This is a genomic window from Gemmatimonadota bacterium (assembly GCA_021295815.1).
In the GTDB taxonomy this organism is placed as follows: domain Bacteria; phylum Gemmatimonadota; class Gemmatimonadetes; order Longimicrobiales; family Gaopeijiaceae; genus JAGWBQ01.
In genome coordinates, this window is the sequence record JAGWBQ010000009.1 from 1 (window position 1) to 57,671 (window position 57,671).

Genomic DNA, 57,671 nt, shown 5'->3' on the forward strand with positions numbered 1-57,671 from the left:
GCAAGCGCGATGGGAATTTACACCAAGCTTCCCGGTCCTGCCATGCTAGCGATCCGCGAAAATCCGCTCAGAGTCTAACCTTCGCCGGGAAGATGCAGCGCGTGCACGACGACCGTCTCGATCCCGAGATCGCTGGCTTACACACCCAGCGCATAGTCGGCCCCGAACTCATGGACCGAGAAGTTTGCTGCTTCCCCAAGGCGTTCGAGGTGGCAGAGGAACTCGCCGTCGGAGGAGAAGGCCATGGCGCGTGTCGTACCGGTGCCTGGCCGCCGGTACGGCCGGACCCAGAGACGCCCATCGCGGCCGACCAGCACGCTTGAGATCACCGGCATCACCTCTGCCACCGGTCGCTCGGGGCTGATCATCGGGCCGTCGAATTCGTCGCTCCAGACGCTGGTGCCCGTGGTGCGCCGCCTTACGTACTCTTCGCGCCAGGCGCGCACATCGCCGGAGGTCACTTCTTGGTCTGGGACGTGCCAGCGAACGATGGAGCGGAGGTTGAATGCGTCGTCCAGCAGTCGTACCTCGGGGGTCGCGGTGTGCGCGAGAGCGATTGTCCGCTCCCTGGCGTCAACCTCCGCCAGAGGATCGAACAGGACGCCGATGTAGTAGTTGTATGCCTCGGTGTCCGGAGCCGGTCCCATCCTCCGCGTCGGAGACTGCGAGAGCACCCCAACCCGGTTGCCGTCCCGGTCATGAACCTCAACGATCAGAGTATCGGCGTCCCTGAAATTCCGGCGGCGTGATGCCCGGTTGACCGAGTTCACCGACACGCCGTTGTCGAGCACTCCGCCGCCGCGTGACGGATTCGGATAGACCGGGTCGAGCGTCACATTGCGGACCCACTCGCCCTCGGCGGTGAAGATGACGTAGCGGTAAGGACTGTAGTCTCCGACCCAGATCGTGTCTCCCGGCAACACCCAGAGCACGAAGGGATCCTGGAATTCTCCGGGCCCCTCGCCGTGGCGGCCCATCGAACGGAGGTGCCGCCCGTCCGGAGCGTAGATCCGCACCTCGGCGCTCGTCCGATCAGCAACCGCCACCGAGCCGTCAGAAAGCCTGCCAACGCCCCGAACGTTCGAGAACCATTGCTCGTCGTCGCTCTCGTCGTCCCCGACCCTGAAGATCGGCACCTCGCTCAGTGTGCACATCGCGGTGAGCGTGGCCGGGTCGCTCGTCACGATCCGCACGCCCGCGCTGTCGATCGCGATCATGGGGACCGGCGGTTCGCCCGCGTCGCAAGCAACCAGAGCCGGGGCCGTGAAGAATAGTATTCCAAGAGCGCGAAGAAGAGGCAGGTTACCGCGGATCGTGGGTGACATTGGTCCGGTATGGTTCGTGAACGTGAGTGCGTATAACTTCCATCGGAATCAACGATCAGGCGATTCCGTCGGTTTCAGGGCTGCGGGCGGGTTCAATTGCGGAGCTGCCGACTTCGTGCGAATCCGCGTCCGACACTGGAGGTGCCATGAAGCTGGTCCTCGTCGTCGTTTCGAGTCTGGTCGCGCTTGCGTGCGAGCGAGCCCCGTCGTCTTCACCCTCTATCGCGACCCAAGTCCGCGACAGCGCGGGAATCGTGATCGTGGAGAACGGGGAACCGGCCGCCGACTCCCGGCTTGCGTGGCTGATCGGTCCGGAGCCCGTGGTCTCGATCGGCGAAGTGGATGGAGCCGAGCCCTACCTGCTCTCCCGGGTCCAGGACGCGACCATGCTGCACGACGGGCGGATCGTGGTCGTGAACGGCGGGACCGAGGAACTGCGAGTATTCAACTCGGACGGGATCCACCAGGCGACCTGGGGCGGTCAAGGAGACGGCCCGGGAGAGTTTAGAGATCTGCAGAGCGTGGAACCTTGGCGGGGCGACTCGATCATCGCCTGGTACAGCGGGCGACTCGGGCTCCAGATCTTCGACGGGCAGGGGAACTACGGGCGTGCGATGGAGCTCGAGCATGATCGGACGGTACCGGTATCGCTGCGTTTCTTTCCCCAACAAGCCACCCGCGATGGATCGTTAGTCGCCGTTCACTCGCCGCAGGCCGCGGATACCGTGGTCGTACAGCTCATGGATGCGCAGGGAAGGGTCCGGAGCTCGCTGGGAAAGCATGTGGGCTACGAACCCTATCTCTATGCCGAGGGAACCGAACAGCAGGCCTTGTTCCTGACGATTTTCGGGCGCGAACCGGTCTGGACCCGCTGGGGCGACCTGGTGGTCATCGGCCACACCGGGCGGTACGAGTTGCGCGCGTTCGATGCGGACGGCTCGTTGGCTCGGATCATCCGCCGATACCACATACCGCTTTCCCCGACCTCCGTCGACGTCGAAACAGAGATCGAAAGGCAGCTCGGCTTCTTGATCGGCGTGCCCGGTTATCCCGAGAGCATGATCGAAGATTCGCGCCGGATGTGGGCATCGGTTCCGGTCGCGGAGAGCTTCCCGGCGTTCGAAAAGGTCATGTCCGACGCGACGGACCATCTCTGGGTCGGGGAGTACGAGTTCGGAGAAGGAGGAGAAATTCCCAGCCTCTGGACGGTGTTCGATCCGGAAGGCCGCGCGCTAGGGTTGGTCAAGACACCGGAGGGCCTGTGGATTCATGAGATCGGGTCGGACTACGTCATGGGCACGGCCCGGGACGAACTCGGGATCGAGTACGTTCAGGTGTGGCGGCTGGAACGGACTCGGTAAGAGTCGGGTCCATGCGCGACCGCAGGCAGGTCGGCGGTTCGATGGAGGCGCCCAGATCTGCCCCGGCGCCATTCGACCGTCCGCCCCCAGACCGAAGGCGTCGTCCCGGCCGTCCTCAGTCCCGCGAATTGACCAACCGAGCCAACTGGCCTTTCAGTCTTCCGACCCGGTTCGGGTGAAGGAGACGCCGGGTGCCGGCGCGATCCAGGAGCGCGGTGGCTTCGCGAAGCAGACGAACGCTCTCTTCGGGAGAGGCGGACTCTCGCACCTTCCGCATGGCTGTGCGGATGCGAGCCCTGGCGGCGCGATTCCTGTTGCGGGCCTCGGCGCTGAGTTTCATGCGCTTGGTCGCGCTCTTGATATTCGGCATTGACGCTGTTCTTGATTCCGAGCCGTTATCGGTCCGAGGGTAATCCTCGGTGATTCGGGGCGACGCCAAGATAACGGAGACCGGGACTGGGTTCAAGGTCGGGGAGGGTCCGGGACGCAGGCCTGCCGACCCTCCGACGTATAGCGGCGGGCGGCCCGGCCATTCCGTCGGGTGGCGGTGAAGAGCGAAATCGCGGCCTGGATTGGGAGCTTGACCACTATCCCCCTGGACCCGCCTCCCACACCACGCGACCCCCCACCACCGTCATCACGGCGGCGCCTTCCAGTCTCCATCCGTCGAAGGGCGTGTTTCGGCTTCGCGACACGAAGCGCGACGCGTCGACCGTCCATTTGCACCTGGAATCGATCACCGTGACGTCCGCAGGGGATCCCGGGGCCAGCGTCCCGCCGGGGAGGCCGAAGGCTCGGGCCGGAGCGGCGCTCATGCGCTCGACCATGGTCGGGAGGTCGATCACTCCCTCCGCCACCACTCGGGTCAGAATCAGTCCGACTGCGGTCTCCAGCCCCACCACCCCGTCCGGCGCGCTCGCGAAGGGGGCTTCCTTTTCGTCGTAGTGATGGGGCGCGTGGTCGGTGGCGATGGTGTCGAGCGTTCCGTCCGCAAGCCCTTTCCGCACGGCTTCGCGGTCGGGCTCCGATCGCAGCGGAGGGTTCATCTTGGCCTCGGTCCGGTAGTCCTGGACGGCTTCTTCGGTGAGGATCAGATGGTGAGGAGAGGCTTCGGCGGTGACCCGGACGCCCCGTACCTTCGCACGCCGGATCGCCTCCACGCCCGCGCGAGTGGACACGTGTTGGAGATGGATGCGGCCCCCGGTCAGCTCCGCCAGCAGCAGGTCGCGCAAGATGTGGACGTCCTCGGCGGCGTTGGGTTTCCCGGTGATCCCCATCTTGGCCGAGAGCACGCCTTCGTTCATGTGCCCTCCGCCCGACAACCCCAGGTCTTCGGGGTGGTCGGCCACCGGCACTCCGAAGGCCGAAGCATAGGAGAGGGCGAGCCGCATCAGCCCCGAGTTCATCACGGGTGAACCGTCGTCGGTGATCGCGACTGCGCCGGCCTCGATCATCTCTCCCACCGGTGCCAGCATCTTTCCCTCGCGGCGCACCGAAATGCAGCCCACTGGATAGACCCGCGAGGCACCGGCCTTCCGCCCCTCGCTGACCACGAAGCCGACTGCGGCGGGATCGTCGACTGCGGGTTCGGTGTTCGGCATGGCGCATACGGCGGTGAATCCGCCGGCCGCAGCGGACCGCGCCCCTGAGGCGATCGTCTCCTTGTGTTCCGCTCCCGGCTCGCGCAGGTGCACGTGGATGTCGATGAGTCCGGGCGTCACCAGAAGACCGGTGCAGTCCACGACGCGAGCGTCCTCCCCAGCGGTCAGCGAACGCCCGACCTGGGCGACCAGCCCTTCTGCCAGAAGTACGTCGAGGTGGTCGTCCGTGTCGTTCGCCGGGTCGATCACCCTTCCGCCCCGGAGCAGCGTCTTCCCGGTCGTCACGCTCATTTGGCGCCGCCTCCCTTGGCCGCTTCCGCGAGATCCGGTCTGCCGCCGGAGAGCAGGTACAGCACGGCCATGCGCACCGCGACCCCGTTGGTGACCTGATCAAGGATCACCGAGTGCGGACCGTCCGCCACGTCGGAATCGATCTCGACGCCCCGGTTCATGGGTCCGGGGTGGAGGATGAGCCTCGACGGCACCCTGGCGAGCCGCGCGGCGCTGATCCCCCAGATCCTGTTGTACTCCCGGAGCGACGGGACGTACCCGTGCTTCATCCGCTCGAGCTGGAGGCGAAGCACGTTGAGCGCATCCGCCCATTCGAGCGCCTCCTCGACCCGAGTGAAGACGCCCACCCCCATCTCGGAAATGCCTATCGGGAGAAGAGTCGGCGGGCCGCACACCGCAACCTCGGCGCCCAGAGCGAGCAGTCCGTGGATGTTCGAGCGGGCCACACGGGAGTGGAGCACGTCTCCCACGATGCAGACCCGAAGACCCGCGATTCCGCCAAGGTGGTCGCGGATCGTGAGAAGGTCGAGCAGGGCTTGGGTAGGGTGCTCGTGACGACCGTCACCGGCGTTGATGACCTTCGAAGGGATCCGTTCCGCCAGAAAGCGCGCCGCGCCGGAAACCGGATGCCTCATCACGACCATGTCGATCTGCATCGCCTCGAGATTGCGAGCGGTGTCGACCAGGTTCTCGCCCTTGGTCACGGACGAAGCGCTCGCCGCCATGTGCACCGTGTCCGCCGAGAGCCTCTTTTCCGCGAACTCGAACGAGATGCGCGTCCGGGTGGACGGCTCGAAGAAGAGGTTGACTATCGTCTGGCCTCGGAGCACGGGCACCTTCTTGATCCTCCGCCTGGAGACCTCCTTGAACGGTTCGGCCGTGTCGAGAATGGAGGTTATCTGCGCCGCGGAAAGTCCCTCGAGGCCGGTCAGATCCTTTCCAAGTCGCGGCGTCGCCGCGGAATCGGCATCGCGAGCCGGGCCGGTCTCGGGTGCGGCGGTCATCGACTCACCTCCACCGAAAGCCGCCCGTCGATGGCAGGCACGAGCACGTCCACCCGTCCGCCGGCGGGCACCTGGAGCGTGGCGCCTACGATGTCGGGTTGGATGGGCAGCTCGCGTCCTCCCCGATCCACGAGCACGCAGAGGAGGATACGGCCGGGCCGGCCCCAGTCGGAGAGCTCGTTGAGGGCCGCCCTGACGGTACGTCCGGTGAAGAGCACGTCGTCGACGAGCACCACGGTCGTGTCGTCGATTCCCCCCGGAGGAAGCTCGGATCCGCCCACCACCGGCTTCGGCCCCACCGAGCGCAGGTCGTCGCGGTAGAGGGTGATGTCGATCGATCCCATTCCGAGCTTCAGCGACGGGCGCGCGTTCGCCAGTTCGTCCGCCAGCATCTGCGACAGGTCGGTGCCGCGACGGTAGACGCCCATGACGGCCAGCCGGTCGGTGCCGGCGGTCAGGGCCGCGAGGTCGGTCGCCATCCGTGCGAGAGCCGCTCGGATATCGGCGTCGGTGAGGGTTACGGTCAAGGTTCCAGGGAAGAGGCTGAGTCGCAGACCAAATTACCCTTACCCGGGCCAGGTAGGAAGGTCGGCCGGAGATGTTGACGGTCGGCCCGAAATGCGGACGTTCAGTCGGAGGCGAGGATGGTCGGCCTTCCTTGATCGGAATTTGGTGGAGAGTGAATGCCGGGATATATTGCGGGAACCCAATACTTCGAGGTTCATGCCCATGCGCCTGTTCGTCACTCTCCCGGTCGCCCTCCTCTCCATCTTCGCCGTTCTCCCGGGCGACATCTCCGCCCAGACGGTATCCGAGAGTCCGTCGGTCATCCTGACCCGAATACCCTTCTCCCTGACCGTCGACGGCGGCACGTCAGGCGACTCCGTGATCGAGTCGGTCGGCTACACTGTCGAGACCACGAGCGGACGCACGCTTGCCGCAGGCTCGGTCGAGGAGTACTCGTCGGTGGTCCTGGGCGAGATGATCGTGGAAGACGGCGGCGACCTGCCGCTTCGGGTGACGGTCGGCGAGACGACGACGACCGTCGACGCGACCGTCGTGCCGGGCTGGTTCTCGATTCTGCCCCCGCTGCTGGCCATTCTGCTCGCGCTGATCTTCCGGGAGGTGCTGAGCGCCCTCTTCGCGGGGGTGTGGCTGGGCGCTCTGGCAGTCGCGGGCTTCGACCCGCTTGCGGCGACCGGTGCGCTCATCGCCGACTTCGTGGTCCCCGCCGTGGGCGACACCGACGGAGGCCACACCCAGATAGTCGTGTTCTCGCTCATGCTGGGCGGGATGGTGGGCATCGTCTCGAAGAACGGAGGCACTTCGGGCATAGTCTCCGCGGTCACGCCTTTCGCCCGCACGGCGCGGCGCGGCAAGATTGCCACCTGGCTCGCCGGCATGGCCATCTTCTTCGACGACTACGCCAACACGCTCATCGTCGGCAACACCCTGCGCCCCGTCACCGACCGACTGCGCATCTCCCGCGAGAAGCTCGCCTACCTCGTCGACTCCACCGCAGCTCCGGTGGCGGCGCTGGTGCCGATCTCGACCTGGGTAGGCTACGAGATTTCGCTTATCGCCGACGGGTTCTCCATCGCGAGCGGGCAGACGCCGGCAGCGGCGGCGGCGTTGAGTTCGGTCACGCCCTTCGGAGTCTTCGTCGAGACGATTCCGCACCTTTTCTATCCGATACTCGCCCTCATTTTCGTGATCCTGACCTCGGCTCTGAACCGAGACTTCGGCTCCATGTGGAAGGCGGAGAGGCGCGCCGAGACCGGGAACGGGCTCTACCGCGAGGGTGCGACTCTGGCCGCCGATACCTCTGACGATCTCACGCAGGCGAAGGAAGGGGTCCGCGAGCGCTGGTGGAACGCCGCGATTCCGGTGCTCACGGTGATCGTCGTCGTGCTTGTCGGACTCGTCCAGACCGGACGCGAGACGGCCATGGCGAACGCTGCGGCTGCCGGGGAGGTCGCCGATCTCAGCCTCAGAAACATCTTCGGCAATGCGGATCCGTTCTCGACCCTGCTCTGGGGGTCGCTCGCCGGAGTGCTCGTCGCCATGCTGCTTTCGATCTCCACCCGCACGCTGTCGCTGCGGGAGACGCTGGGCGCCTGGGCCACCGGGATCCGGGCGATGATGCTGGCGATGGTGATTCTGACGCTGGCCTGGTCCCTGGGCTCCGTCACCGAAGAGATCGGGACCGCGAGCTACCTCTCGGCCCTCCTAACCGACCGCGTTTCGGTTTCCTTCATGCCTGCCATCGTCTTTCTGCTTTCGGCGGGCATGGCCTTCGCGACCGGCACTTCCTGGGGGGTAATGGCCATCATGCTGCCCGTGGTGATTCCGCTGACGGTCGCTCTCGGGGGCGACGCGGTTCTACCGGGCGGAGCGAGCTACGGCGTATTGCTCGGCGCCACGGGGTCGGTGCTCGCCGGAGCGATCTTCGGCGACCACTGCTCACCGATCTCGGACACCACCGTTCTCTCCTCTACCGCGTCGGCGTGCGACCATGTGGATCACGTGCGAACCCAGTTGCCCTATGCGGTCCTGGTCGGGGGAGTGGCGATAGTCGTGGGAAGCCTGGGCACGTCCTTCGGCCTCCCCAACTGGCTGGCGCTCGTCGGCAGCGCCGGACTCCTGGTCGGATTCCTTTTCTGGAGGGGACGGACGGTGGGGACGTAGGCCGGATGACGATCACCTGAAGCGCTCCCTGCCCACCACCTGGAGCAAGGTCGGGCCGCGCCCGCCGTAGCCCTCGCCTACCGCCCAGTCGTAGGAGAAGAGCACCAGACCCCTGAACCCGTTCGCGCGCACGATGTCTATCTGGTCGAGCGTGCTCTCCGCAGTGTTCAGGTATGCGCCGAGCCCCATCCACGCCCCGTCGGGACCGGCGACCTGGAGCGTTTCGTCCACGAAGCTGCGAAAGCGATTCGCCGTGGAGGTGTAGGCCATGGGAACGACCAGGTCGAGGATGCCCTCGTCTACCCAGGCGCCCCAGTCCTGGTAGCGGTGCTCCATGGCGTCGGCTCGGCCCGAGCGCACCGCCGCCGAAACGACCATGGTCGGGTCCCGGGCCTTGATGTTGTGGTAAATCCAGCGCACCATCTCGGTGATGTTGGCCCGTTGGAACTCCCCCCACTCTTCGGGCAGGCGGTCGGCGAGGGCGAGAAGGTCGCCGCGGGCCTGCAGGGCGAGATCTTGGGGTGCCTCCAGCCGGGGCGCCAACCAGCGCCCGAACTCGCGAAGCGCGACCTGGGAATAGTCGAAGTCGCTTTGCGGCAGCCGGACGTAGTCGAAGTGCACGCCGTCGAGATCGTAGCGCTCCCGGAGCTCCAGGACGATCATCAGCAGGCGCGCCTTGGCCTCGGGATTGGACGGACTCAGGTAGACGCCCTCGATCTGGTCCGAGCGCTCCTGCGCGTACGTCATCAGACGCTCCACGAACTGCGGCTCGTAGGGACCGACGTGCGCCAAAGCGCGCGGAACGGCCAGCCACTCCGGGTTGGAGTGGAGCACGTGCAGACGGCTTGCGGGCATGCCCCGCAGCCCCCAGACCAGGTAGAGGTTGACCCAGGCGTGCACGTCGATCCCCCGCTCTCGGGCGAGCTCGACGGTAAGCGCAAGGGGGTCGAACGTCTCCGCCTCGGGAATGGCCTCCGCCCGCGGTTCCATGGTGGATCGGTAATACGCGTCCCCCCGGCCCCGCACCTGAACGAGTATGGTGTTGAAGCCCGACTCGTCGGCCCGTTCGACCATCGAGCGCACGGCGGCCGGACTCGTGAGGGTCGAGCGCACCACCCATAGAGCGCGCACCTCTCCGTCGGCGGCTGCACGTTCACCCGCGCCGACCGGGCGGGTTTCGACCGCGACCGTCTCGAGCGGAGGCGTCGGCGGACCGAGGGGCGCTGGCGCCGGGTCGGGAACCGCAGGAATCGCGAGTTCGGGTCGCGGTGCCGAGAAGAGGGCGCACGCGGCCATGGCGCCCGTCGCGAGCGCGACGAGCGGCCTGCGGCGAAACTCGCGCACGCGGCGAAATGGTGCGCCAACCCGTTTCATGCCTGCCTCCTTGTGGCGAAGAAGGACCGGAGAAGTCGGGCGGAGCGTTCCGCAAGCACCCCGCCGACAACCTCGCACCGATGATTGAGTCGTGAGTCCTGAAGGAGATTGCCGAGCGATCCGGCCATCCCCGCCTTGGGGTCGAAGGCGCCGAAGACCACCTGCGGCACCCGGGCGAGGACGATCGCGCCAGCGCACATCGCGCACGGCTCCAAGGTCGAGTAGAGCGTGGTACCGTCCAGACGCCAATCGCCGCGAAGCTTCGCCGCGCGTCGGAGGGCGACCATTTCGGCGTGACCGCTCGGATCCGAGTCGGTCCGGGTCCGGTTGGTCGACTCGGCGAGCACGCGACCGTCCTCGACGATGATCGCCGCCACCGGGACCTCGCCTGCCTCGGCCGCTCCGGCCGCGAGCTCGAGCGCACGGGCCATGAAGGCCTCGTCGGTCTTGCGGGACGCCGACAGCGCCGGGTCGGAGGACCGACCGGAGTCGACGCCCCCCTTGCCGGTTACAGTGCGACTCACACCCGATCCTCGGTCCGCACGAGCGCCTCGACCTCGACCACTGCGGCTCGGACCCGATCCAGCGCCCGGTCCCGCCCGAGAAGCATGAGAAGCTGGAAAATGTCCGCGCTGGCCAGCCTTCCGACCAAAGCCACCCGGAGCGGGTGAAACCACTTCCCCGCCCCGACTCCCTCGGCGGCGGCGAGCCTGCGGGTGGCCGCCTCGATGCCGGCCGGCTCCCAATCGGTCGCGTCGAAGAGCCGGACCATGCTCTCCAGACGAGGCTTCACCTCGTTCGGCCGCTTCCGCCAGTGCTTCTTGACGGCCTTCTCCTCGTAGACGATGTCGTCGCCCACCAGCGCCTCCAGTTGACGGGCGAGGTCCGAGACGTCGCGGGCGCGCCCCTTGTGCAGTCTGATCGCGTCCGCAAGGAAGGAGCTGTCGAGTCTAGGGCCGGATCCGCTCGGCTTCCGGGAAAGCACGGCGCGCACCGGACCGATCAGGTCGTTCGTGGGAGTCGCGGCGAGGTGCCTGCCGTTCAGCCAACGCAGCTTTTCCTCGTCGAAGACGGCTCCTTTCGCACCTACCCGCTCCAGCGTGAAGGCTCCGAGCAGCTCGTCTCTGGACATCACCTCTCGCTCGTCTCCCGGATTCCAGCCCAGCAAGGCGAGGAAGTTGAAGAGCGCGTCGGGAAGGATACCGTCCTCCGCGTACGCTCCGACCGAACGGGCGCCATGCCGCTTCGAGAGCCGCGAACCGTCGGGACCCAGAATGAGCGGCACGTGACCGAACCGGGGTACCCGCAATCCCAAAGCTCGGTAAAGGAGAATCTGCTTCGGCGTGTTCGAAAGATGGTCGTCCCCTCGGATCACGTGAGTGATGCCAGCTTCCGCGTCGTCGCAGGTGACCGCCAGGTTGTAGGTGGGAGTGGTGTCCCCCCTGAGGATCACAAGGTCGTCCACGTCGCGATGGTCGAAACGCACGCCGCCGCGGATCAGATCGTCCACGACCGTCTCCCCTTCCGGAACCAGAAACCTGATCGCGAAGGGCTCGCGATGCGTGAGGCGTCTCTCGAGCTCTTCGGAACTCATCTCCGCCGCCCGCCCCCTCGCGATCAGGCTGGGATGGCAGCGGCGCCGGGCGGCCTCCGATCTGAGCTCCTCGGGATCCGAGAAATCCCTATAGGCGAACCCCGCATCGAGGAGCTTTAGCGCGGCCGCCCGGTGGGCGTCGATCCTTGCGCTCTGGAATACGGGGCCCTCGTCCCAGTCCATGCCGAGCCAGCGGAGGCCATCCAGAATGGCTCGGGTATGGGAATCCCGGGAGCGGGAGCGATCGGTGTCCTCGATGCGCAGAACGAACTCGCCCCCCGAGCTCCGGGCGTAGAGCCAGTTGAAGATGGCCGTGCGAGCCCCACCCACGTGGAGGTGGCCTGTGGGAGAGGGGGCGAAACGGACTCGCATATGTTCGGGTCCGGTCAAGGTACGGATTCGGGTCGAGACGTGGCGGCAGAAGAAGATACCTGTGTGGCGGAAGATAGCCAAGCACCTCTGCGGGCGCGGCCGGGAAGAGATCGGGAACCTCGGTGGTGAAACGAGGCGGTGGGAGCTCGAACCGCCGCTACCGCAGCCGCCGGTGGTAGCTTAACCCGCATGGAACCGCTCGATTTCATCCGTGCACGGATTCGTGAAGATGTCGCCGCCGGTCTGAACGACGGCAAGGTGGTGACGCGCTTCCCTCCGGAACCGAACGGATACCTCCACCTGGGGCATGTGAAGGCGATCTGCCTCGACTTCGAGGTGGCGCGCGAATACGGGGGGCCGTGCAGGCTCCGCTTCGACGACACCAACCCGGGCACGGAGCGAGAGGAGTACGCCCGGGCCATCGCCGAGGACATCCGCTGGCTCGGCTTCCGCTGGGAGGGAGAGCCGCGGTACGCGTCCGACTACTTCGAGCAGATGTACGCGTGGGCCGAGGGACTCGTCGAGGCCGGCGACGCCTACGTCGATTCGCAGTCGCTCGACGAGATTCGCGAACAACGGGGCACGGTGACCGAGCCGGGCACGGAGAGTCCGTGGCGCGACCGCCCGGTCGCGGAGAACCTCGATTTCCTTCGTCGAATGCGGGCGGGCGAATTTCCCGACGGCGCGCACGTGCTGCGGGCGCGCATCGACATGTCGCACCCGAACATGCTCATGCGCGACCCGGTGCTCTACCGGATTCGTCACAAGCGCCACTTTAGGCGAGGAGACGCCTGGTGCATCTACCCGATGTACGACTTCGCCCACTGCCTGGGCGACGCCATCGAAGGCGTGACCCACTCCTTCTGCACGCTCGAGTTCGATAACAACCGCGAGATCTACGACTGGATCATCGATCGGGTGCCCCCGCCGGGACCGCGTCCGCGACAGTACGAATTCGCCCGTTTCGAACTCGAAGGCACGGTGCTATCCAAGCGACGCATCCGCCCGCTGATCGAGTCGGGAGCCGTGGACGGCTGGGACGATCCCCGGCTCGACACCATCCGAGGACTTCGTCGTCGCGGAGTTCCCGCCGAAGCTCTGAAGAGCCTGATGCGCATGGTCGGCGTGACCAAGGTCAACACCCGCGTGGACCGCGGCAAGTTCAACTATGCGGTGCGGAGCGCGCTCGATCCCGTGGCTCCGCGGGTCATGGCGGTGCTCCGTCCCCTCCGGCTGAGCGTCCGCGGCCTCGTTCCCGCCTCGATCCCGGCCCCACGCCACCCAGATCGCGCCGAAATGGGTACTCGTGAAGTGCCGATGGGCGCCGAGCTCTTCATCGAGTGCACCGACTTCGACGAGAAACCGCACCCCGATTTCCGCAGGCTGACCCCCGGCGGTGTTGTGAGGCTGCGCCACGGTCCGGTCGTCCGCTGCGACGACTTTGTGCGCGGAGAGGACGGCAAGGTCGCGAAGATCTTCGCTTCGGTCGCTGAAGAGGGAGCTCGTCCGAGAGCCACCATCCACTGGGTGAGCGTCGTCGACTCGCTCGATGCGGAGGTCCGGCTTTACGGCGAGCTCTTTACGGACGCGGAGGAGGGCGTCGTCAACCCCGACTCGCTCGAAGTGGTACGCGCCAAGGTCGAACCGACGGTGGCCGAGGATCAGGACGACACCCGCTACCAGTTCGAGCGACAGGGCTACTTCCGGCGCGACCCCTGTGCCGCGGAAGAGGTTGAGGCGAAAGGTATCAAACCGTTGGTGTTCAACAGGATAGTTACTTTGGCCGATGAGCCGCGTCGACCTCTAGACGAGGTCAAAGTCAGGGCGGCGGACGAGATCGAGCATGACCGGGTTCTCGAATGGAATAACGAGGCCGCTTCACTGATCGGCCGGATCGACGGATGGAGACGCACCCCCAACCCCCCAGCCTCTAACGACCCCACGCCCGCCGCCGGCAGCCCGCGGGCTCTTCTCGTCCGCTTCGACACCGCCCTCGCTGCGCTCAGGGCCTCTCTCAGCGAAGGAATCCCGAGCGCTGACGGCGAAGGGAGCGACGGCATCTCGACCGCTTCGGACCCATCCGACGCTGCACCCAACCTCACCGAGGCGGTCGCAAAACTGACGGCCGCCGTCCACGAAGTCGGTCGGCTAGCCGGCGAGCTGCCTCTGAACCTTCCGCTGCGGTCCCACCCCGAGTACGCGGTGTCGCGGTCGGAAAAGGCGGTCCGGGCAACTGCCGGGGCCATCAACGTCTTCTGGTCCCGGATGTCGCGCGGGGGTGAAAAGGCGAACCGAACGGAGGACACGCTGCGGAGTCTTGAAAGGGCGTCGGCGGGGCTGACGGGACTGGGAGATCGGCTCGGTAAGCTCCGTGAAGAATTGACCGACATGCTCGACGACGACGCCGACCTCTCGGCCGAGGACGCGGAACTGGCCAGGCTGGCGCTGGAGCTGCGGAAGCGTGCCGAAAGGAGTCAGGCGCCTCCAAGGACCGAACACCTCGATCTCGTGACGCGGACGGCCGAAGGCGTCTCCTTTCTGGTTCGGGGAGCGGGAAGACCCGGCGACGCGTTGAGTCGCATCGTCACCTGGGCTGCCACCGAACTGAGGGGAGTCCTCGCCGGCGGGGGCTACGCCAACCCGCCTTTCCCCCCGAGGGAGCTCAACCTGCTCTCCAACCTCGTCGACGACGGCAAATTGACCGCCGCCGCCGCCAAACAGGTGCTTTCACGTCTGGCCGAGCACGGCGGTACCGTCGAGCAGGCGGTCGCCGAGCTCGACCTGGATCGGCGCGAAAGCCCCGAACGGGTTCGCAAAGCCGTCGGACGGGCTCTCGCCGACCACCCCGACAAGGTAGCCGAGTACCGGGCCGGCCGGAAGGCCCTTCTGGGCATGTTCATGGGCGAGGTTATCGGATCGATGGGCCGGGGCGTCGACCCCAAGGCCGTCCGGGAGGAGCTGATCCTTCGGCTGAAATGAAGAACGTCGCGCCCCTCCCGGCATTCCGCTGAGATCCGCGAGGCACCGGGCGAGCGAGCGCCGCGCCGGACCAAGGGCCGCCGCCTGCGGCGACGGCCTGCGTCGGACCCTACCTGCCTCGGCTGCCTCTCTTCTTGGGCACGGCCTTCCGTTGGGTCGAGCCGGACGCGGCCGGCGGCGTGGCAGCAGCCTCGGTTCGTCCGCTCTTCGGCCTGGCGGTGCGTCCTGTCGAGCCCGAACCGGTCCGCGATCCGCCGGCGGGCTGGACTATCGCGCCGCCGCTTCGTCCGACCGTGCCGCCGCTCGAGCTCCCGCCCTGGGTGTAACCGCGACCCTTGACGGCACGTCCGCCGCCATCCGCCCTCGGCTCAACCACCACTCGGGTGGGATAGTAGTAGCCCGGGTTGTAGTAACCGCCGCCGTAGTAGTACGGGCTCCTCGGGTATAGGCCCCAGGCGCCGCGCGAGTAGTATCCGTAATTCCAGTAGGGGTCGCCGAAATAGCTGCGGAATCCGTACGGACCGTAGAGCCCGGGATAGTATCCCGCTACGCGGTTGTCCGGCACGACCTCGTCAATGCCCTCCGGATCGCCCGTGCCGATCACGAATCGGTTCGGGTAGGAGACGGCGACCATGACGTCGATGATTCCGGGCGAGACCCCGGCGTCCGCAAGAGCCACGAGATCGCCGCCGTCGAAGTCGAGTCCCTCGCCACGGGACGCGATCCAAGCCTCGACCGCCTTCCCATGCACCTCTCGGGTGGCTTCGGCGACGTCGTCGAGATCGATCGGACGCGAGGCGGAGATGCGTGAGGCGCGCACAGCCATCCCGATCCCCTCGGTGACGTCTTCGAGACCTGCCTCCGCGACGCGATCGGCGGAAGCCACGCGGTAGTGCTGCACCCAGGCGATCCGCTCGCCGTCGACATCGACGGAGTGGACGTCGGACCACTCGTTGGCGCTGGTTATGGCCATGATGCCGGACGACTCCTGGCGGGCGTCGGCGGCGCAGGTGAACGTGGAGCGGGTGAAGACCCTGCGGCCGTCGTCGGAGAAGCGCGAGGCTTCCTCGCCCGTGCAGCCCTCGATCTCGGCCGAACGCATGACGCCGTCGGCAACCAGCAGGTCGCTGGTAGACTTCTCGCCCTCCGCCCATGTGAAGATCTCGACGCCGGTCCCGTAGGGCACCACGCAGAGCATGCCGTCCGTCTCGGTCTCGCCCACCGGCTCCCAGCAACCCAGGAAGGAGGTCCAGCGAGCGTCGGCGAGCTCTTGTGCCGCGAGCGACTGTCCGGTCAGTGCCAGGGCTGCCAGCGCCCCGATCGCGAAGGCTTTCGTTCCGGTTCTCATCTGATCTTTCTCCCTTGCTTTAGAAGTTTACCGTCAGGCCGACGGCGACGCCGAACCCGGACATGTCCATGCCGTCCGTGAATCCGGCGAAATCCGACGTGGAGATGGGCCCCCGTGCCAGTCGGTACCTCGCTTCCATGTTGAGAGCTAGCCGCTGGGAGAGGCCGTAAACGGCGCCGGCCATCGCGTGCCCCGCGAATCCGCCACCGTCAGTATAGAGACGATCGTAAAAAATGTCCAAGGTCTCGTAATCCACCCAGTCGCCGTGCTGGTCCCATTCGTACCACGAATAGCCCGCTCCCCCGCCGAAGTAGAGGTTGGCGGTCCGGGGTACCCAGACGAAACGGCTGACCCGTCGGCCGCGATCGAACAGGTAGAACTTGGCGCCGAGATGCAGCGCGGCGGTTCTGAACCTCGTGTCCTGCTCGACGGGGTTGCCCCGGTTGTCCTCCCATTCCCGGAACTCGGATCTCGAGATCATGCCCGAGAAATCCATTCCGAGGACCATGTCCACGCGTTCGTTCGCTCTGATGCCCAGGTCCAGGCTCACGTGGGCTCCGGTAAAGTCGCTCCGGTTGAGCGTAAGGTGCCTGGTCGTGTGGTCGAAGATGTCGCCCTGCGCTCTAGGAAGGTAAACCCCTGCCCTGAAACTGAACGAGCCGACGGGGGGCTTGAACAGGAAACCGTCGCCCCCGGTCTGAGCGTGAACGGGTTCGTCCGGCGTTGCGGCGAACCCGAGCAGAACGGCGCCGGTGAAAGCGAGCGCGCGGATTCCGATGCTGCGGCGATGGAGAGCGCCTCCGTCTCCGAGGCGCCTCTCGGCCGTGGTTCCTGACATGGTTCCGATCCGTGGTTGAAGGTGCGTGACTCCCGGGTCCGGCCTCGGGTCACCTGTAATGACGTTGCAAACGGCGTGCCAGGCACATCGGATCGGAAAACGCGCATACGCATCGCGGATCGCAGGGACGAAACTAGAACACCCGGAGGAGAGCGCGTCCAAGCCGGGGCGCCCGCGTCCAATATTTCGGACAGGTCTCAAGCTTCGGCGGCGGAAGCAGGCAGGGCCGTCCCGGCCGCACTCGGTGGCCGCTCGCCGCCGACCATCCGCTCGCGCAATCTCTCGAAGAGACCGTAGAGGGCGGGTGTGGCCGTGAGTACGAAGAGGGTCGAGGAGAGCAGGCCGCCTATCAGAACAAGCGCCAGCGCGTCCCAGATGTTCGAGGTGCCCGCGCCTCCGAAAACCACGAGCGGGATCAGACCCAGCACCGTCGTGGTCGTGGTCATCAGGATAGGACGGACACGCTCGGAGGTCCCGGCGATGATCGCCTCATGCAAGCCGAGATGGGGTTCGCGCGCACGGACCCGGTTGATATGGTCCACGAGGAGTATCGCGTTGTTCACCACGATGCCGAACATCATGATGACCCCGACGTAAGCCTCCCTCGTGAAACCCTCTCCGGTGAGAAAGAAGATCAGAAAGACCCCGATAAGCGCCATGGGCACGGTCAGCATCACGCAGAGCGGCTGCAGGAAGGACTCGAAGAGCGCCGCCGTCACCATGAAGACGAGCACGAAGGCGATGGCGATCACCAGGTTGACCTGTCTTTGTTCGTCGGCCGATATGCGAAAGCCGCGCCGGTCGTCCGAGACCTCGTATCCCACCGGGAGCTCCGTAGACTCGATTACGCTCTCGTGCACTCGGTTGCCGAGCTTGGGAGGTCCGCGAAATTCGTAGGCGACGCGGCGCTCGTACTGCTGATTCACCCTCCTGATGGTCGCCAGGACGTCCCGCTGCTCGATGTGGACCACATCCCCGGCCCTGACTCTGCGGCCGTCGGCGGTCTCAAGCAGGGCTTCGCGCAGCCCGACGACGTCGATCATGCTCGCGCCTTCGAGCTTGATGGAGTACTGGATTTCGTCGCCTCCAAGCTTGATTCGACTGGCGCTCGACTCACCTCCCCGGATCGCGGTCCGCAGTTGGCTCACGATCTCGTTTACCGTAAAACCCAGTTGTCCGACACGGTCGCGGTCGATCCACACCGCGTACTCCGACGCCTTGTCCCGGGTGAACCAACCGCCCGAGGAGTTCGTGTCCACGTCCCGAATTCGCGAAATTCGTCTCAGCCTGTCTCCCAGCGCCTCGGCGATGTCGCGGACGCGCTCGTAGTTGTAACCGGTGACCGTCATACCGTACTGCGGCGCCCCCCCCCCTCCGCCGTAGAAGGAGGGCCCGTAACCGTAAACTCTGACCTCGGCGCCGGTGAAGGTGTAGGAGAGACCGGTGAGCTGCTCCTTGATCACGACGGGCACGTGGGTATTCTCGAGCTCCTCCGGGAAGGTCACGCGGATCGATCCGTCGGTCTGCCCGACCCGCGAAGTGAACTGCTTCACTTCCGGCATCTCGGCGAGCCGATCTTCGAAGTACTTCACAAGCATGTCGGTGCGTTCGAGATTGGCTCCGCGCGGCAGCTCCACGCGGATATCGATGTAGGTCTGGTTTCCGTATCCACCGAAATTAAAGATTCGGCCGCGGGTGACGTTTTGGTCGAAAAGGTAGTAGGAGCCGGCGAACACCAGCACCGTGAATCCGATGGCCGCCCAGGGACGGCGGACCGCGAACCCCACCAGGTCCCTGTAGAAGCGCAGGTAGAACGGCACCCTTGCGTTAGCCCGCGCGAGCGCCCGGTCCGAACGCCTCAGCATGCGTGTGGTCAGCGACGGGATGAAGGTGAAGGCGACGAAGATCGAGGCGGCGAGTGTGAGCCCCACGACTATGGCAAGCGGCACGTACAGTATTCTGAGCTCGCCCTGCATGTAGACGAACGGAATGAAGACGATCAGCGTGGTGAGCGTCGAGGCGAAGATGGCGAGCGCCACCTCCTTGGCGCCGTTGACGCCCGCCTCCCTGTGGCTTTCGCCCCGCTGCCAACGGCGAAAGATGTTCTCCATGACCACTATGGAGTTGTCGACGATGAGGCCGAAGCCCATCGCAAGCCCCATGAGCGTGAGAACGTTCAGAGTGAGGCCGCCGAAGTAGATGAGGTTGAGCGCGACGAGTACGCTGAAGGCTATGGTGGCGAAGATCAGAGCGGGCGAACGCAGCGAGCGCAGGAAAAGGAAGAGTCCGAAGAAGATCGCCACCGCGCCCAGGAGAGCCCGATCCCGCAGCTCGCTCATCTGGTCGTTGATCGAGCGGCTCTCGTCCTCCCCGAGTTCCAGCCGAGTCCCGTAGGGATTCAGGACGGCGAGCTCCGCGAGGCGGGCCTTGACCTCCTCGGCGACGCGCACGGCGTTCACCCCAGGTTCCCTTAACACCTGGAAGGTCGACGCAGGCTGCCTGTTGATGCGGTTGTGGGAAGTGCGTTCCTCGTATCCGTCGTAGACCCGGGCGACGTCCGCGACCCGCACGATCGTCCCTCCGGGCGATGCGACCACGGCGTTGGCGATCTCGTCGGCGGTTTCGGGGCGGTTTACGATGGTGATCGTGCGCTGATCCCCGCTCTCGCGCACCGCGCCGGCCTCCCGGACCAGATCCAGCTCGAGAATAGCTCTCCTGACCGCGACCTGGTTGAGACCGAGGGCCGCCACGGCGTCGGGATCGAGGCTTATCTCGAGATTGCGACGACGTCCGCCGTATGCGTAGACCTCGGCCACCCCCTCGATCCTCCTGAGCTCCGGGGCGATCACCTCGTCGATGTGTTCGCGCAGGGCCTCGAGCGTGTACGGTCCCCAGAAGGTGTAGGTCAGGAAGGTCGTCTGCTGGGACTCGAATTCCTGTGGCACGTATACCTGAACGGTCGGCCGGCTCGTTCCGTCCGGCAGCGTCTCCTCCAGCGAGGCCAGACGCTCCGAGAGATCGATGCGGGCGAAATCCATGTCGGTGTCGCGGTCGAACTCCACGGCGATTCTCGAAAAGCCCTCCTGCGAGGTCGACTCGATGCGCTCGACTCCGCGCACGCGATCGATCGCCGCCTCCAGCGGGGCGGTCAGGAACGCTTCCACGGTCTCGGGCGACGCGCCGGACCAGCTTGCGGTGACCGTGAGCCTGGGGAAGGAGGTGTCGGGAAGCAGCTCGAGCGGAATGTTGCGCCAGGCGAAGGCCCCGAGCAGCGCTATCGCCGTGTAGATCATCGTCACGGCGACGGGTCGTTTCAGGCTGGCTCGGATCATCCCGTTTCTTGAAGTTCGCCGACCGCGTTCCCGCGAACGGCACGCGAGATCGCCCTGCCGGCGAGCTGGGTGGTCTGGTAGACTACCGGCACCACGATCAGGGTAAGAGCGGTGGCGAGCACGAGGCCGCCGATTACCGCGATCGCCATGGGCGCCCGCAGATCCGAACCCCGGCCTATCCCGAGCGCCATGGGCACGAGGCCGAGCACGGTCGTCACAGTGGTCATGACGATGGGGCGAAGGCGAACCCGTCCCGCCTCAAGAATGGCCGCCCGCAGCCCCATCCCGGCGCTGCGGGCCTGGTTGATGAAGTCGACCTTCACGATGGCGTCGTTAACCACGATGCCCACCAGGATCACCACCCCGATCAGACTCATGGTGTTGAGCCCGTTCCCCGTGGCGGCGAGGAGCGCCACGGCGCCCACGAGGGCCAGCGGCACGGCGGTCAGAATGGTGAGGGGTTGCAGGAAGGACTCGAACTGCGCCGCCAGGATCATGTAGACGAGAAGCAGAGCGAGCAGGAACGCGAAGGTGAGGTCCCGGAAGGAGCGGCGCATCTCTTCGTTCTCGCCCCCGACCTCCCAGCGCAGCCGGGAGCTCTGCGGAATGTGCGCCAGCAACCCGTTCACCTCGGCTATAGCCTGGTCGAGACCGCCGCTTACGACATCGGCGTACACCGGGATCACCCGACCCTGGTCCTGACGGCGTATCTCCGCAGGTCCCAACGCGTCGCGGATGTGCACTAGCTCGCGTACCGGCACGCCCTGCACGAGGATGTCGTCAAGCGTCTCGCGCGAGTAGCGGAGTTCGTCGGGAAAGCGCACCACCACCCGTATTTTGCGGTCGAAGTCGACGAACTCGGTGGCGACGTTTCCCTGCATGGCGTTTCCCACCGCTTCGCTCACCGCTTGCGGACTGATGCCGTAGGAGGCGCAGGCGTCGTGATCGATCTCGATCTGGATCTGAGGCTGACCTCGCTCGCTGCCGATACGCACGTTTCCGAGCGAAGCGGCGCCGTCGAGCCTCTCCACCACCTCCTCGGCGAGAACGTAGGCGGCATCGAGATCCTCGGCGAAGATGCGGATGGCGACGTCGGCCTCGGATCCCCCCAGGACGGCGCCCAACGAGGTCACCTGCCCGGTTTCGACCGAGAGGTCTCCCGACGGAAGGCCCCCCGCCAAGGAGCGCATGCGCTGTGCGACCGGTCCGGTCGGCTGGCCGTCACGGAGCCTCACTTGGAGGTCGGCGGTGTGAAGCCCTGTGGCGTCGGCATTCTCCGCGTAGGCGCGGACATCCCGTCCGACGGTCGAGAACACGGCGTCCACCGACGGGTCGCTCCTGGCAAAATCTTCGATCGTGGAGGCCGTCTCCAGAGTGGCGTCGAGAGCGGTGCCCTCCTCCATCTCCAGACGGAGCGAGAATGCGCCCTGGTCGACCGAGGGCAGAAGGTCGCGAGGCAGCGAGAGGGCAAGGGCGGCCGAGCCGGCCAGAGCCAGGACGCAGCCGAGGAAGACGGCGGCGGCCCGGTCGAGCGACCATTCGAGGACGGCATGATAGCGGGAAGCGACTTTCTCGAAACCTCGGTCGAATGCGGCTGAGATCGGGTCGAGGATCCTCGCCGCCACACCCGCCCAGAAACGGAGCAGCGCGACCACGAAGCGTACGAGGGCGATGACGGCCCGAGGAAGGAGCAGCAAGACGAAGAGCGACGCCCGACCGAGCTTCGTCCACCAGCGGCCGGGCGCGCGCTCGGGGACCTCCGCCTTCATCTTCTTCCTTTCGGCGAGTGCGAAACGTGAGGCGATGGAGGGCAACAGGCTCAGCGCCACGACGAGAGAGGTCAGGAGCGAGAAGGCCACGACGAGAGATAGATCCTCGAAGAGCTCGCCGGCCACTCCCTCCACGTAGACGATCGGCCCGAAGACGGAGATGGTGGTAAGCGTCGAGGCGGTGATCGCCCCCTGGACCTCGCGGGCGCCGTCCGCCGCCGCCGCCATCATGCCTTTCCCCAACTCCTCCCGGTGCCGGAAGATGTTCTCGAGGACCACGATGGAGTTGTCGACCAGCATGCCGACCCCGAGGGCGAGTCCGCCCAGGCTCATGATGTTGAGCGAGGTGTCGAAGGCCTCCATGAGGGCGAAGGTGCCCACGACCGAGACCGGAATGGCGAGGGCGATCGCCACCGGATAGCGCGGATCGCGCAGAAAGAAGAAGAGGACGACGAAGGCGAGCACTCCACCCAGGACCAGCGCGTTGACCACGTTGTCGATGGAGTCCGAGATGAAGCCCGCCTGGCTGTTCGCCACGTCGAGCCGGACCCCGGTGTACTCCTCGCCGAGGATCGCGAGGGACTCTTCGACGAGCTCCGCCACGATCACGGTGTTCGCGCCGGCCTCCTTGAAGACCAGCAATCCGACCGACTCCACGCCGTCGTAGCGGGCCACCGACTCCCGATCCGCGAATCCGTCGACCACCTCCGCCACGTCGGACAGCCTGACCTCGCGGAAGGGCGGATTGGGCTCTCCCTCAACCGCCGGGGGCGTCTCGCGGGCCACGATCACGTCGCGGATCTCCTCGACAGTCTGGAACTCGCCGAGCATGCGCACCGGGTAGCGGTACCGGCCCTGCATTATGCTCCCGCCCGGCGAGCTCACGTTGGCCGACGCGAGGGCCTGGGCTATCTGCGCCGGTGAAATTCCGTAGGCCTCGGAAAGAGCGCGGTCGACGTTCACCTGGATCTCGCGATCAAGGCCTCCGGTCACGGCGACCTGAGCCACGCCCTCGAGTTGCTCCAGCCTGCGCCGGAAGACGGTTTCGGCGAGCTCCTTGGTCTCCCACAGATCCGCGCCACCGGAGACCGATACGGTCATGACGGGCTCCGATTCGGGATCGACCCGCAGGATCGTCGGCCGGGTGGCGCTCTCGGGCAGTCCGCCGCGCACGTTGTCCATCCGCTCGCGGAGGTTGAGCATGGCGAAGTCCATGTCCGTTCCCCAGCGCAGGTCGAGCGTCACCAGGCTCACACCCTCGCGGGAAACCGACTCGCTGTCCGCCACGCCGGGAATGGCGGCGGCGGCGGCCTCCACCGGCTCGGTCACCAGACGCTCGATCTCCGCGGGAGCGACGTCCGGATACGAGGTGAAGATCACCAGGCGCGGATACGAGATGTCCGGCAGCAGGTCGGTGGGCAGACGGCTGTACGAGATGATCCCCAGAAAAACCACGGCCAGGAAGAGCATCCAGACCGCGACCGGTCTGCGCGTGGCGATCTCCGGGAAGGAGGCCATCCTAGTTTCCGCTCGGCGTTTCCGCCCTGATCGGCCCGGCGACCGCCTCCTCCAGGGAGATAAGGGCTTCGTGGAAGGAGAACCCCGCCGTGATCACGCTCCTGCGGGCCGTGGCCTCGGCTTCGATGCCGGCGCGCAGGTCGGTAAATGAACGCGCACCCAACCTATACTCCTCGCGGGCCAGTTCCAGCGCTTCGACCGCGATCCGATGCGCCTCCTCCTCGAGCGTCAGCGTCTGCCACTGGTTTTCCAGAGCCAGAAGGGCACTCCTCACGGTGCGTTCGACCTCCAGCCGCGTCTCGCGTTCCGCCTCCGCCTGGTTGACGTACGAAACCGAAGCGCTCTCGTCGTTCACCTGATCGCCGAAGAAATTGTCGAGGAAGGGAAAGGAGAGCCCGACGTAGAAGCTGTAGTCGAGATCCTCGTCGAAGCTGAAATCGAAGAGCGAGGTGCGCTCGGTGCCCTGCGACCGCCGGTAGACATTTGCGCTGAGGGAGAGGTTGGGCCACCAGCGGGTTTTCGTCCGGTCCAGGCCCAGTCTCGCCTGGGCGAGCGAATGCCTGGCCTCCCGCATGCTGGGGTTCCCGTCCAAGGCGCGCGCGACAAGCTCGTCCGCGTCGAACGCCGAGGGGTCGAACGCCGGCGTGGGAGCGTCAGGCAGGACGAAGGTGTTGGAGGGATCGGCCCCGATGTAGGACGCCAGCGCGAGAACGGCCTGATCGTAGTCGCCCTGAGCTCGGTGCAAAGTCGCCCGTTGCTGCTCGACCGCGAGCTCCGCTTGGAGAACGTCCACGCGGGACCTGAGCGCGAGCGCGTAGAGCTCCTGCGCCGCCTCGAGGTCGTTTGCGCGAGCCTCCACCAAGGCGGTCTCCGCTTCCACGACCGCCACCTGTCTGAGCACCTCGAGATAGAACCTCTCGACCGCGACCTTGAGGTTGAGGTCGGCTCTCCGCAGTGAAAGGTCGCGTCCGCGGTTGGTGAGCTGCTGGCCGCGATGCCGGTGGAACACGTCGAGCCCCTGGGTCTGCCAGCCCACGCTTAGCGACTGGGTGGTTCCCGAGAAGTAGGTCCATCTCGCGTCGGGGCGCGAGATCGGATCGCCGAAGTTGTCGGTGGCGATACGCTGGAGGTTCCCGGAGAAGTTCGTGTTGAATAGCGAGAGGCGGGTCTGCGGTAGGAGTTGATCGAAGAGCGTTCTGCGACTCTCCACCGGGTTCAGACGGAGATCGTTCTCGGCTCTGCGGTAGGTCGGGTTGTTGGTGAGCGCTTCCGAGATCGCCTGTTCGAGCGTGAGGTGCACGGTGTCGGCGGACTCCGCCGCGGCCGACTGGAGGGCCATCGCTCTGGTGGGTGCCGCTGCGGCCAGTAAAATGGCGAGCGTTCCGGCCCCGAAAAGAGTCACCTGGACCGAGGCCCCGGACCGGGCCGGCCTTCCAAGGCGTGTTCCGATGCGCATCATTCCTCTCCTCCGTTCCCGTCGTCCTCGACGAGCGTGACGGGTACCCCGTCGCCGAGGAAGTGGTGGCCGTCGACAAGCACGATCTCACCCGGCTCGATCATGCCGGTTTCCGGTCCCTCGGCCAGAATCTCGACGTGAGTGGCGTTCTCTCTGCCGGGGTTGACGTATCGATAGCGGCCGACGCCTTCGCCGTTCTCGTCGGTCTCGTAGACGAGGACGAGGAAGCGACGCATGCCTTCTCCGCGTTCCAGAAGCGCGGCCTTGGGTATGATGATGCGGTCGGGCAGCGCTTCGGCCGCGATCGACACCTCCGCATACATCCCCGGCTTGATCCGCAGATCCGGGTTCGCGACGACAATGGTGACCTTCCCGGTCCTCAGTTCGGGGTCCACGAGCGGGTTGATGGTGGCCACGGTTCCCGTGAAGACCTCTTCGGGGAAGGCCGCGAACGTCATGGTGGCGGCACGTCCCTCCCTGACCCTACCGAGGTCGCCCTCCACAACCTGAGCCTCCATCTTGACCGGGTGCGGCTCTATGATGGTCACTACGTCCGAGCCGCTCGACACCCACTGGTCCTCGACCACCTTCACGTCGGCCAACAGACCGCTGAAGGGGGCTGCCAGCCGCGTGCGACCCAGCCGCATTTTCGCCTGGTCGAGGGAGACGCGGGCCTGTTCGAGGCCGCTTCGCGCCAGAGCGTTGCGCTCGCGCTCCTCCCTGAGCTCCGGGTCCTCGGTGCGATCGTCGAAGAGCGTTATTTCCCTGTAGTCGGCGTAGGCCCGCTGCAAATCGGACTCCGCCTGGGCCACCTCCATGGCGTATTCGGTGGTGTCGATCGCGAGCAGGAGATCGCCTCCTCTCACGAACCGATTCTCGCGGAGGTTGACCGCCATGGCGATTCCGTCGGCTTGCGCTCGGAGCGTCACCCGGCGGAAGGCCTCGGCGCGTCCGCTCGATTCCACCTCGATCCAGAGCGTGTCGCGAACGGCCGTCGCTCCCGTGACCTGGGACGCGCTCGCCACCAGCCCCTCGCCTTCCTGCTCCATCTGGTCGAGTGGGAAGAGGTCGGAATCGTCGCCGCCGTCCGCCGGGTCGCGGTTGTTCCACCACCAGATCCCGGCAGCGATGGCGCCTGCAACGACGACGGTGCCGAGCACGGCTTTGAATATCGACATCTTATGGGGTCCTCTTGATTGCGATCATCTGGTCGGTCTTCCTCCCGCCGCAGCGACGTCGTCCACGAGTCTGACCTTGGTCTGGTGGCTGAGGTAGTGGTGTCCGTCAACCAGAACGATCTCGCCCGGGTCCACGATTCCGTTTTCGGGCCCTTCCCGCACCAGCTCGACATGCGTGATGCTCTCTCGCCCCAGGTTAACGTAACGCCAGTCGCTGAAGCCGAAGTCACCCTCGGGAAGATAGATGAAAACGACGTGGCGATCCAAGGTCTCCGAGCGTTGCAGGACCGCCGAGCGAGGAACGACCAGGCGGTCCGGAAGCGCCTCCACATCGAGCAGCACGCGGGCGTGCATACCCGGAAATAAGCGCAGATCGGGGTTGGCAAGGCTGAGCACCGCCCTGCCCGTCCGCTCCCGGGAGTCGATCACCGGATTCACTCTCGAAACCCGCGCCTCGAGCGTGTCGCCGGAATACGCCGCGAGATTGACCCGGGCGCGCCTCCCAGCCTCCAACTTGTTGAGCTCGCCCTCGGGCACTTCGACTTCCACCTCCACCGAGGAGATGTCCAGCACCGTGAGCAACTCGGCTCCGGGGTCGATCCGTTCTCCCACCGCGACCCTTATGTCGGCGATCTTCCCCGCGAACGGCGCGGTGACGACGCTCCGCGCGAGCTTGAGCTCCACCCTCGCCAGATTGGCTCGCTCCCGTTCCAACCCGCTCATGACGACAGCCGCGTTCGCACGACTCTCCTTCACCGACGGGGAGTCGTTCTCGTCACCGGATTCGATCAGCCGGTCGTACTCGGCTTCCGCAACGAGCAGTTGCACGCGGGCCGTGGCTAGTTCGAGCAGGGTCTCTGTCGAGTCGATGACCGCCAGCGTCTGCCCGCGTCTCACCAGCTCGCCCTCCCTGACCGCGAGCGAGAGCAACTCGCCCGGTACCCGAGCCTCAAGAGCCTGCCGCCGCAAAGCTCTTATCCGGCCGGCCGCACCGACCTGGATCCAGAGCGTGTCGCGCACGACCTCGACGCCCTTCACCGGCGTGGGGTTGTCGGCGCTGAAGAGCTCCGCGCTCGCGACCTCGGGCGGCGGCGCCTCATCCTCGGGCGCGCCGAGAACCTGCTCTTCCTCCTCGTCGGGCCTTGTGGTGACGTGCAGCCTCCACGCCACGGCGGCCACGACCGACAGGAAGGCCGCAGCCAGAACTAGGAACGACCTGGTGCTAGACGAGGAAGATGGTGTGCTCATGACAGGTAGCTTAGCGGTAAAGGCCCTTCACGTAAGCGTCGTTTCGGGACATCGGCGCGGTGCCCGTCCCTAGCCGTCCCGTCAGGCGCCCGCACTGCCCCCGTACCTTTCGCTGACGTAACGGTCTAGAATTCCCTTGAACTCTTCGATGAGGCCCGACCCCTTGAGGGTTGTCTCGTGGCGACCGTCCACATAGACCGGCGCCTTGGGTTCCTCGAAGGTTCCCGGCAGCGAGATACCGATGTCGGCGTGCTTCGATTCGCCGGGACCGTTCACCACGCAACCCATGACGGCGACACTCATCTCCTCGACGCCGGGGTATTCGACCCGCCACTCGGCGATCGAGTCTCGAATGTGCGCCGTGATCTGCTCGGCCATCTCCTGGAAGAAGGTGCTGGTCGTGCGCCCGCAGCCCGGGCAGGCCGTGACCTGCGGCTCGAAATGCCGGATGTCGAGGGCCTGAAGGACTTGCTGAGCGACGCGGACCTCTTCCGAGCGGTCGCCCCCGGGCCGAGGGGTGAGCGAGACCCGGATAGTGTCGCCGATGCCGTCGAGCAGTAGCGGCGAGAGCCCGGCCGCGGTGGCCACGATCCCCTTCGACCCCATCCCCGCTTCGGTAAGACCGAGGTGGAGGGCGTAGCTCGCTCGGGCCGCCAGTTTTCGGTAGACGGAGATCAGCTCCCGCACCTTGGATACCTTCGCGGAGACCACGATCCGGTCTGCGGCGAGTCCGGTCTCCTCGGCGAGCTCCCCCGAACGGACCACGCTCTCGACCATGGCGTCGAGCACGACCGCTCCGGCGTCCTTCGGTTGGGATCTCCTGGCGTTCTCGTCCATCATCTCGGTAAGCAGGCGCTGGTCGAGAGAACCCCAGTTGACACCGATGCGCACGGGCTTGTCGTGTTCGATCGCGACCTGGACGATGCGGGCGAAGTTCTCGTCTCGCCGCTTCGCCCCCACGTTGCCTGGGTTGATGCGCAGCTTGGCGAGCGCCCGCGCCGTCTCGGGATGGCGGGTCAGGAGAAGGTGGCCGTTGTAGTGAAAGTCCCCGACGACAGGAGTTCGGTATCCGGCGTCTCGAAGGCGCGCCACGATCTCGGGGACGGCACGAGCGGCGGCGTCGTTGTTGACGGTGATGCGGACGATCTCGCTGCCGGCATCGGCCAGAAGACGGACCTGATCGAACGTGGACTCGGGGTCGGCGGTGTCGGTGTTGGTCATCGACTGCACGATGACGGGGCCACCGCCGCCGACGGTCACGCCGCTCACATCGACGGCGTTGGTCTGGTGCCTCATATTGCCGTTCATGATACTAACTTTCGTGCCCGTGAATCCATGATATTCGCCGGAAGGAGGTTCCCCATATCACGTAGCGATCGGACGCCCCTTGGGCAGCGGATCGCCGGGGGCGCGAACACTTACGTACCCCGAAGCTTCGGAGGGGTGGCAGAACGGCTAATGCACCGGTCTTGAAAACCGGCGGGCGAGAGCCCATGCGGGTTCGAATCCCGCCCCCTCCGCTGGCTCGTCCGAAATTGCGCCCGACTGCCGGCCTGCATGAGGCAGGCCGAAGAGCCGCAAACGAGAACCGTACACAAGGAGGCGTCGATGCTCGAACCCATTCAGTCTCGGGACCCTGCCCGGACGGACGGGGGACCGGGACGTGCGAGGTGACCGCGCTCGAGCGGATAGAGGTCAAGAACGTGAACTGGCCGGGGGGTACGGCTTGCGGGCGTGGACGTCCACATGAGCACGCATCTGGAACTCGGCTAGAGGATAGTCTCGCTGGGGGCGGGCGTCACCTACCTGGTCGACTTCGTGGTAAGAGCTCTCGAGGTGAACGGCGCCGAGGTTTTCGGTGAGCAGCAGGGCGCGGGCAGGTTGAACTGGAACAACCCCATCGCGCCTCCTCTGCCCCGATGGAAGGCGCGCGCATCGGCCGGTAATCATGCCGATAGGTTGAGCGCGGTCGCCTACGACGGCTTCACCCACAGCCACAAGGGGCGGCGCATCAAGATGTCGGTGACCTGGCAACCGTACTAGCCTGCGACAATGCCGAGCGCCCCGGCAGCCCTACCGGCGCGGTTCTTGGCCGCCCTCCATGCTCGCGCCGGACGATCCATGGGTGGCTAGTGGCGGAAGAGCCGGCGCCCGGTGCGCACCATGGCGATGCCGTGCTCGTCGGCCGCGGCGCTTACCTCTCCGTCGCGCTTCGAACCGCCGGGTTGGACGATGGCGGTCACGCCGACAGCGGCGGCGGCGTCCACACCGTCGCGGAACGGGAAGAAGCCGTCCGATGCCAGCACGGAGCCCGTCAGGTCGAGGCCGGCTCTCCGCGCTCGCTCGACGGCCGCCCTGGCCGACTCCACTCGGCTCGTCTGCCCGCCACCGATCCCAAGCGAGGCCCCTCGTCCGGCGATCAGGATGGCGTTCGACTTTACTCCGTAGACGGCCGACCAAGCGAAGCGCAGATCGAGCTCCTCCCGGGGTGAAGGCGGGCGGACGCTCATCACCTCCCAGCCGTAGGAACTCTCGGTTGACGTGACGTTCCCCTCCGGCGAGCCATTCTCGCCTGCAGATAGGTTCCTTCTCTTTGCCGTAGGGGCGTCGGAAGCGGATCTCTCCGTTGATGCCGGATCGAACCCGGGCGGGACCGATCCCCGCTGAGCCAGCACGCCTCCCCAGACCGATCGCAACGAAAGCCGGCTCGCTGAGTCGGGCCGGCCGCTTCTCACTCGCGACCGATCTCCGTGGACGAGGAGCCGCAGGTTCTTCTTGCGGCTGAGCAGGTCGAGAGCCTGGGAAGCGTATCCCCTGGCGGCGATGCATTCGATGAAGAGCTTCGACATCAGCCGGGCGCACTCTTCGTCGACGACCGTGTTCACGGCCACGACCGAGCCGAAGGCGCTCTCGGAGTCGGTGCGCAGGGCCTTCGAATAGGCATCCGCCACCGTGTCTCCGATGGCGATCCCGCATGGCGTCGCATGCTTGACGATGCAGACGGCGGGACCGTGGTAACCGGCGAACGGCGAAAGAGAGAACAACGCACCGTCGAGATCCAGGAGGTTGTTGTACGAGAGGGCCTTGCCGTGGAGCTGCTCGAAGGGAGCCCCTGCTCCGACGGCCTCCGGATAGAACGCGGCGGGCTGGTCGGGATTCTCACCGTAGCGGAGGTGGATACCGCCCGAAAGCCGGAGGTCGAGCTCGGGAGGCAGGGCCAGGTCCGGCCCGGAGACGGCCGGTTCGGAAGCTGCCTTTTCGGAAGCGGGGCCCGATTCGGGGGCGGCCCCGTCGGCATCCGCTTCGCTCCGCTCTGCGAACCACTCGGCGATGGCGGAGTCGTACTCGGAGAGGTGAGCGAAGGTGCGTCTGGCCAGCTCGACGCGCAAGCGGGCGGCACCGGGTGCGTCGAGCGCCTCCAGGACCCGGGAGTAGTATGCGGGATCGGGCACCGGCCAGACGTCGCGGTGAGCCTTCGCGGCGGCCCGCAGGAGGGTAGGTCCGCCAACGTCGATCTCCTCCACGATCCGGTCCCGGTCAGCGCCTCGGGCCACCGTCTCGCCGAAGGGATAGAGGTTGACGGCTACAAGGTCGATGGGAACATAGCCCGCCCGCTCCATCTCCCGGGTGTCGTCTTCGCGGTCGCGGCGGCAGAGAATGCCGGCGTGGACGGCGGGATGGAGGGTCTTCACCCTTCCGTCCATCATTTCCGGGTGCGAGGTCACGTTCGCCACCTCCGTGACCGCCAGTCCGGCCTCGGCAAGCGCTCTTGCCGTTCCCCCCGTGGAGACGATCTCGAAGCCCCTCTCGGCCAAGCCGCGGGCGAAATCGACGACCCCCGCCTTGTCCGAGACCGAAATCAAGGCTCTTCTCTTGTCGCCGGACGCAGAAAGACTCTCTGCCGGGATACGGTTTTCGGGGGAAGCGCGGTTCACGGCTCTGCTCATTTGGCGATGTGGAGGTCGGATGCGGCGTTCGTCGAAAGATCCCGTACCAGCAGGTCCAAGGTCCTCGGATAAAGCCGGTGCTCGACCCGGAGAACCCGTCTTGCGAGCGACTCGGGGGTGTCTCCTTCAAGGACCGGCACTTCCTCCCGGTCGATGACGGGACCCTTGTCGTACTCCTCGGTGACGTGGTGGACCGTCGCACCGGTCACCCTCTCGCCCGCCTCCAGAACGGCACGGTGAATGCGAATCCCGTACATGCCTTCTCCTCCGAACCTGGGAAGGAGCGCGGGATGAATGTTCACGATCCGTCCCCGAAAGCGTGCGATCACGGCTTCGGGCACCAGACGCAGGTATCCGGCGAGACAGACGATGTCGGCCCGCAGATCGGAGAGCGCGCTCAGTGTCGCCCCGGAGACCTCTTCCGCAGTCCGCCCCGCAGTCGGAACGACGCGCACCGGGATGCCGAGCCGGTCCGCCCGGACGGTCGCGCCGACTCCGGCCCGGTTGGTGACGAGTGCCACCACTCGCCAGAGTCTTACGGGCGGTTCGTAGGCGGCGAGGGATTCGAAGTTGCTGCCGCTACCGGAGGCGAAGACGACCACGCGCAACTCCTTCGCGGCGTCGCCCACCGGCTCCGCCCGTCGATTCACCTGCCCGGGCTTGGGCAGAGTCCTTGCAGGAAAGGGTTGTGCGCTCGTTCCTCGCGCACCGAGGTGGAGAGTCCGTGCCCGGTGTGGAGAACCGTAGCGTCGGGGAGGGTCAGAATCTCATCCGCGATCGTGCGCAGCAGGACGGCGTGATCGCCTCCGGGAAGATCGGTGCGACCGATGGAACCGCTGAAGACCACATCGGCGACGATGGCGAAGCTTCGCGCGTCTTCCTCCACCAGAATCACGTGGCCCGGGGAGTGGCCTGGCGCGTGCCTCACCTCTAAGGAGCTCTCCCCGACCCTGAACGATTGCCCGTGGGCCAATTCGTGCGTGGGGGGCGGCGGGGGTCGCAACTTGACACCGAGATGCGCGGCCTGTACGACCGCCCAGTCGTAGAGCGGACGGTCCGCCGGGTGGAGGTGAATCGGCACCTCCGGATGGCGGTCCCGAACCGGGGCGAGGCCCTCCACGTGATCGGCGTGGGCATGAGTCAGAAGGACCGCGACTAGGTTCAGGCCGTCCTCGTTGACCTTTCGAAGCATGTCGCCCGCGCCCGCGCCCGGGTCTATGGCGACGGCGTCAAGGCTGTGCGGGCACCAGGCCAGCCACGTGTTCTGGTCGAAGACCCCGGCGGGAAAGCGCTCTACACGCATCTCATGAGCGGTAAGAGGTTGCGGGGTACCGTCTGCGGAGGACGTCGAAAAGGAGTGACGCCCGAGGGATCGCGACCAAGCGGGAGCCCGCAGGTACGGCGTCAGACCGTGAACGAGCTCCCGCAACCGCAGCCTCCGGAGGCGTTCGGGTTGCGGAAGGCGAACCCCTGTCCCATGAAGCTCGACACATAGTCTATCTCGACACCATCGAGGTACTGCGCCGAGAACGGATCCACGAAGACCTGCACGCCGTCGATCCTGAGGATCTCGTCGTCGCTTTCGGGGCCGTCCTCGATGTTGAGACCGTACTGGAACCCGGAGCACCCTCCGGGAAGCACCGCCACGCGGAGGCCGGTGTCGGTGTCGGAGCCGTGCTCCTTCATAAAGTCGTGCACCTTCGAGGTGGCGGCGGCGGTCAGTTGCAGCATGGGCTTGTCCGGGATCGCGTCGAACGGCCGGGTCGGGCCGGGAGGACAAAGGTCGCCGGACGGAGGGCGGTCGTCAAGACGGTGATTTCGATTTGACACGGTGATTCCGATTTGACACGGTGATTCCGGGGTAGCGAATGGAACGCCCCCCGGCTAGCCCGGTCATGCCGGTCCGAGGTCGTCGATCTCCACGAACGCCGCTAGACCGTCGGGGCCGAACGCCGCCAGCATCGCGGTAGCGCCGGCCGGAAAGGTGCCTACGTACCTGCCGTCGGACGTGACTACGTCGATGAGGGCCGGGTCGGTGGACCGCCCGTGCTCGTCATGATTTCGATGTCGACCATGCGCTCCTGCATAGCTCCCGGAGGACTCCACGCATTGGTGATGGTCCAGACAACGGCTTCCCTTCCATCGAGCTGCACCCGATGTATCTCGCGGGGCCCTTCTCTGTCGGTCATGCGCATATCCATACTCACCGGATCGAAGCTCGTGCTAGCGACCCGTCGGACTACGGAAAGAAGGGAGCCGGCACCGCTCTGGGTGAACCGCCGATGTTCGACGGTCACACCGGTTTCGCCCTGCGACGAGGCCGAACCACCCCTTCGGACTCATGACTCTGTCTCCTTGGGGTGCTCAAACCATACCTCAAGCTCTTGCGTCAGGCCTTCCAGCGAGAAGCCGGTCGCCCAAACCTGGAGCAGGCATCGGAGAAGCACTCCCAACCGTGTCAGACAGACGAACGTGCCAACGACGAGGCACGGAACCATCACGCTTAGGGCTATGACCTGCCCAACCGCGCCGCCAACGCCAATGGCTCCCGCAATCACGGAACCGAAAGTTAGTATGGTCCATGTAACCCGAACCACGTTCGGAAAGGGACGAGTGATGGTCTTGGTGTCCAACGTCATGTCGCAACCTCGGACTGCACCCACTCACCTTGCAGTTGATCGAGCGGGTGCCGCAACCTCGGTGAGCAGGCGAAAATCTCTTTAATGAGACAATTGACAAGATCCTTGACAGAACTCATGAAATCGGCACCGTCCACGGCCACTGATGCATTAGACGCCATCAGGGTACGAGAGGGCTCGGATGACCTCGTCATGCCTGAAATTGAGAGACGGCGGAGCAGCCCTGGTATTCCATATTCGCCAGAGCACTCACGGGTGCGTGCGAAATCTCGACGCGGAGACGCTGACGATCACCGCCCTTCGTTGGGATGACCGCAGAGCCATGATCGGGAACGGCGACCTCTTCCCGATTCACGGCCAGATCATCCTCGAGGGTCTGCGGAGAGATACCAGCCGGGGCACCGATGAGTGGGAGGGGAGCGACCACGGCGAGCATAATCGGCGGGATGAGCTTGGCGAACAGCTCAATTAGGGGGGGTAGCATTTCATCTCCCGAGCATTCGGCCCATGTAAAAGGTAGTGACGGTTCGAAGGTCACTATGACCATGATACAGCCCGCAGGAGCTTAACAGGTTTCCGCCGGGGTGGCAAGGTCCGTTTTTTCGGACGCGGAAACGGATCGTGAGATCTCGACCACATTCCGGGTTTCCATTCCAGCAGCCAGCACGACACACCCGTCCACCCCCCTCCGTTCGCGTCTCGAAGAACCTCGGCCCGCAGTCCTTGACCGACTGTCTGTCGCTACGCTCCGGGCGGTCAATTGGGTCTCCGCGTTCGGCCCCACGGGGATCACCGCGGTTCCCGAGGGGTAGCGGTCGGAGCATCCTGATCCGCTGGGACCGGACCCGACTCAACAATGGGGCAAGATGAGAATTCGCGGACCGATCCTGATCCTGGCAGCGATCCTCGCGGCGGGATGGAGCCCACTTTGCGCTCAGCTGACTCTGGGCGTGAGGGGTGGGGTGACCGTGCGCACCATGCGGATCACTCCCGAGCTCCCCTGGCTGAGGGGAGTGTCTCCCAAGCTCGGAGCGCACGCGGCCGCGTTGCTCGGCTATACCTTCAGCGATCCTCGGGCGATTTTCTTGGAGATCGGGTACACCCAACGAGGCGCGAAGCTCAAGCTCGTGGATTACGATGTGTTCTACGACGCCACCTGGGGTTACGACTACGTCGACGTATCGCTGCTTGGCAGGACGTCCTTGGGCCCCGGCTATCTCCTCGCCGGGCCGACCATGGGATTCCGCACCGCGTGCTATACCAATATCCATTCACGGTCATCCTGCGAGATGGTCGACGCGGTATATCGAGAGAACGATTTCCTCCTGACCGGGGGAGCGGGGATGGTTTTCGACATCGGATCCTCCAAACTGATGGTGGAGGGTCTCTACAACCTGGGTCTCCTGGACATCAACAACACCGAGGAGCACATCACCGCCAGGCATCGGTCGTTCGTGCTGCGGGCCGGAGTGGACTTTCGGCTCGGCCGAACTTCCCCCGCTCCGAAGCGGGCGACCGGCTATTCCAGCTTTCCCACCGCCCGAGCCACGGCCTGCGCGACCCCGGACTGCTCGCAGTGGCGGACGGTGCGCGGATCGAGCACCAGTCGGTCGTCGACAATGCGGGCGACAACGGGCGGCTCTCCCTGGCGAAGGGCTTCGGCAATGGTTTCGGGATCTCCCTCTGCGGGATCGAGGAATACGGCGTGGCCGGGAAGGTGCGCATCCGGGCAGGCTCCTCCTCCGACAAGTCCCGTGACTTCTCGCACATCCGCCCCGACACCGTTGGTGCGGAGCTCCGCGACGATCGCTTCGGCAGCCCGCCAAAGGGATGCCTTGGAGACGGTGAGCATTTTCAGCGCCGGCACTTCGGTCCTGCTCCACTCGGGATCGCGGTGGAGTCGCAGCACGGCCTCGAGCCCCGCGAGCGTGACCTTGTCAACCCGAAGAGCGCGACAGAGCGGGTTCCGCCGCATGCGCCCGACGTGTTCCCGGCTCCCGACGACGATCCCCGCTTGCGGTCCCCCCAGGAGCTTGTCGCCGGAAAAAATGGTGATCTGGGCCCCGGCGGCGACGGACTCGGAGGGAGTGGACTCATCCAGGCAGGGCGCCGCCCGCCTTGAGAGCAGCCCCGATCCCAGGTCGTGGACGAGGGGAAGACCCCTCCTGCGGGCAAGCGCGGCGAGGTCGCCGACCCCGACCTCCTCGGTGAACCCAGAGACGCGGAAGTTGGAGCGATGCACCTTGAGCAGCAGGCGGGCCCCGGGAACCGCCAATCCGTCCCGATAGTCCGCTAGCCGGGTGCGGTTGGTGCTTCCCACCTCGATCAGCCGGACCCCGGCGCGTTCGACGATTTCGGCGATACGGAATCCCCCGCCGATTTCGATCAGCTCGCCGCGAGAGATCACGACGCCGCCGTTGGGGGCGAGAGCGTTCGCGGCTAGAACGAGAGCCGCGGCGGCGTTGTTGAGGACCAGCGCGTCCTCCGCGCCGGTCAGTTCCCGGAGAAGTTCGGCGCAGTGGAGGTAGCGGGTACCTCGTTCTCCTTTTTCGAGATCGTACTCGAGGTTGGAGTAGCCGGTGGCCGCTCGGGCCATGGCTGCGCGAGCTGCCCTCGGGAGCGGAGCTCTGCCCAGGTTGGTGTGGATCACGACTCCTGTGGCGTTGATCACCCCAAGAAGCGAAGGTGACTCCGTTTCCTTCAGCCACTCCTCCGCCAGCTCCTCCGCCAGCTCCGCAAGCGAATCGGGATCGTTGGAGGAGGTGGCGTCCGCAGTGCCGGCCGCCAGCTCGTGTCGGAGCATTTCCGCAGCCGCCCGCGCGGCCCTGACCGCCTGGGTCCGACCGTGGTTCGCCTCGATCCGTTCGAAGGCCTCGGTGCCGAGCAGAGCCTCTATTGCGGGGACGAGTCGGCGCGGATCGGTCATGTTGGCGGGGTTCCGCCGTCTCCCGTCGTGTCCTCCGCCTCGGTCTCGAATGTGGCGGCCCCGCCGCCCTCGGAGACCCCGTTGATGTTCATCACTCCGGAGACGGAGACGCTGTACACGGTACCGGGTTGGAGCGGATCGAGAAGCCGAACGACCATCACCAGTGAAGGAAGCCTCTCCCCGCCCGGCCCTGTTCTATAGGTGGGCACGGCGTCGGGAGGCGGCGGTCGGCTCGCCGGTCTTCCGTCGACCGCGACCGGGGGTCGAGGGCCGGGGTCCTCGACCGACTCCGCCACCGTTTCCGGCTCCTCCCCGGTCGTTTCGCTTTCGGCGGCCGCCGCGGGATCGACCGCGACTCCGGCCTCGGTGTCGGACGGCACTGCAGCGGAGTCGTCCGGAGCGGCGATGGAGTCGGACGTCGGCGCGAGCGAATCCGCAAGCGCGAGCTCCGCCCTCCGGATCGAGTCCTCCACGGCACTCTCGACCGCAGCTATCGAATCCGCAACGAAGAGCGAGTCCGCCACGCCGCTCGCCCAGTCCGAGTACGCGAGCTCGGGCAGGATCTCCTCCACCTCCAGCGTCGTCGAGTCCACGACCCGGAGGACAGAGGCTGAGGCGAGCGGCTGCTCTAGTTCGGCTTCCATGTGGTCGTCGAACTCCACGAGGAGCGTCACCGAATCGAGAGGCGTCACCGAAACCGGGACCGCCGGCGTCGTGTCGGCGGCGAGGACGGGCAGGTTGAGGAAAAGGGTGTCGGTGGCGCCGAGAGCCACGTCGACCCGGCCCTGCGGCTCCATGGCGTCGAGCTCCCCGTTCCGGTTCCGGTCCAGGAACGGGGTAAGCGCATACACGCCCTCGGGCAAGTAACGAAGCGCGTAGATACCCTCCTCGTCGCTTCGAGCCACGAACGGATCACCGCCCCCTGCCGGGGTGGCGAAGATCTCGGCCCCCCGGATCGGTCCTCCCTGGATCCTATCCCAGGCCATGCCCGCCACGACCGTGGGCGCGAGCTCGGGTCCGGTCGAGAAGACGATCTCGAAAGGATCGCGCATCGCGTTCCCGAACAGGTCGGAGATGCCGGGCAGTACCGTCACGCGGTAGACGCGGTCGGGCCGAAAGCCGCCGTCGAGCTCGACCGAGAGCCCTCCCCGGCCGTGATTCACCCTCACGCCTCCCGTGCGGGGCGAGACGATCACGGCCCGGTCCATCTCCCCGCCCGCCACGCGCTCGCTGATCCTCTCGTCGAACTCGAAGCGCACCGGGCCGTCGAATTCGGTCTCGGTCGCAAAACTCTCCGGAACGGTCGCAACGATCACGGGAGGCCTCAGGTCCTCGGGGCCGCCCGGCGGCGGCCCCTGTCGGGCGCAGGCCGCCGCGAGCGCGGCCAAGGCGAGAACCGCCACGAATCCGGCAGCGTTAGGGCGGATCCCCGTCCTCGCACTCACCCCCGTCTTCCCGTCGGATCCCGCCGAAAGCCAACGCCGATTTGCACACGTGCTCATTCCGCGCCCCCCAGCCCTTCGAGCTTCTCGCGCAGCCCCGCGATCTCCTTCCCGAGCTCCTCGAAGCGCCTGCGTTCCTTCTCCACGACCGCAGCCGGCGCCTTCGAGACGAAGCCTGGGTTCGCCAGCCGTCTGCCCGAGCCGGCAAGCCTTCCCTCCACGTCGCCGATCATCCTGGTCAGACGTGCGATCTCCGACTCGATGTCGATGAGCCCGGACAGTGGGATGAAGAGATCGAGGCCGCCCACGACCGCGTGCGCTCCGGCGGCGCGCGCGCCCTGAGCGTTCGGCCTCTCGTCCGTCGAGCCGCGCACGTCCCCAGCGCCCTGCCCGGTAACCGAACCAACCGCCTTCTCCGAGAACGCCACTTTCTCGATTCGAGCGAGCCTCCAGAGCCTTCGCCGGTCGCGACCGAGCATCTCTCCCAACCACTCGGGAGCTCCGCCGACATGGATTTCGACGGGGCTGTGGGCGGGCGCCCCGTACTCGCGCCGCATCCGACGCACGAAGGAGATCACTTCGACAAGGGTTCCCACCCGCGTTTCCGCCTCGAGATCTTCACGGAGATCTTCCACCCCGGGCCAAGCGGCGACCATGAGGTCGGGAGCTCGTTCGTCCCCCTCCCGGGTCGGCAGCCTGGACCACACCTCCGAGGTCACGAAGGGCATGAGGGGGTGGAGCAGGCGGAGCCCCAGGTCGAGAACCGTCGTCAGGGTCGTGCGGGCGGCCTCACGATCAGCGCCGGCTTCACCCTTGAGTCTTTCCTTGACGAGCTCCAGGTACCAGTCGCAGAGCTCCCCCCAGAAGAAGCGGTAGAGGGTTTCCGCAACCTCGTGAAGCCGAAAGCGCTCCAACGAACGTGTGACGGAACGGGTCGCCGCGCCGGTCCGGGAGAGTATCCAACGGTCCTCGTCGCGGAGATGGGTCTCGACCCGACCCCGTCCGAGTATCGGGTCGTCCCCGAGGGCGCCGATCGCGAAACGGCCCGCATTCCAGATCTTGTTCGCGAAGTTGCGACCGCTCGCGAAGGCCGACTCCACGTTCGTGTGGTCGAGGTTGATGTCGGTCCCGACCGCGCACTGGGAGATGAGCGTGTAGCGCATGGCGTCGGCACCGTGGCTCTCGACCACCTCCAGCGGATCGATGCCGTTGCCCAGCGACTTCGACATCTTGCGTCCCAGCGCGTCACGGACGGTGCCGTGGAGGTAGACCTGGCTGAAGGGCGCTTCCCCCTCGAACTCGATCCCCATCATGATCATGCGCGCCACCCAGAAGAAGAGGATTTCCGGGGCCGTGACCATGGTGTGACCTGGGTAGAAGGCCTCAAGGTCGGGATTCCTCTCCGGCCAGCCGAAGACGCTGAAGGGCCAGAGCTGCGAGCTGAACCAGGTGTCGAGCACGTCCGGATCCTGCTCGATATCGGAGGAGCCGCAGGCGGGGCAGCACGAGGGATCCTCCAGCGCGACGATCTCCTCGCCGCAGCCGCAGTACCATACCGGGATGCGGTGTCCCCACCAGAGCTGCCGGGAGATGCACCAGTCGCGGATGTTCTCCATCCAGTGCTCGTAGACCTTGCCCCAGCGCTCGGGGGTGAAGGTCACCTCGCCGTCGCGCCAGGCTCGGAGAGCCGGTTCGGCCAAGGGTTTCATGCGCACGAACCATTGCTTGGAGAGGCGCGGTTCCACCACGGTGTCGCAGCGGTAGCAGTGCGGGACCCCGTGGACGATCTCCTCCCGGCCGCCGACGAGCCCGAGAGCATCGAGTTCATCGAGCACCGCCTTGCGGGCCTCCCCGCTCGCCAGGGCGTGGAAGCGGGAGGGCGCGGCTCCCGAGACCCGACCGTCTTCGTCGAGTACGCTCAGAGATTCCAGCCCTATGCGGCGAGCGATCTCGAAGTCGTTGGGGTCGTGGGCCGGCGTGACCTTCACCATACCTGAACCGAAGTCCGGGTTGACATGTTCGTCGGCCACGAGGGGGATGCTTCGGCCGGTCAGGGGGAGTTCGACCTCCGTCCCGACGAGAGCCGAGTAGCGTTCGTCCTCGGGATGCACGGCGACGCCGGTATCGCCCAGCATGGTCTCGGGACGGGTGGTGGACACGGTGAGATACCAGCGTCCGTCCGGCAGCCTGCCCAGAGAGTCGGCCCCGTCCGCGTGGGCCGCGCTCGCCCTCTCCGACACCCCGGGATCGAGCGGATAGCGCAGGTTCCAGAGCATGCCGGTCACCTCTCGGCTCTCGGCCTCCTCGTTGGAGAGAGCCGTGCGGCAGCGCGAACACCAGTTGATGAGGTACTCGCCCCGGTAGACGAGCCCCTTCGAGTGGAGATGCGCGAAGACGGTCCGCACCGCACGGGAAAGACCGTCGTCGAGCGTGAAGCAGGTGCGGTCCCAGTCGCACGAGGCGCCGATCGCCCGCAGTTGGTCGAGGATGCGCGGACCCGTCTCGCGCACGAAGTCCCAAACCTCCTCCACGAAGCGCTCCCGGCCCAGTCGGTGCCGGTCGATCCCCCGCCTCGCGAGTCGGCGTTCGACCACGTTCTGGGTCGCGATGCCGGCGTGGTCAGTCCCCGGAACCCAGAGAGCCGCGCACCCGCTCATGCGCATCCAACGGACGAGCACGTCCTGAACCGATGCGTTGAGGCCGTGACCCATGTGAAGCACGGCGGTCACGTTCGGGGGCGGGATCACGATTACGTAGGGGTCGGCGCCCTCCTCCAGAACACGACGAGGATCCGCACGGAAATACCCGCCGTCGAGCCATTCCCGGTAGCGGGCGGCCTCAAGGCTCTTCGGGTCGAGACGGGCGGGGATGTCGGGGGGCACGGCCTGGCCTCTTCGGTTGGCGGGGGTGCTGCTACCGTCCTACGCGTCCCGTATCGGCCGCAGCCGCTCGCTCGCGGTCCCGCCGACTCCGGATGGCCTCCTGTCTATCTTCCCAGGAGTCGATCAGCTCCATGCGCACTCCCTGGCGCATGAGCTCGTCCCACTGCCACATCCGCTCGGCGACCTCCTCCCGACGGGCGTTACTGACACCGAAGCCGAACGGCACGGGAACCGCGATATCGCCCAGGTAGATGATGCCGTCGGCGACGCCCCACCGCTTACCCTCCGAATCCGTGTAGGTCCAGTCGGTGAGAGCGGCGTCCCTGGCGGCGTCGGCCGCGAGGGAGTCGTACCACTCGGCTATACGAGCGCCGAGGACGAGACGTTCGCGGGCTTCGACCGGAAGAGCGAGCGCCTCGGAAGCCGTATGCGTCCAGAGTTCGGGAACGGTGAAGCGGGTGCGCAGACGTTCGGCGGCGGAGAGCGGGAGGGTTTCGACTACACTCACGTCCTCCCCCGGCACGCCCTCAAGCTTCGGGAGTTCGAAGACCGGAGCTGGTGTCTCCACCGGCTCGTCGGGGTCCCGTTCGATCCGTACCTCCTCGAAGGGAGCCAGTGCGATCACCTCCATCGCTTCGCTTCCCGTCGCCGGAGGTGCGGCCACCGGCAGCTCGAGGCCGCCGGTCAGGTCGTCCCTTACGTCGGGAAAGATGAGGAAGGCGAGCATATGGACGGCGACCGAGATGGCCAGCCCCACCCATAGCGGACGACGCGAGCGGTCCTTGGATGGGCGGATTTCCGGGGTTGGCTCCATCTCTGCTCGGTTCGTGCCGGTGGTCGGATGCTCCAGGTTGACGAATCAGGCGACCGAAAGCGGACGTTTGGCGGCCATCCGCTTCCGGCGTGCGGAGGGAGAGCTCGACATTGGAATACCATGTATCCGTGGGAAAGTTGCCAGGCTCGGAAGCGCCCTTCGCGGAGGACTGTCCGTCAGCTCGGACGCCAGCTCGCGCGTACCTACCCCCGAGACGCCCTCGAGACGCCTCCCCCATCCACCACGTGATGGTAGAACAAAAGTGGGTCGGAAGGAAGCTCCGCCCGTTCGCCCTCCCACGCGAAACGACCGCGAACGCAGATCGCCACCCGGGTCGCCATCGCCAGGCCCTGAGTCAGGTTGTGGGTGACGAGGACGATGCTGCGGCGACCGTCACGGAGCTCGTCCAGGATTCCTCTGAGCAGCCGGGCCGCACTCGGATCGAGACCGGTGTAAGGTTCGTCGAGAAGGACGATCTCCGGTTCGTGGAGGAGGCAGCGCGCGAGAGCGAGCCGACGCTTCATCCCGTGCGAGAGCTCGGATACGCGAGAGCCGGCGCGGCCCGCGAGTCCGACGCGTTCGAGCTGTTCGGAGACCCGGGCTTCGGTACGCTTCAGTCCGTGGAGGCGTCCGTAGAAACGCAGGTTCTCCTCGGCTGAAAGCTGGCCGTAGAGAAATCCCGAATGGGAGAGCAGTCCCCTGCCGATTGGGGCCCCGCCGCCGTCCGCTCGGGCTCCGTCTCCCAGCGTCACGCGTCCGGATGTGGGACGCGCGGTTCCGGCGAGCATGTGCAGCAGCGAGGACTTGCCTGCGCCGTTAGGGCCGAAGATCGCGAGCACGTCTCCGGCCGCGAGATCGAGATCGATGCCGTCGACGGCCTTGATCGGACCGTAGCGCTTGGTGAGTCCCTCGGCGCGGAGCAGTTCTTTCACCGAGCGACCCGTACGCCACAGTCCGAGCAGAAGCGAGAGTCGACTTCCAGTCGGTGCCCGCAGGTCGAGCAGAATCTGGGGGAGGTCCCGGGGTCCGCCACCGAGGAGCGCCGATATCTCCGCTCAGGTTCGCCTTCGGCATCGTCTATCGCCTGGAGAGCCTCCGCCACCAGCTCCCCGCGAAGCTCTCCGTAGTCAGCGTCGTCGAGTTTGCCTGTGAAGCGGTCCTGTTCGACGTCCCGGAGAGCCAGCAGGGCCACGCGCTTCTTCGCCTCCGCCTCGGAAGGCTCGTCCTTCCCGCGACCCGTCGGCGCCTCTTTCCCGGTGACCAGGGGACTGACGATCGCCCAGATCACCACGCTGGCGATGAGAAAGGCACCGAGGTAGAAGAGAGTCAAGAAGGTTCGTGCGCCGCTCTTTGGAAGTGCACGCTCGGCCAGAGCGCGATGACCGCGCCGAGCGCGAGCACGACGCCGCCCCACCAAATCCATCCGACCAGGGGCTTTACCAGAATCTGGATGTCGGCGCCCTGCCCCTCCGGCTCGTCGCTCAACGGTCCTGCCGGATCGTCGATCGCGGAGAGGATGAGGTAGAGGTCTTCTCGGACCGTGGAGCGAATCCCCACCTCGGTGGTGGGCTGCTCGGCCGTCACGTACAGTCGCTTCTCGCTGGTGAGGACTCCTCCGGGCTTCCCGTCGACCTCGACCGACAGGGTCGCCGTCCACTGCGATCGCAGGTTGCGATCCCCTCGGCCGTCCGCGTAGGAGAGGCCTTCGTAGGTGAGCCTGTAGGTGTCGCCGAACGGTGATGAGACCTCCACCTCGTCGCCGGGGAGCACGTGAGCCCTTTGCTCCACGTTGTACGCGGCGCCGGCGAGAGCGAAGTAGATGAGCACCACGCCCACATGGACTATGTAGCCCCCCCAGCGTCTGCGATCTCGCGTGACCAGTTCGTAAAAGGCCTTGAAATGGCCCTTGCCCCCGATCTTGGCCCGGGCCCGGGTTCCCTTCCAGAACTCCCGCGCGATGACGACCAGAACGAAGGCGCACACCGACCAGGTTACCAGCGCAAGTTCGTGCCGCGCGCCCAGTATCCAGAGGACGAGAGCGACGGCTAGGCCGATCCCCAGCGGCAGGGTGAAGTTGCGTTGCAGGTTGCGCTTGCTCGCCCGTCTCCAGGCTATGACCGGCCCGATCCCGGCCAGCGCGAGCAGAATTATCCCTATGGGGACGTTCACCCGGTTGAAGAAGGGCGGTCCCACGCTTACCGCGTCACCGGTGATCCCCTCCGACACGAGCGGAAACATGGTCCCCCACATCACCGCGAACGCGGCCCCCAACAGGATGAGGTTGTTGAAGAGAAAGGCGGACTCGCGCGAGAGGAAGGAGCCCACCTCGTTCTCGCTTCTAAGCTCTCCGCGGCGCCACACGATGAGCGCGGCGCAGACCGCGAGCACAAGGAGCATGAAGCCGAGGAAGATATACGCGATGCGTAGCTCCTGCGCGAAGGCGTGCACGGACTCGATGAGCCCCGAGCGGGTGAGGAAGGTCGCGAAGATGGTGAGGAGGAACGTGACGAGAAGGAGAGACATGTTCCACAGCTTCAACATGCCCCGCCGCTCCTGAATCTGAATCGAATGGAGAAACGCCGTAGCGGTAAGCCAGGGAAGCAGCGAGGCGTTCTCGACCGGATCCCAGAACCAGTAGCCGCCCCAGCCCAGCTCCTCGTAGGCCCAGCGCATACCCATGATGATCCCGACCGAGAGGAAGAGCCACGATACCAGGATCCAGCGGCGCGTGAGCCGGATCCAGCGCGAGTCGAGATGGCCGCCGAGCAGGGCGGCCATGCCGAATGCGAACGGTATCGTGAACGAGGTGAACCCGATATACAGCATGGGCGGATGAATGGTCATCCAGTAATTCTGAAGCTGCGGATTCAGCCCCCTGCCGTCGGCCGGCGCGAAAGGCAGTTTCTCGAACGGGTTGACGTCGGCGAAGAGCAGCACGACTACGAAGAAGAGGATTACGGAACTCAGAGTGGCCGCCACATAGGGCATGAACTCGCGGTTGCGCTTCCGGTTGAGGAAGATGCAGAGCGACGAGAACGCGGTGAGCAGGAGCGCCCAGAAGAGGAGAGAACCGCGCTGGCCGGCCCAGAGACCGGTGGCCTTGTAGAAGATGTCCAGGGAGGCGTTCGAGTAGTTGGAGACGTACCAGTACTCGAATCGGTCTCCCAGAAAGGCCGCGACTATGCCGGCCGAAGCCAGCGCGATCAGCAGGAAGAGAACGTGGACGGTGTTCTCGGCGCTGAGAACCAGGTCGCCTTCCGAACGCCGCGCACCGAGAAAGCCGACGACCGCCCCATAGGCGGCGATGGGGAGGGCGGCCCACAGGGCGAGCTCGCCCAGGAGCGTCACTGGTAGTTCGCCTCCCGCTTGGCCTCCGTTCCCATCAGTTCCTCGGGCGCCGCCTCGAAGCGGCTGCCGCACTTGGTTAGCAGGGTGCCCGCCTCGAAGGTGCCGTCGTCGCGCAGGTATCCCTCGACCACCACCTCCGCCTCGTCGGAGAAGGTGTCGGGCACGGCGTCTCGGTACTCCACCTCGAAGGTCGCGCTCGGGTCGGCGAGGTCGGCCACCAGGAACTGGTGGAGGAGTTCGCCCTCGGCTCTCCGGTAGCTGCCCGGAACGACCTTGCCGCCCACCTTGACCGCAGACCCTCGGAAGGACGGATCGTCGGCGATCCGCTCGGCGAGCTCGACGGGGGTCATGTAATAGACCATCGTGTCGCTGATACCGGTCCAGCCCAGGTAGACGACTACGGCCCCGACCCCGACCAGGGCGATCAAGAAGCGCTTGTTGGCCATCCGGCGTGTCCTGCGGTTAGGTTGAGAGTGCGGTCCTAAAGTAACCGGATCAGGGGATCGGCGGCAACCCGCTCCGCGCATGCCGCGCCGGACCGAAAGATCTCGATCAGCGGTGTTCCACTGCCTTGGCGGACGAAGAACAGGTCGGGTGTGTAGACGTGCGCACCGCGTTCGTCATAACGCCGGTCCGCGGAACCTCGCATGACGTCCCCGTCGGATCGAGTCGCCGCTCTCGCCGACCGCGAACTGGAGATCGGCGCACCCCCTCTCCGCCTGTCCGCTATCTTACCGCGATGCGTTTACCTCCGTTGGCCCTCCCTCTCTTCGCCCTCGCTCTCTCCTCTTCGGCCGTCGCCGCCCAGGACGGCGAGGTGCAGGGCCGGGTCCGGGATCAGGACGGCGCCGCCGTCTTCGCCGCGAGCGTGCTGGTGCTCGAGGACAGCGTCGTCATCCGCGGCACCGACACCGACCGTCTCGGCGCATTCCGCATCGGTTCGCTCGCTCCGGGCGTCTACCGGATCGAGGTGCGCGCGCTCGGATACGCGATCCTCTCCCGCGAGATCACCGTGTCGGCGGGTCCGGCGCCGCCTGTTGAACTCACCATCGAGGTGCAGCCGATCCTGCTCGAGGGTCTGTCCGTGGAGGCGGATCGGGCCCGCGCCCGGGTCAGATTCGAGGAAATGCCCGGGGTCACCGAGCGCGAGATCTCCGCCGAGGAAATCAAGATGGTTCCCACCATCATCGAGTCCGACCCTCTTCGCGCGATAGAGGTCCTGCCCGGAGTCATCTCGACCTCCGACCTCTCCTCCTCCTACAACGTCCGCGGAGGATCGGCGGATCAGAACCTGATCCTCCTGGACGGCACTCCGCTCTTCAGCCCCTTCCATCTCGGCGGCTTCTTTTCGGTGTTCAACGCCGACATGGTCCAGCGGGCCGAGCTGCGCTCCGGCGGATTCCAGTCCAAGCACGGAGGCAGGGTGTCGTCGGTGCTCGAGATCGAGACCGATCCGGGTGACGGCGATTTCTCGGTGGACGCCGGGATTTCCGCCCTCGCCACCCGCGTCGCGGTCGGCGCCCGCGCCCCCAAGCGGATCTCCAATGCTCTCGGGCTGACCGAATCCCGGTGGAGGGTGTCGGGAAGGCGTTCCTACTTCGACCTTTTCACATCCGCCCCTTACAATCTGACCGACTACCAGCTCATCGGGGAAAATTGGACCGCCGGCGGGGACCGCATTACCCTGACCGCCTACACCGGCGGCGACGACATCGACCTGAGCGAACTCGAATCCGACGACGTCAGGGTCGCTTGGAAATGGGGCAACGATGCCTTGGGCCTGCGCTGGACGCACCCGCGGGCGGGAGGAGGATCGCTCGACGTGCTGGCCAATTGGAGCACCTATGGTGGCTCGCTGGAGTTTATCGACTTCGCGGGCACCAGGTTCAATTCCCGCATCTCGCAGTTGCAGGCCCGGGTCGATTTCGCCGAACGACCCACTCCCGGGCTGGGATTCGATCTGGGCGCATCTCTCGAACGGCTCGACTACGAGAACCTCCTGCTCTTCGGCGGGAGCGACTTCGGCGGCTTCGGGAACGGCAGGGGCGACGGCGCCATGATGGGAACCTACGGTCAGTTCAGATGGTTCTCGCCCGGGCGACTCGTGGTGGAGGCCGGTGCGCGCCTCGACACCTGGATGCCTTCGGAGGGAGAGGCCGTGGTCGTTCCCGCTCCCAGACTCGCCGTCAAGACCTTTTTCGGTAGGGACGTGGCCGTCAAGGCAGCCGTGGGACGATACGCCCAGTTCGTCCACTCGCTCCGAGACGAGGAGCTGCCGATCGCCCTGGATACCTGGCTGGTGACGGGTCCGGGAGTCCCCCATGTCGTCTCGGACCAGGTGCAGCTGGGAGCGGAAGGATACGTCGGAGACGACTGGTACTGGTCGGCGGAGGCCTTTCTGCGCACCTTCGACGGCGTGGTCGCGGTCAACTACTCCGAAGACACCAACGACCCCCTCGACGACGCCGTGCCCGGACGCGGACTCTCCTACGGAGCCGACTTCCTGCTGAGGAGAGAGGCGGGCAACCTTACCGGATGGCTGACCGTCTCGCTGCTCAAGGCCGAACGCGTTCTGCCCGACTGGGTGTCGCCCCTTCCCGATCCTCCCGAGGTGACCTACCCGCCCATTTTCGACCGGCGGGTCGAAGTGGATCTAGTCCTGCAGTACGATCTGGGATTGGGGCTCGATTCCGGATTCCGCTGGAAATACGGCACCGGCCTCCCTTACACGCGTCCGTCCGGCAGCTTCCGGTATCTAGGCCCCTCCCACGTTCGTCTGGGCGGACTTCTCGCCTGGGAGGACCCGCCCTACGCCGTTCAACTGGGCGATCGCAACGGCGCGCGCTACCCGGCCTACCATCGGCTCGACCTCAGCGTGCGGAGAGACTTCAACCCGACCTGGGGACGGCTGACGCCCTACCTCAGCCTGGTCAACCTCTACGACCGCCGCAACGTTCTCTTCTACCTCTACGACTTCGAGGAGGACCCCCCGCAGAGGAGCGGCTTCTCCATGTTCCCCATTCTGCCCACGGCAGGGCTGGAGATCCACTTCCGATGACTCCCGCACCCCGTACGAACACTGGCAGCGCGTGGCGAAATTCGCACGAGCGGCTAAGCGCCGCGACGGCAAGGCACGATGAAGGACGATTGGCAACACCGAGCGCAGCGTCCAGCGCGGATGACGCGGCGCGCCGCCATGGGAGGCCCTGTCCACTCGCTGCCAGGGGCGGCCGACGGCTGGGGGCGGCTGTTCTCGGTCTTGCTCTGCTCATCCAGGGCTGCGAACTCGTCGAGACCGCCACGGCGGTGCTCGAAGACGTGATCATCGCCGAGGTCTACGTCCACGTCGGGCAGCCGAAAGCGGGCAGAACCATGGCCTACGCCTTCCTGCACCGCACGGTGGTCGGCTCGCTCTCGCGTCCGGTCCCAGGCGCCGCGGTCGTGCTCACGCTCGAAGACGGGGAGCGCTTCACGCTGGAGGAACGAGAGGCAGCCGCCTGCTACAGCCCGAGCACCAGGACCGGCGAAGGGAACGAGGAAGTGGTCGGAGAACCCGAGTTCGGTACCTGCTACTATCTGGAGACAGGTGCGGGGACGTTCTTGCCGGGCGCTGCGGTAACTCTCGACATCGCTCTTCCGGACGGCGGCGGACTTGCGGGTCTGACCACCATCCCGGAGGATTTCCGGATTCTGATACCCTCTTCACCGGCGTGTCTGTTGGAGCCCCGTACCGTTCTTGAGACGGTGTGGACGAAGTCAGGGGGCGCCCGCGCCTACGTCAACGAGTCCCTCGTCTACGGAGTAGGCGACGCGATCGACTTCGACGGATTCCGCGCCGACGACGCCGTCGAACTCATCGGCGTGACCGCCAGCGAAGCCGACACCGCAGTTCTCTTTCCCGACGAGTACGGGGCTTTTTCCCGCTTCGATCTTCCGGTTCAGATTTCGCGGGCGCTGACCGGCGGCCTGCCTCCGGACACCGAGGCGGTCGTCACCATCACCTCCGTGGATCTCAACTACGTCAATTGGGCCAGGCGAGGAGGATTCAACCCGTCCGGGCTCATACGCCGTCCCAGCGTCGGGGGCGACGGCACCGGGGTCTTCGGCTCCTCGGTGACCCACAGCTTCCGGATCGTGGCCGGAGAAGCGAGCGGCGGAATTCCGAGTTGCTCGGGTTAGGGTCTGCCCGCCTCTCTCGCGCACTCCACCGCCCAGGCCGCAGCCTCCGCCGGCTCCGAGAAGTTCGGCAGCCCCAGGTGTGTGGGCGGTTCGAGCAAAGTTCCGACCTCGATTCCGCGAGCCCGGGCCAGGGCGATCTCGGAGAGGGTGCCCCAAGAGCCGCCGACCGCGAGGACCACATGGCCCGCTCCGGCGACGAGGGCGTTGCGAGCGTGGCCGAGACCGCTGGCAAGTGGGATAGTTATCCACGGATTGGCCGCTGCGGTCTCTTCTCCCGGAAGGATCCCCACCGAGGCGCCGCCCGCATCGGCGGCCCCCCGGGCTGCGCCCTCCATGACTCCTCCCCGCCCCCCGCACACCACGACGGCTCCCGCAAGAGCCAGCTCGCGCCCGAGCGTTCGGGCCGTCTCGTACTCGAGCTCGGTGGCGTCGCCGGCACCGATCACCGCGACGCGAATGGGTCGTTTCGGCAGCTTTCTCATCCGTCTCGGGCCCAGGTCAGAGCGGCATTGACGGCCCGCCGCCACTCTCGCCGTTCAGATTCCCGTGAGGCCGCAGCAGCGGTCGGCCGGAAGAGGTCGGTTCCGGCGGAAGCGGATTCGACGGCGTTGACGAAGTCGGTGGAGTCGCTCCACAGTCCGGCCGAGACCCCGGCCAGCCCGGCCGCGCCGAGCGCGGTACTCTCCACGTTGGCGGGGCGCCTGACCGGGACGGCCAGCAGGTCGGCCTGAAACTGCATGAGCCAGGAGTTCACCGCAGCACCGCCGTCCACTCGCAGCTCGTCGAGCTGAATCTCGCCTCCGGCGGTCATCGCGTCCAGGACGTCCGCGCTGCCGTGCGCCATCGCCTCCAAGGCGGCCCGGGCGAGGTGCGCCGGTTTGGTCCCCCGGCTCAGCCCGAGGATGGTTCCGCGCGCGTCGGGTTCCCAGTGCGGCGCCCCCAGGCCGGTGAACGCGGGCACGAAGCGGACCCCGCCGTTGTCGGGCAATGCGCTCGCCATGGCCTCGGTGTCGCCGGCGGAATCGATGAGGCCCAAGGCGTCTCGGAGCCACTGAACGGCAGCTCCCGCCACGAGAACGGACCCTTCCAGCGCGTAGGCTTTCTCGCCTCTCGGACCGCAAGCCGCCGTCGCCAGCAGCCCGGGGGGCGGTTTGGGGACCGTCCTCCCGGTATGAAGGAGGAGGAAGGCGCCGGTCCCGTAGGTGTTCTTGGCCAGCCCCGCACGGGTGCAGCCCTGGCCGAACAAAGCCGCCTGCTGGTCTCCGGCTACGCCGCCGATGGGCAGAGAGGCACCGAGGTGGCGGGCGGCGGTCGTGCCGAAAGCCGGATCCGACCCTGCGCTCGGCCTGATCTCCGGCAACAGCTCCAGCGGCACCGCGAGCAGATCGGCCAGACACGGATCCCAATCGCGGTCCGTCAGCCCGTAGAGCATGGTGCGCGAGGCGTTGGTGGGATCGGTCGCGTGGACCTCTCCATCGGTCAGGCGCGCGATCAGCCACGTGTCCATGGTTCCGGCGGCAAGATCCCCGGACTCGGCCCGGCGGCGCAGACGCCCGTCTCCGGAGTTCAGCAACCAGGCGATCTTGGTCGCCGAAAAGTACGGATCGAGAAGAAGGCCGGTCCGCTCCCGAACGGCCTCTTCGCATCCCTCGGCCCGGAGCCTTGCGCAGACGTCCGCAGTGCGTCGATCCTGCCAGACGACGGCGGGCGCGACCGGCTTCAGACTCTCGCGCTCCCAAAGCGCCACCGTTTCCCGCTGATTGGTTATCCCCACCGAGCGCACCTCCACATCTCTCGCGGCGGCGAGGGCCTCGCGCGCCGTCCGCAGAGCGGTCAGCCAGATCTCCTCGGGATCGTGCTCGACCCAGCCCGGCCGTGGAAAGCTCTGGGTGAATTCGGAGTAGGCCCGGCCCGCCACTCGCCCGCTCCGCTCGACCACCAGACATGTGACCCCGGTCGTTCCCTCGTCGATGGCAAGAACCGCAGGAGCTCTCATCGTTCCGACCGCCGGGCCTGCGCACGTACCAGCGCCGTGAAGTCGTAGCGCCACCCCAACCTCTCCAGGAGCGAGAGCAAGGCGGCGACCGGAAGACCCATGACCGAGTAGAAGTCGCCCTCGATACGCTCCACCACCGCCGCCCCCAATTTCTGCACGCCGTAGGCTCCGGCCTTGTCCATCGGCTCCCGGGTGGCGACGTATTCGCGGGCGAACCTCCGGTCGAAGGCTCTGAATCTGACCACCGAGCTCACCGTCGTCGACGCCGCAAGGAGCCTGTCGCCGTCGGCTTCGAAGACCGCAACCGCAGTAAGCACCTCGTGGCTCCCGCCGGCCAAAGCGCTCAGCATGTCCACGGCTTCCTCCGAGCTCGCCGGCTTGCCCAGGATGCGACCGCAGTGGACCACCGCGGTGTCTCCGCCGATCACGAGCAGGGGGCGACCCTTTGCACCCGTTTCGCCCGCTGAGGTCGACTCGCACCCCGCCACGAAGCTCGCCTTGGCCCGGGCGAGACGCTCAACGTACCGACCTGGCTCCTCTCCATCCTTGATCGACTCGTCCACCCCGGCCGGGCGAACCTCGAAGGCGACCCCGAGCTGGCTGAGGATGTCGGCACGGCGCGGCGACGCCGACGCAAGCACGATACGCGGACCGGCGTCCTCCCCGCTCATCGGATCCGGGCCCCCGTTGCGCCCCAGCTTCTCATCGTTCGAGCCAGAGCGTGACCGGACCCGCGTTCACCGACTCCACCAGCATATATGCGCCGAAACGCCCGGTCTCAACGCGCCCGCCCGCCCGCTCGCGCAAAGCCTCGACGAAATCCTCGTAGAGCGCCTCGGCCTTCGTGGGCGCAAGCGCCTTGACGAAGCTGGGCCGCCTGCCCTTGGCGACGTCGCCGTAAAGGGTGAACTGGCTGACCACCAGCAGTCCGCCCCCCACCTCGTTCAACGACCGGTTCATCCTTCCGCGCTCGTCGGGGAAGACCCGCAGGCCGACCACCTTGTCGGCCATCCATTCCAAGTCGACCTGGGGGTCCTTGCCACCGCCCGCGCCTCCGAAACCGACTAAAAGCAGGAGTCCCGGACCGACGGCTCCCACGACCTTCCCGTTCACGGTGACGGAGGCGGAATCCACCCGCTGAAGGAGGACCCTCACGGTTGAATCGGGCTCATGTCGGAAGCTCCTCCCCTCGAATCAGGTCGTCGAGCGTCTCACGCCGGCGGACGATCCTCGCGGCGCCGCGCTCGACCATGACTTCGGCCGGCCTGGGTCTTCCGTTGTAGTTGGAGGCCATGGTGAACCCGTAGGCACCGGCGGTACGCACCGCAAGCAGTTCGCCTTCCGCAGGCAGCCGGGGGAGCCTTCGGTCCCGAGCCAGAAAGTCGCCGCTCTCGCACACCGGACCGACCACGTCGACGGCTTCGCGGCTCCGGCCCCCCGGGTCCGGCGCGGACTCGTTCCTCGCCTTCCCACCCGTGCCGACGCCGTTCACGGCTTCGGCGTCGCCTGCGATTTCGATCGCATGGAAGCCCCCGTAGTGGCTAGGTCGGAGCAGCTCGCTCATCCCGCCGTCCACGATCACGAAGGTCTTGCCGGCGGTACGCTTCACATACTCGACTCGCGTGAGCAGCACACCCGCCTCGCCGACGATCGCCCGTCCCGGCTCCAGGATAAGGCGGAGACCGAGTCCGACCACCCGAGGCACGACCTCTTCGGCGAGCGCGCGGAAATCGAGCCGTTCCCCACCGTCGTAGCCGATTCCGAATCCGCCGCCGATGTCGAGATACTCCAGGGGAAAGCCCGCCGCCATGAGTTGCTCCGCAAGCCCGGCCACCCGCTCCAGCGCCTCGGCGTACGGCGCGGTCTCGACGATCTGAGAGCCGATGTGCATCGCCAATCCTCGGGGAGCCAGCGCATCCCGTTCCGCCGCCCACTCGAAGAGCCCTACCACTTCCCGCCAGGGAACTCCGAACTTGTCCGCCGCCCGGCCCGTGCGCGTGAACTCGTGGGGAGTCGCCGCATCGACATCCGGATTCACCCTCACGCCGACACGGGCGCGCACTCCCTCCGTTCGGGCCACGCGCTCGATCCGGCGGAGTTCGGAAGCGCTCTCGACGTTGAACGCGCAAATCCCGGTCGCGAGCCCCGCACGGATCTCGGCCTCGCTCTTGCCTACCCCGGCGAAGACGATCCTGCTCGGTTCGACGCCGGCCTTGAGCGCCCTGTGCAGTTCGCCCGCACTGGTCACGTCGGCACCGCATCCGAGCGCGGCCAACCTGTGCAGTATCGTGAGATTACCATTGGCCTTCACCGAGTAGGCGAGCAGGGTACCCTCGGCGGCGAACGCCTCCAGAAATCCGCGAGCCAGCTCCTCGACGAGGGCTACGTCGTAGACGTACAGAGGCGTGCCGTACCGCTCCGCGAGCTCGGGCGCGCCAACTCCGCCGATGCTCAGCACGCTCTTGCTTCCCGCAGGCCCCAATCCGTGTCCACAGGCCGCCCGGTCGTCAGTAAGCCCTCGCCCACGCCACCTCGTGGGCCGCTTCGCTCTTCTGGGAAACGCACTTCGAGGGGGTTTCGGAGGAAGCGAAATCGGGATCCGGGATGGCCCGGATGGTGGCCATGGTCCGATCCTTGACCTCCCGCTCGACCTCGGGATCCCCGCTCCAGCCGGTGTACACGAAACCCGCGCCACCGTCGAGGGCCTCCGCAAGCTCGTTGATCGAATTCACCCCTCGCACCGATGCCGCCTCCCGCCGCGCGTGTGCCGCGTTCAGGAGACCGGCCTGGATGGAGTCGAGTCGCGCCGGCACCTGAGCGAGCAACTCCTCCTCGGGCGCGAACTCCCTCCTAGGCCCGTCACCCCTTACCCTGGGCGCGAGTGCGAGCTGCCCCTTCTCCACGTCTCTGGGTCCGATTTCGATCCTCAACGGCACGCCCTTCCTCTCCCATTCGAAGTACTTGGCCCCCGGCGAGAGATGCGCACGGGCGTCGATCTTAGCCCGCACTCCTTCGGCGCGCAGCCGGGCGAGAGCCCTCTCGGCGCCCTCCATGACCAGGGACGAGCGCTTGCCCTTCGGAATGGGAACGATGACCACCTGAACCGGTGAGAGCCTGGGCGGAAGCACGAGCCCCGAGTCGTCGCCATGAGTCATCACCAGGCCGCCGATCAGCCGAGTGGAGACGCCCCATGAGGTGTTCCATGCGTATTCCTCCTCGCCCGCCTCGGTCTGGAATTTGAGGTTGAACTGGCGAGCGAAGTTCTGTCCCAGAAAGTGCGAAGTCCCCGCCTGGAGCGCCTTGGCGTCGGCCATGAGCGCCTCGCAGGCATAGCTTCGCACCGCACCCGCGAATTTCTCAGAGTCGCTCTTGAGCCCCGTGATCGGGGGCATGGCCATCCACTCTTCCATGAAGGTCCGGTAGAGGCCCAGGATGAGCCGAGCCTCGCTGTCGGCCTCTTCGGCGCTGGCGTGGGCGGTGTGGCCCTCCTGCCAGAGGAACTCGGCCGTGCGCAGGAACAGCCGCGTGCGCATCTCCCAGCGCATGACGTTGCACCACTGGTTGAGAAGGATAGGGAGATCGCGGTAGCTCTGCACCCACTTGGCGTACATCGCGTAGATGATGGTTTCGGAGGTGGGCCGCACCACGTAGGGCTCGTCTAGCTCCTTGCCGCCAGCCTTCGTCACGATGGCGAGCTCGGGCGCGAATCCCTCCACGTGCTCCTTCTCCCGCTCGATGAAGCTGAGTGGGATGAGGAGGGGGAAGTAGGCGTTTTCGTGACCCGTCTCCTTGAACATCGCATCCAGGCCGGCCTGCATGTTCTCCCAGATGGCGTATCCCCACGGGCGGATCACCATGCTGCCGCGAACGGGCGAGTAGTCGGCGAGCTCGGCGCGTTGGACTACCTCGTTGTACCAGGCGGAGAAGTCGGTGGCCTGGGACGTGAGCTTGCGGTCGTCGGACATGAGTTTGGGTGGATCCTGGTGTGGGGAAGACGGAAGAAGGTTCGGCTCGGCGAAGGTGAACGGCGGGCTACCCCCGAACCCCGTATTCGTAACCTCGGCCGGTCCGGCGGCCCGCGAACGGAAGCTCCCTCGGAAGCCTGCGGACCAGATCGTCCGCGGAGCGCTCAGCCCCGGCGAACGCGCTCACTCAGAATCTCCGGATCGTCCGCGAATTCCGCCACCTCGAGCAGCGGGAGCGACGCCTCTTCCCTCGACCTCAGATCGCGCAGCCTGACCGTGCCCGCTTCCAACTCGGCCGGGCCGATCGAGACCGCCATGCGGGCGCCCGCTCGCTGAGCCGCCTTCATTTGCTTGGCGGGCGACAGATCCCGAAGCGCATAGGAGACGCTGCAACCTCGTGAACGCAGAAGGGCAGCGGCGGCAAGGGCCGCTTCACGAGTCGCGCTCCAGCGGTCGGCTTTCCCGGAATCGGGGATGACGATCAGGGCGAAATCGGTTCCCGCTTCGCCGCCACCGTCGAGTCCGCGGTCCGCAAGCAGCTCCCGAAGCACCACGTCTCCCATACCGAATCCGACCGCCGGAAGCGGCTCTCCGCCCACGAGCTCCAGCAGCCGGTCGTAACGTCCGCCCCCGCAGATGGCGCGGAGCTCTCCCTTGACGTCGAAGAGCTCGAAGACGATCCCGGTGTAGTAGTCGAGGCCGCGCACGATGGACAGGTCAACGGTGACGAAGCGGGCGAGCCCCAGCGAGCGCAGCCGGCCAAGACACTCGTCCAGGGTCGCGAGTGCGGTCGCCGGACCCTCGGTGTCGTCGCCCCCTCCGTGCCGTTCCAAGAAATCTTCGACCGCACGGAGGGCGTCGGGGCTCCCCAGCAGCTCGACGAGCTCCCGGGCCTCGTCCGGTGCGAGACCGGTCTCCTCCACGAGATCGCGGAGCGAGTCCGCGCGGGGCCGTCGGGCCAGCTTGTCGATCACGGCCATGGCCTTCCATCGGGCCCCATCCACGACCCCGAACGCAGTCAGCACCGCGGTCAGAAGCTGGCGATGCGAGAGCCGGACCGTGAAATCCACCTCGGTCAGACCCAGCTCGCACAGCCCCTCGACGGCGACCGCGATCACCTCGGCGTCCGCGCCCGCGCCGGGCTCGCCCACTATGTCCACGTTCCATTGGTAGTGCTCGCGCAGCCGGCCCCGTTGCTGGCGTTCGTAGCGGAAGAGTTGCGGAATGGAGAACCAGCGGATGGGTTTGGGCAGGGCCCGCGATCGCTCCGCCAGGATGCGAGCGAGCGAGGGGGTCATCTCCGGTCTGAGCGTGACGTCGCGTCCGCCCTTGTCCTTGAAGGTGTAGAGCTGGCTTACGATCTCGGGACCGCTCTTCTCCACGTAGAGGTCGAGCGACTCGAGTGGGGGGCCGTCGTACTCGGAGAGCGCGTAGCGACCCGCGACCGCTCGCCAGGCCGAAAAGATCTTCTCTCTGCGAGCGAGCGCATCGGGCGGGAAATCCCGGAATCCCTTGAGGCGGGGGAATGCTTGACGGGCCATGCGAGAAATGGGGAGGCGGTGCGGGCTCTCGCGAGCTGGGGCGGACGGGTTCCGCGAGCCCTACCCGCTACCGGGCGGGCGGGTTCGGTGAGCGACGACGGTCGCATCCGAAAGCTTCGACATCGTCGGCTCCACTCTGGCGATCCTGGTGGAGCCAACGCTCGACGAGAACGGCGTCGCGGTCCGGGCGATCGACTGGTACGATCTCTCCGGCATCGAAGGGAGACGCCGAGCGATGGAACCGCTCGTCAGCCCGCGTTCAGCGGCTCCAGCCCCAAGGCCGACAACGCCGAGCCCACAGTGTAGATGGAGCCGCACACCACCACGCTTCCGCCACCGGCCAAGGAGGAAGCGGCTTCCAGCGCCCGGCCGAAATCTTCCTCGACGGCGATCCTGGTGATGCCGCGCACCGCGTCCCGCGCCTCTGGGATCGACCAGCACCGCTCCGGTGACGCCGATGGAGGCTGGGTCAGGACGGCTCCGTCGGCCAGCCTCAGAATCTGCGGCAGCATCGATCTCCAGTCCTTGTCGCCGAGCACTCCCACAAGAGCCACGAGCGGCCTGGGCAGTTCGAGCCGGCCGAGCGTGTCGGCGAGAGAGGTCATGCCGGCGGTATTGTGCGCTCCGTCGAAGAGCCAGGTCAGGCCGTCGATCTCCTCGAGCTGGTTTCTGCCGCAGTATATGACCTCGGCCACCCCGTCCAGCACCGATTCCCG

Annotated in this window: 45 protein-coding genes, 1 tRNA gene and 1 pseudogene (1 of these 47 running past the window's edge); 9 read left to right on the forward strand and 38 right to left on the reverse strand. The window is 66.4% G+C overall.

The annotated features are described in order from the left end of the window. Window positions 1-137: 137 nt before the first annotated feature. Entirely contained in the window at window positions 138-1,217 is a 1,080-nt protein-coding gene (locus J4G12_05220; GenBank protein MCE2455206.1) for a hypothetical protein, read from the reverse strand. A gap of 254 nt (window positions 1,218-1,471) precedes the next feature. Between J4G12_05220 and J4G12_05225 the strand changes: the two genes are divergently transcribed. Next, complete coding sequence (locus tag J4G12_05225; GenBank protein ID MCE2455207.1) at window positions 1,472-2,686, forward strand: hypothetical protein; 1,215 nt, start codon at window positions 1,472-1,474, stop codon at window positions 2,684-2,686. Window positions 2,687-2,801: 115 nt separating this feature from the next. Here J4G12_05225 and rpsT read toward each other — a convergent pair whose 3' ends face one another. The 4 genes from rpsT to pyrR form a co-directional block, all read right to left on the reverse strand. Beyond that, entirely contained in the window at window positions 2,802-3,056 is a 255-nt protein-coding gene (rpsT, locus tag J4G12_05230) for a 30S ribosomal protein S20 (GenBank protein MCE2455208.1), read from the reverse strand. Between the two features lie 217 nt (window positions 3,057-3,273). Next, complete coding sequence (locus J4G12_05235) at window positions 3,274-4,578, reverse strand: dihydroorotase (GenBank protein ID MCE2455209.1); 1,305 nt, start codon at window positions 4,576-4,578, stop codon at window positions 3,274-3,276. After that, complete coding sequence (locus tag J4G12_05240; protein ID MCE2455210.1) at window positions 4,575-5,582, reverse strand: aspartate carbamoyltransferase catalytic subunit; 1,008 nt, start codon at window positions 5,580-5,582, stop codon at window positions 4,575-4,577. The genes J4G12_05235 and J4G12_05240 overlap by 4 nt, the downstream gene beginning before the upstream one ends. Continuing rightward, window positions 5,579-6,061: a bifunctional pyr operon transcriptional regulator/uracil phosphoribosyltransferase PyrR gene (pyrR, locus tag J4G12_05245; GenBank protein MCE2455211.1), complete on the reverse strand. Its 483-nt coding sequence runs from the start codon at window positions 6,059-6,061 to the stop codon at window positions 5,579-5,581. The genes J4G12_05240 and pyrR overlap by 4 nt, the downstream gene beginning before the upstream one ends. 250 nt (window positions 6,062-6,311) lie before the next feature. On the opposite strand from pyrR, the gene J4G12_05250 reads away from it, so the two are divergent. After that, window positions 6,312-8,270 carry a Na+/H+ antiporter NhaC family protein gene (locus tag J4G12_05250; protein ID MCE2455212.1) on the forward strand — a complete coding sequence of 653 codons (1,959 nt, stop codon included), beginning with the start codon at window positions 6,312-6,314 and terminating at the stop codon, window positions 8,268-8,270. A gap of 12 nt (window positions 8,271-8,282) precedes the next feature. Here J4G12_05250 and J4G12_05255 read toward each other — a convergent pair whose 3' ends face one another. The 3 genes from J4G12_05255 to J4G12_05265 all read right to left on the reverse strand — a co-directional run bounded on the left by J4G12_05255 (window position 8,283) and on the right by J4G12_05265 (window position 11,610). Beyond that, window positions 8,283-9,644 (reverse strand): family 10 glycosylhydrolase, encoded by a 1,362-nt coding sequence (locus J4G12_05255; protein MCE2455213.1) that lies wholly within the window; start codon window positions 9,642-9,644, stop codon window positions 8,283-8,285. Further along, window positions 9,641-10,075 carry a tRNA adenosine(34) deaminase TadA gene (gene tadA, locus J4G12_05260; GenBank protein ID MCE2455214.1) on the reverse strand — a complete coding sequence of 145 codons (435 nt, stop codon included), beginning with the start codon at window positions 10,073-10,075 and terminating at the stop codon, window positions 9,641-9,643. Before tadA ends, J4G12_05255 begins: the two co-directional genes overlap by 4 nt. Before the next feature lie 89 nt (window positions 10,076-10,164). Continuing rightward, window positions 10,165-11,610 carry a glutamate--tRNA ligase gene (locus J4G12_05265; GenBank protein ID MCE2455215.1) on the reverse strand — a complete coding sequence of 482 codons (1,446 nt, stop codon included), beginning with the start codon at window positions 11,608-11,610 and terminating at the stop codon, window positions 10,165-10,167. Between the two features lie 189 nt (window positions 11,611-11,799). Here J4G12_05265 and J4G12_05270 point away from each other — a divergent pair, with 189 nt between their 5' ends. Continuing rightward, the gene (locus J4G12_05270; GenBank protein MCE2455216.1) at window positions 11,800-14,589 is read left to right on the forward strand and encodes a glutamine--tRNA ligase/YqeY domain fusion protein; all 2,790 of its coding nucleotides are present in this window, start codon (window positions 11,800-11,802) and stop codon (window positions 14,587-14,589) included. Window positions 14,590-14,698: 109 nt separating this feature from the next. Here the strand turns inward: J4G12_05270 and J4G12_05275 are convergent, their stop codons facing one another. The 8 genes from J4G12_05275 to ispG form a co-directional block, all read right to left on the reverse strand. Further along, window positions 14,699-15,937: a hypothetical protein gene (locus tag J4G12_05275; protein ID MCE2455217.1), complete on the reverse strand. Its 1,239-nt coding sequence runs from the start codon at window positions 15,935-15,937 to the stop codon at window positions 14,699-14,701. Between the two features lie 19 nt (window positions 15,938-15,956). Next, a complete protein-coding gene (locus tag J4G12_05280) occupies window positions 15,957-16,775 on the reverse strand; it encodes a hypothetical protein (protein MCE2455218.1) in 819 nt (272 codons plus the stop codon). Window positions 16,776-16,972: 197 nt separating this feature from the next. After that, entirely contained in the window at window positions 16,973-20,107 is a 3,135-nt protein-coding gene (locus J4G12_05285) for an efflux RND transporter permease subunit (protein MCE2455219.1), read from the reverse strand. Further along, window positions 20,104-23,394, reverse strand: coding sequence for an efflux RND transporter permease subunit (locus tag J4G12_05290; protein MCE2455220.1), 3,291 nt, complete (start codon window positions 23,392-23,394; stop codon window positions 20,104-20,106). The genes J4G12_05285 and J4G12_05290 overlap by 4 nt, the downstream gene beginning before the upstream one ends. A 1-nt stretch (window position 23,395) precedes the next feature. Continuing rightward, the gene (locus J4G12_05295; GenBank protein ID MCE2455221.1) at window positions 23,396-24,850 is read right to left on the reverse strand and encodes a TolC family protein; all 1,455 of its coding nucleotides are present in this window, start codon (window positions 24,848-24,850) and stop codon (window positions 23,396-23,398) included. Beyond that, window positions 24,850-26,028: an efflux RND transporter periplasmic adaptor subunit gene (locus tag J4G12_05300; GenBank protein ID MCE2455222.1), complete on the reverse strand. Its 1,179-nt coding sequence runs from the start codon at window positions 26,026-26,028 to the stop codon at window positions 24,850-24,852. Before J4G12_05300 ends, J4G12_05295 begins: the two co-directional genes overlap by 1 nt. Before the next feature lie 24 nt (window positions 26,029-26,052). Then, the gene (locus tag J4G12_05305; protein MCE2455223.1) at window positions 26,053-27,276 is read right to left on the reverse strand and encodes an efflux RND transporter periplasmic adaptor subunit; all 1,224 of its coding nucleotides are present in this window, start codon (window positions 27,274-27,276) and stop codon (window positions 26,053-26,055) included. 81 nt (window positions 27,277-27,357) lie between these two features. Continuing rightward, a complete protein-coding gene (ispG, locus tag J4G12_05310) occupies window positions 27,358-28,584 on the reverse strand; it encodes a flavodoxin-dependent (E)-4-hydroxy-3-methylbut-2-enyl-diphosphate synthase (GenBank protein ID MCE2455224.1) in 1,227 nt (408 codons plus the stop codon). A 129-nt stretch (window positions 28,585-28,713) separates the two neighbouring features. On the opposite strand from ispG, the gene J4G12_05315 reads away from it, so the two are divergent. Together J4G12_05315 and J4G12_05320 are read left to right on the forward strand one after the other, a co-directional pair. Further along, window positions 28,714-28,796: transfer RNA gene (locus tag J4G12_05315), tRNA-Ser, on the forward strand. Between the two features lie 298 nt (window positions 28,797-29,094). Continuing rightward, window positions 29,095-29,319 (forward strand): hypothetical protein, encoded by a 225-nt coding sequence (locus J4G12_05320; GenBank protein MCE2455225.1) that lies wholly within the window; start codon window positions 29,095-29,097, stop codon window positions 29,317-29,319. Window positions 29,320-29,405: 86 nt separating this feature from the next. Here the strand turns inward: J4G12_05320 and purH are convergent, their stop codons facing one another. From purH to J4G12_05345, 5 genes are all read right to left on the reverse strand, one after another. Then, a complete protein-coding gene (gene purH / locus J4G12_05325; GenBank protein MCE2455226.1) occupies window positions 29,406-31,223 on the reverse strand; it encodes a bifunctional phosphoribosylaminoimidazolecarboxamide formyltransferase/IMP cyclohydrolase in 1,818 nt (605 codons plus the stop codon). Continuing rightward, a complete protein-coding gene (locus tag J4G12_05330) occupies window positions 31,220-31,852 on the reverse strand; it encodes a phosphoribosylglycinamide formyltransferase (protein ID MCE2455227.1) in 633 nt (210 codons plus the stop codon). The genes purH and J4G12_05330 overlap by 4 nt, the downstream gene beginning before the upstream one ends. A gap of 17 nt (window positions 31,853-31,869) precedes the next feature. Beyond that, window positions 31,870-32,526 (reverse strand): MBL fold metallo-hydrolase, encoded by a 657-nt coding sequence (locus tag J4G12_05335; protein ID MCE2455228.1) that lies wholly within the window; start codon window positions 32,524-32,526, stop codon window positions 31,870-31,872. A 101-nt stretch (window positions 32,527-32,627) separates the two neighbouring features. Beyond that, a complete protein-coding gene (locus J4G12_05340) occupies window positions 32,628-32,954 on the reverse strand; it encodes an iron-sulfur cluster assembly accessory protein (protein MCE2455229.1) in 327 nt (108 codons plus the stop codon). Window positions 32,955-33,235: 281 nt separating this feature from the next. Continuing rightward, window positions 33,236-33,412: a hypothetical protein gene (locus J4G12_05345; GenBank protein ID MCE2455230.1), complete on the reverse strand. Its 177-nt coding sequence runs from the start codon at window positions 33,410-33,412 to the stop codon at window positions 33,236-33,238. 631 nt (window positions 33,413-34,043) lie between these two features. Between J4G12_05345 and J4G12_05350 the strand changes: the two genes are divergently transcribed. Next, on the forward strand, window positions 34,044-34,334 hold the full coding sequence (locus J4G12_05350; protein MCE2455231.1) for a hypothetical protein: 291 nt from the start codon (window positions 34,044-34,046) through the stop codon (window positions 34,332-34,334). Between the two features lie 394 nt (window positions 34,335-34,728). Further along, window positions 34,729-35,340: pseudogene (locus tag J4G12_05355) on the forward strand (PorT family protein). 41 nt (window positions 35,341-35,381) lie between these two features. Here J4G12_05355 and selA read toward each other — a convergent pair. From selA to J4G12_05400, 9 genes are all read right to left on the reverse strand, one after another. Beyond that, window positions 35,382-36,788 (reverse strand): L-seryl-tRNA(Sec) selenium transferase, encoded by a 1,407-nt coding sequence (gene selA / locus J4G12_05360; GenBank protein MCE2455232.1) that lies wholly within the window; start codon window positions 36,786-36,788, stop codon window positions 35,382-35,384. Then, window positions 36,785-38,233, reverse strand: coding sequence for an Ig-like domain-containing protein (locus J4G12_05365; GenBank protein MCE2455233.1), 1,449 nt, complete (start codon window positions 38,231-38,233; stop codon window positions 36,785-36,787). Before J4G12_05365 ends, selA begins: the two co-directional genes overlap by 4 nt. 53 nt (window positions 38,234-38,286) lie before the next feature. Continuing rightward, the gene (locus tag J4G12_05370) at window positions 38,287-41,112 is read right to left on the reverse strand and encodes a valine--tRNA ligase (GenBank protein MCE2455234.1); all 2,826 of its coding nucleotides are present in this window, start codon (window positions 41,110-41,112) and stop codon (window positions 38,287-38,289) included. Window positions 41,113-41,143: 31 nt separating this feature from the next. Next, the gene (locus tag J4G12_05375; protein MCE2455235.1) at window positions 41,144-41,926 is read right to left on the reverse strand and encodes a hypothetical protein; all 783 of its coding nucleotides are present in this window, start codon (window positions 41,924-41,926) and stop codon (window positions 41,144-41,146) included. Between the two features lie 203 nt (window positions 41,927-42,129). Next, window positions 42,130-42,858 carry a heme ABC exporter ATP-binding protein CcmA gene (gene ccmA, locus J4G12_05380; protein MCE2455236.1) on the reverse strand — a complete coding sequence of 243 codons (729 nt, stop codon included), beginning with the start codon at window positions 42,856-42,858 and terminating at the stop codon, window positions 42,130-42,132. After that, on the reverse strand, window positions 42,855-43,256 hold the full coding sequence (locus tag J4G12_05385; protein ID MCE2455237.1) for a hypothetical protein: 402 nt from the start codon (window positions 43,254-43,256) through the stop codon (window positions 42,855-42,857). The genes ccmA and J4G12_05385 overlap by 4 nt, the downstream gene beginning before the upstream one ends. Further along, entirely contained in the window at window positions 43,253-45,274 is a 2,022-nt protein-coding gene (locus J4G12_05390) for a heme lyase CcmF/NrfE family subunit (GenBank protein ID MCE2455238.1), read from the reverse strand. Before J4G12_05390 ends, J4G12_05385 begins: the two co-directional genes overlap by 4 nt. Beyond that, on the reverse strand, window positions 45,271-45,720 hold the full coding sequence (locus tag J4G12_05395) for a cytochrome c maturation protein CcmE (protein MCE2455239.1): 450 nt from the start codon (window positions 45,718-45,720) through the stop codon (window positions 45,271-45,273). Before J4G12_05395 ends, J4G12_05390 begins: the two co-directional genes overlap by 4 nt. Window positions 45,721-45,755: 35 nt before the next feature. Continuing rightward, complete coding sequence (locus J4G12_05400) at window positions 45,756-45,923, reverse strand: hypothetical protein (protein ID MCE2455240.1); 168 nt, start codon at window positions 45,921-45,923, stop codon at window positions 45,756-45,758. Window positions 45,924-46,013: 90 nt separating this feature from the next. Here J4G12_05400 and J4G12_05405 point away from each other — a divergent pair, with 90 nt between their 5' ends. Together J4G12_05405 and J4G12_05410 are read left to right on the forward strand one after the other, a co-directional pair. Continuing rightward, a complete protein-coding gene (locus J4G12_05405) occupies window positions 46,014-48,332 on the forward strand; it encodes a TonB-dependent receptor (protein MCE2455241.1) in 2,319 nt (772 codons plus the stop codon). 89 nt (window positions 48,333-48,421) lie between these two features. Further along, window positions 48,422-49,453, forward strand: a complete 1,032-nt coding sequence (locus J4G12_05410; GenBank protein ID MCE2455242.1) for a hypothetical protein — start codon at window positions 48,422-48,424, stop codon at window positions 49,451-49,453. On the opposite strand, the gene J4G12_05415 is transcribed toward J4G12_05410, so the two are convergent. The 8 genes from J4G12_05415 to J4G12_05450 form a co-directional block, all read right to left on the reverse strand. Beyond that, complete coding sequence (locus J4G12_05415; protein ID MCE2455243.1) at window positions 49,450-49,935, reverse strand: TIGR00725 family protein; 486 nt, start codon at window positions 49,933-49,935, stop codon at window positions 49,450-49,452. The two genes, J4G12_05410 and J4G12_05415, sit on opposite strands and share 4 nt — an antisense overlap. After that, window positions 49,932-51,449, reverse strand: a complete 1,518-nt coding sequence (glpK, locus tag J4G12_05420; protein MCE2455244.1) for a glycerol kinase GlpK — start codon at window positions 51,447-51,449, stop codon at window positions 49,932-49,934. Before glpK ends, J4G12_05415 begins: the two co-directional genes overlap by 4 nt. After that, on the reverse strand, window positions 51,446-52,120 hold the full coding sequence (gene maf / locus J4G12_05425; GenBank protein MCE2455245.1) for a septum formation protein Maf: 675 nt from the start codon (window positions 52,118-52,120) through the stop codon (window positions 51,446-51,448). Before maf ends, glpK begins: the two co-directional genes overlap by 4 nt. Before the next feature lie 31 nt (window positions 52,121-52,151). Then, window positions 52,152-52,604 carry a D-tyrosyl-tRNA(Tyr) deacylase gene (gene dtd / locus J4G12_05430; GenBank protein MCE2455246.1) on the reverse strand — a complete coding sequence of 151 codons (453 nt, stop codon included), beginning with the start codon at window positions 52,602-52,604 and terminating at the stop codon, window positions 52,152-52,154. Window positions 52,605-52,617: 13 nt separating this feature from the next. After that, window positions 52,618-53,931, reverse strand: coding sequence for a diaminopimelate decarboxylase (lysA, locus tag J4G12_05435; protein MCE2455247.1), 1,314 nt, complete (start codon window positions 53,929-53,931; stop codon window positions 52,618-52,620). Window positions 53,932-53,956: 25 nt separating this feature from the next. Next, entirely contained in the window at window positions 53,957-55,414 is a 1,458-nt protein-coding gene (gene proS / locus J4G12_05440) for a proline--tRNA ligase (protein MCE2455248.1), read from the reverse strand. A gap of 164 nt (window positions 55,415-55,578) precedes the next feature. Then, window positions 55,579-56,955: a histidine--tRNA ligase gene (locus J4G12_05445; protein MCE2455249.1), complete on the reverse strand. Its 1,377-nt coding sequence runs from the start codon at window positions 56,953-56,955 to the stop codon at window positions 55,579-55,581. Between the two features lie 248 nt (window positions 56,956-57,203). Beyond that, window positions 57,204-57,671: the final stretch of a bifunctional folylpolyglutamate synthase/dihydrofolate synthase gene (locus J4G12_05450; protein MCE2455250.1), read on the reverse strand. It continues 912 nt past the right edge of the window; 468 of the gene's 1,380 nt are visible here — the last part of the coding sequence; the start codon falls outside the window, past its right edge — the gene reads right to left on this strand; it ends in the stop codon at window positions 57,204-57,206.

Coding starts and splice junctions, on each gene's coding strand:
- J4G12_05240 (MCE2455210.1), bottom strand. CDS start 5,582: ATGACCGCCGCACCCGAGACCGGCCCGGCTCGCGATGCCGATTCCGCG.
- J4G12_05250 (MCE2455212.1), top strand. CDS start 6,312: ATGCGCCTGTTCGTCACTCTCCCGGTCGCCCTCCTCTCCATCTTCGCC.
- J4G12_05350 (MCE2455231.1), top strand. CDS start 34,044: ATGACCTCGTCATGCCTGAAATTGAGAGACGGCGGAGCAGCCCTGGTA.
- J4G12_05305 (MCE2455223.1), bottom strand. CDS start 27,276: ATGAGCACACCATCTTCCTCGTCTAGCACCAGGTCGTTCCTAGTTCTG.
- J4G12_05235 (MCE2455209.1), bottom strand. CDS start 4,578: ATGAGCGTGACGACCGGGAAGACGCTGCTCCGGGGCGGAAGGGTGATC.
- J4G12_05445 (MCE2455249.1), bottom strand. CDS start 56,955: ATGGCCCGTCAAGCATTCCCCCGCCTCAAGGGATTCCGGGATTTCCCG.
- rpsT (MCE2455208.1), bottom strand. CDS start 3,056: ATGCCGAATATCAAGAGCGCGACCAAGCGCATGAAACTCAGCGCCGAG.
- J4G12_05405 (MCE2455241.1), top strand. CDS start 46,014: ATGCGTTTACCTCCGTTGGCCCTCCCTCTCTTCGCCCTCGCTCTCTCC.
- ispG (MCE2455224.1), bottom strand. CDS start 28,584: ATGAACGGCAATATGAGGCACCAGACCAACGCCGTCGATGTGAGCGGC.
- proS (MCE2455248.1), bottom strand. CDS start 55,414: ATGTCCGACGACCGCAAGCTCACGTCCCAGGCCACCGACTTCTCCGCC.
- J4G12_05255 (MCE2455213.1), bottom strand. CDS start 9,644: ATGAAACGGGTTGGCGCACCATTTCGCCGCGTGCGCGAGTTTCGCCGC.
- J4G12_05335 (MCE2455228.1), bottom strand. CDS start 32,526: ATGCGTGTAGAGCGCTTTCCCGCCGGGGTCTTCGACCAGAACACGTGG.
- J4G12_05375 (MCE2455235.1), bottom strand. CDS start 41,926: ATGGAGCCAACCCCGGAAATCCGCCCATCCAAGGACCGCTCGCGTCGT.
- J4G12_05220 (MCE2455206.1), bottom strand. CDS start 1,217: ATGATCGCGATCGACAGCGCGGGCGTGCGGATCGTGACGAGCGACCCG.
- J4G12_05295 (MCE2455221.1), bottom strand. CDS start 24,850: ATGCGCATCGGAACACGCCTTGGAAGGCCGGCCCGGTCCGGGGCCTCG.
- J4G12_05300 (MCE2455222.1), bottom strand. CDS start 26,028: ATGTCGATATTCAAAGCCGTGCTCGGCACCGTCGTCGTTGCAGGCGCC.
- maf (MCE2455245.1), bottom strand. CDS start 52,120: ATGAGCGGGGAGGACGCCGGTCCGCGTATCGTGCTTGCGTCGGCGTCG.
- J4G12_05345 (MCE2455230.1), bottom strand. CDS start 33,412: ATGACCGACAGAGAAGGGCCCCGCGAGATACATCGGGTGCAGCTCGAT.
- J4G12_05280 (MCE2455218.1), bottom strand. CDS start 16,775: ATGTCAGGAACCACGGCCGAGAGGCGCCTCGGAGACGGAGGCGCTCTC.
- J4G12_05400 (MCE2455240.1), bottom strand. CDS start 45,923: ATGCGAGGTTCCGCGGACCGGCGTTATGACGAACGCGGTGCGCACGTC.
- J4G12_05290 (MCE2455220.1), bottom strand. CDS start 23,394: ATGGCCTCCTTCCCGGAGATCGCCACGCGCAGACCGGTCGCGGTCTGG.
- pyrR (MCE2455211.1), bottom strand. CDS start 6,061: ATGGCGACCGACCTCGCGGCCCTGACCGCCGGCACCGACCGGCTGGCC.
- J4G12_05265 (MCE2455215.1), bottom strand. CDS start 11,610: ATGCGAGTCCGTTTCGCCCCCTCTCCCACAGGCCACCTCCACGTGGGT.
- J4G12_05395 (MCE2455239.1), bottom strand. CDS start 45,720: ATGGCCAACAAGCGCTTCTTGATCGCCCTGGTCGGGGTCGGGGCCGTA.
- J4G12_05225 (MCE2455207.1), top strand. CDS start 1,472: ATGAAGCTGGTCCTCGTCGTCGTTTCGAGTCTGGTCGCGCTTGCGTGC.
- J4G12_05275 (MCE2455217.1), bottom strand. CDS start 15,937: ATGAGAACCGGAACGAAAGCCTTCGCGATCGGGGCGCTGGCAGCCCTG.
- J4G12_05285 (MCE2455219.1), bottom strand. CDS start 20,107: ATGATCCGAGCCAGCCTGAAACGACCCGTCGCCGTGACGATGATCTAC.
- glpK (MCE2455244.1), bottom strand. CDS start 51,449: ATGAGAGCTCCTGCGGTTCTTGCCATCGACGAGGGAACGACCGGGGTC.
- purH (MCE2455226.1), bottom strand. CDS start 31,223: ATGAGCAGAGCCGTGAACCGCGCTTCCCCCGAAAACCGTATCCCGGCA.
- tadA (MCE2455214.1), bottom strand. CDS start 10,075: ATGGCCCGTGCGCTCGAGCTCGCGGCCGGAGCGGCCGAGGCAGGCGAG.
- selA (MCE2455232.1), bottom strand. CDS start 36,788: ATGACCGATCCGCGCCGACTCGTCCCCGCAATAGAGGCTCTGCTCGGC.
- J4G12_05270 (MCE2455216.1), top strand. CDS start 11,800: ATGGAACCGCTCGATTTCATCCGTGCACGGATTCGTGAAGATGTCGCC.
- J4G12_05340 (MCE2455229.1), bottom strand. CDS start 32,954: ATGCTGCAACTGACCGCCGCCGCCACCTCGAAGGTGCACGACTTTATG.
- J4G12_05415 (MCE2455243.1), bottom strand. CDS start 49,935: ATGAGAAAGCTGCCGAAACGACCCATTCGCGTCGCGGTGATCGGTGCC.